This is a genomic window from Streptosporangium lutulentum (assembly GCF_030811455.1).
Classification (GTDB): Bacteria; Actinomycetota; Actinomycetes; order Streptosporangiales; family Streptosporangiaceae; genus Streptosporangium; species Streptosporangium lutulentum.
Map to the genome: position 1 here is coordinate 7557631 of NZ_JAUSQU010000001.1, position 56591 is coordinate 7614221.

General features: G+C 65.8%; 56 protein-coding genes, 2 tRNA genes, 2 pseudogenes and 1 other annotated feature (1 of these 61 running past the window's edge). Of the genes and pseudogenes, 33 read left to right on the forward strand and 27 right to left on the reverse strand.

The window, feature by feature from the left end:
- Positions 1-405: 405 nt before the first annotated feature.
- Together J2853_RS33960 and J2853_RS48015 are read right to left on the reverse strand one after the other, a co-directional pair.
- A protein-coding gene (locus J2853_RS33960) for an IS3 family transposase (protein ID WP_442480521.1) occupies positions 406-1628 on the reverse strand; the annotation gives its coding sequence in 2 pieces (ribosomal slippage) (positions 406-1316 and positions 1316-1628; 1224 coding nt in all).
- Positions 1240-1353 (reverse strand) — a sequence feature (AL1L pseudoknot). Its footprint overlaps the gene before it by 114 nt.
- Positions 1629-1828: 200 nt before the next feature.
- Positions 1829-2311 (reverse strand): annotated as a pseudogene (locus J2853_RS48015) (GNAT family N-acetyltransferase); the annotation flags it as partial.
- On the opposite strand from J2853_RS48015, the gene J2853_RS48020 reads away from it, so the two are divergent.
- The 6 genes and pseudogenes from J2853_RS48020 (at position 2238) to J2853_RS33990 (ending at position 8358) form a co-directional block, all read left to right on the forward strand.
- Entirely contained in the window at positions 2238-2558 is a 321-nt protein-coding gene (locus J2853_RS48020; protein ID WP_370879469.1) for a tyrosine-type recombinase/integrase, read from the forward strand. The pseudogene J2853_RS48015 and the gene J2853_RS48020 sit on opposite strands and share 74 nt — an antisense overlap.
- Before the next feature lie 320 nt (positions 2559-2878).
- Positions 2879-3864 (forward strand): annotated as a pseudogene (locus tag J2853_RS33970) (IS5 family transposase).
- Positions 3865-4757: 893 nt separating this feature from the next.
- Positions 4758-5696: a LysR family transcriptional regulator gene (locus J2853_RS33975; protein WP_307564792.1), complete on the forward strand. Its 939-nt coding sequence runs from the start codon at positions 4758-4760 to the stop codon at positions 5694-5696.
- A gap of 331 nt (positions 5697-6027) precedes the next feature.
- The gene (locus tag J2853_RS33980; RefSeq protein WP_307564793.1) at positions 6028-6435 is read left to right on the forward strand and encodes a hypothetical protein; all 408 of its coding nucleotides are present in this window, start codon (positions 6028-6030) and stop codon (positions 6433-6435) included.
- Positions 6436-6888: 453 nt separating this feature from the next.
- On the forward strand, positions 6889-8127 hold the full coding sequence (locus J2853_RS33985) for a serine hydrolase domain-containing protein (protein WP_307564794.1): 1239 nt from the start codon (positions 6889-6891) through the stop codon (positions 8125-8127).
- 33 nt (positions 8128-8160) lie between these two features.
- Positions 8161-8358 carry a hypothetical protein gene (locus tag J2853_RS33990; protein ID WP_307564796.1) on the forward strand — a complete coding sequence of 66 codons (198 nt, stop codon included), beginning with the start codon at positions 8161-8163 and terminating at the stop codon, positions 8356-8358.
- 471 nt (positions 8359-8829) lie between these two features.
- Here the strand turns inward: J2853_RS33990 and J2853_RS33995 are convergent, their stop codons facing one another.
- Positions 8830-9384, reverse strand: a complete 555-nt coding sequence (locus J2853_RS33995; RefSeq protein ID WP_307564797.1) for a hypothetical protein — start codon at positions 9382-9384, stop codon at positions 8830-8832.
- Between the two features lie 633 nt (positions 9385-10017).
- Between J2853_RS33995 and J2853_RS48025 the strand changes: the two genes are divergently transcribed.
- A complete protein-coding gene (locus tag J2853_RS48025) occupies positions 10018-10512 on the forward strand; it encodes an outer membrane protein assembly factor BamB family protein (RefSeq protein WP_370879470.1) in 495 nt (164 codons plus the stop codon).
- Here J2853_RS48025 and J2853_RS34000 read toward each other — a convergent pair.
- Positions 10469-11679 (reverse strand): IS3 family transposase gene (locus J2853_RS34000; RefSeq protein WP_307568558.1). Its coding sequence is split into 2 segments (ribosomal slippage): positions 10469-11370 and positions 11370-11679, totalling 1212 coding nucleotides; the frame shifts between segments, so codons are not numbered across the junction. The two genes, J2853_RS48025 and J2853_RS34000, sit on opposite strands and share 44 nt — an antisense overlap.
- Positions 11680-11753: 74 nt before the next feature.
- Here J2853_RS34000 and J2853_RS34005 point away from each other — a divergent pair.
- Positions 11754-12326 (forward strand): hypothetical protein, encoded by a 573-nt coding sequence (locus J2853_RS34005; protein ID WP_307564798.1) that lies wholly within the window; start codon positions 11754-11756, stop codon positions 12324-12326.
- Between the two features lie 163 nt (positions 12327-12489).
- Here J2853_RS34005 and J2853_RS34010 read toward each other — a convergent pair whose 3' ends face one another.
- The gene (locus J2853_RS34010; RefSeq protein ID WP_307564799.1) at positions 12490-12969 is read right to left on the reverse strand and encodes a hypothetical protein; all 480 of its coding nucleotides are present in this window, start codon (positions 12967-12969) and stop codon (positions 12490-12492) included.
- Between the two features lie 45 nt (positions 12970-13014).
- Between J2853_RS34010 and J2853_RS34015 the strand changes: the two genes are divergently transcribed.
- Positions 13015-13608 carry a hypothetical protein gene (locus J2853_RS34015; RefSeq protein WP_307564800.1) on the forward strand — a complete coding sequence of 198 codons (594 nt, stop codon included), beginning with the start codon at positions 13015-13017 and terminating at the stop codon, positions 13606-13608.
- Positions 13609-13730: 122 nt separating this feature from the next.
- Here J2853_RS34015 and J2853_RS34020 read toward each other — a convergent pair.
- A protein-coding gene (locus J2853_RS34020; protein WP_307556113.1) for an IS3 family transposase occupies positions 13731-15205 on the reverse strand; the annotation gives its coding sequence in 2 pieces (ribosomal slippage) (positions 13731-14866 and positions 14866-15205; 1476 coding nt in all).
- 313 nt (positions 15206-15518) lie between these two features.
- Complete coding sequence (locus tag J2853_RS34025) at positions 15519-16142, reverse strand: DUF6000 family protein (RefSeq protein WP_307564801.1); 624 nt, start codon at positions 16140-16142, stop codon at positions 15519-15521.
- 224 nt (positions 16143-16366) lie between these two features.
- Between J2853_RS34025 and J2853_RS34030 the strand changes: the two genes are divergently transcribed.
- From J2853_RS34030 to J2853_RS34055, 6 genes are all read left to right on the forward strand, one after another.
- Positions 16367-16726, forward strand: a complete 360-nt coding sequence (locus J2853_RS34030; RefSeq protein WP_307564802.1) for a transposase — start codon at positions 16367-16369, stop codon at positions 16724-16726.
- Positions 16677-17801, forward strand: a complete 1125-nt coding sequence (locus J2853_RS34035; RefSeq protein ID WP_307564803.1) for an IS30 family transposase — start codon at positions 16677-16679, stop codon at positions 17799-17801. The genes J2853_RS34030 and J2853_RS34035 overlap by 50 nt, the downstream gene beginning before the upstream one ends.
- Before the next feature lie 33 nt (positions 17802-17834).
- Positions 17835-18719, forward strand: coding sequence for an IS3 family transposase (locus J2853_RS34040; protein ID WP_307564804.1), 885 nt, complete (start codon positions 17835-17837; stop codon positions 18717-18719).
- 517 nt (positions 18720-19236) lie between these two features.
- Entirely contained in the window at positions 19237-19749 is a 513-nt protein-coding gene (locus J2853_RS34045) for a YcxB family protein (RefSeq protein ID WP_307564805.1), read from the forward strand.
- Positions 19750-20159: 410 nt separating this feature from the next.
- Positions 20160-20693 carry a hypothetical protein gene (locus J2853_RS34050; protein WP_307564806.1) on the forward strand — a complete coding sequence of 178 codons (534 nt, stop codon included), beginning with the start codon at positions 20160-20162 and terminating at the stop codon, positions 20691-20693.
- A 347-nt stretch (positions 20694-21040) separates the two neighbouring features.
- A complete protein-coding gene (locus J2853_RS34055) occupies positions 21041-21394 on the forward strand; it encodes a hypothetical protein (RefSeq protein ID WP_307564807.1) in 354 nt (117 codons plus the stop codon).
- Positions 21395-21440: 46 nt separating this feature from the next.
- Here the strand turns inward: J2853_RS34055 and istB (J2853_RS34060) are convergent, their stop codons facing one another.
- From istB (J2853_RS34060) to J2853_RS34070, 3 genes are all read right to left on the reverse strand, one after another.
- Positions 21441-22256: an IS21-like element helper ATPase IstB gene (istB, locus tag J2853_RS34060; RefSeq protein ID WP_307553883.1), complete on the reverse strand. Its 816-nt coding sequence runs from the start codon at positions 22254-22256 to the stop codon at positions 21441-21443.
- Positions 22256-23497, reverse strand: a complete 1242-nt coding sequence (gene istA / locus J2853_RS34065; protein WP_307553885.1) for an IS21 family transposase — start codon at positions 23495-23497, stop codon at positions 22256-22258. The genes istB (J2853_RS34060) and istA (J2853_RS34065) overlap by 1 nt, the downstream gene beginning before the upstream one ends.
- Positions 23498-23804: 307 nt before the next feature.
- Entirely contained in the window at positions 23805-24698 is an 894-nt protein-coding gene (locus J2853_RS34070) for an IS982 family transposase (RefSeq protein ID WP_307555729.1), read from the reverse strand.
- A gap of 226 nt (positions 24699-24924) precedes the next feature.
- Between J2853_RS34070 and J2853_RS34075 the strand changes: the two genes are divergently transcribed.
- The gene (locus J2853_RS34075; RefSeq protein WP_307564808.1) at positions 24925-25728 is read left to right on the forward strand and encodes a DUF6461 domain-containing protein; all 804 of its coding nucleotides are present in this window, start codon (positions 24925-24927) and stop codon (positions 25726-25728) included.
- 192 nt (positions 25729-25920) lie between these two features.
- Here the strand turns inward: J2853_RS34075 and J2853_RS34080 are convergent.
- The 4 genes from J2853_RS34080 to J2853_RS34095 form a co-directional block, all read right to left on the reverse strand.
- A protein-coding gene (locus J2853_RS34080) for an IS3 family transposase (RefSeq protein WP_307568558.1) occupies positions 25921-27131 on the reverse strand; the annotation gives its coding sequence in 2 pieces (ribosomal slippage) (positions 25921-26822 and positions 26822-27131; 1212 coding nt in all).
- Between the two features lie 483 nt (positions 27132-27614).
- On the reverse strand, positions 27615-28394 hold the full coding sequence (istB, locus tag J2853_RS34085; RefSeq protein WP_307558420.1) for an IS21-like element helper ATPase IstB: 780 nt from the start codon (positions 28392-28394) through the stop codon (positions 27615-27617).
- Positions 28391-29878, reverse strand: coding sequence for an IS21 family transposase (gene istA, locus J2853_RS34090; protein WP_307558417.1), 1488 nt, complete (start codon positions 29876-29878; stop codon positions 28391-28393). Before istA (J2853_RS34090) ends, istB (J2853_RS34085) begins: the two co-directional genes overlap by 4 nt.
- Positions 29879-30658: 780 nt before the next feature.
- Positions 30659-31027 (reverse strand): DUF427 domain-containing protein, encoded by a 369-nt coding sequence (locus tag J2853_RS34095; protein WP_503167743.1) that lies wholly within the window; start codon positions 31025-31027, stop codon positions 30659-30661.
- A 333-nt stretch (positions 31028-31360) separates the two neighbouring features.
- On the opposite strand from J2853_RS34095, the gene J2853_RS34100 reads away from it, so the two are divergent.
- The gene (locus J2853_RS34100) at positions 31361-33130 is read left to right on the forward strand and encodes a hypothetical protein (protein ID WP_307564810.1); all 1770 of its coding nucleotides are present in this window, start codon (positions 31361-31363) and stop codon (positions 33128-33130) included.
- A gap of 695 nt (positions 33131-33825) precedes the next feature.
- Complete coding sequence (locus tag J2853_RS34105; protein ID WP_307564811.1) at positions 33826-34074, forward strand: hypothetical protein; 249 nt, start codon at positions 33826-33828, stop codon at positions 34072-34074.
- A gap of 132 nt (positions 34075-34206) precedes the next feature.
- Here J2853_RS34105 and J2853_RS34110 read toward each other — a convergent pair.
- Positions 34207-34296, reverse strand: a tRNA-Ser gene (locus J2853_RS34110).
- 268 nt (positions 34297-34564) lie between these two features.
- Complete coding sequence (locus J2853_RS34115) at positions 34565-35125, reverse strand: YceI family protein (RefSeq protein ID WP_307564812.1); 561 nt, start codon at positions 35123-35125, stop codon at positions 34565-34567.
- 101 nt (positions 35126-35226) lie between these two features.
- Here J2853_RS34115 and J2853_RS34120 point away from each other — a divergent pair, with 101 nt between their 5' ends.
- Complete coding sequence (locus J2853_RS34120; RefSeq protein ID WP_307564813.1) at positions 35227-35781, forward strand: MarR family winged helix-turn-helix transcriptional regulator; 555 nt, start codon at positions 35227-35229, stop codon at positions 35779-35781.
- Here J2853_RS34120 and J2853_RS34125 read toward each other — a convergent pair.
- Together J2853_RS34125 and J2853_RS34130 are read right to left on the reverse strand one after the other, a co-directional pair.
- Positions 35765-37348 (reverse strand): long-chain fatty acid--CoA ligase, encoded by a 1584-nt coding sequence (locus J2853_RS34125; protein ID WP_307564814.1) that lies wholly within the window; start codon positions 37346-37348, stop codon positions 35765-35767. The genes J2853_RS34120 and J2853_RS34125 overlap by 17 nt on opposite strands.
- Before the next feature lie 94 nt (positions 37349-37442).
- Positions 37443-37997 (reverse strand): SigE family RNA polymerase sigma factor, encoded by a 555-nt coding sequence (locus tag J2853_RS34130; RefSeq protein WP_370879471.1) that lies wholly within the window; start codon positions 37995-37997, stop codon positions 37443-37445.
- Positions 37998-38295: 298 nt separating this feature from the next.
- On the opposite strand from J2853_RS34130, the gene J2853_RS34135 reads away from it, so the two are divergent.
- Together J2853_RS34135 and J2853_RS34140 are read left to right on the forward strand one after the other, a co-directional pair.
- On the forward strand, positions 38296-39246 hold the full coding sequence (locus J2853_RS34135; RefSeq protein WP_307564815.1) for a hypothetical protein: 951 nt from the start codon (positions 38296-38298) through the stop codon (positions 39244-39246).
- A gap of 5 nt (positions 39247-39251) precedes the next feature.
- Positions 39252-40091, forward strand: coding sequence for a MauE/DoxX family redox-associated membrane protein (locus tag J2853_RS34140; protein ID WP_307564816.1), 840 nt, complete (start codon positions 39252-39254; stop codon positions 40089-40091).
- A gap of 120 nt (positions 40092-40211) precedes the next feature.
- Here the strand turns inward: J2853_RS34140 and J2853_RS34145 are convergent, their stop codons facing one another.
- On the reverse strand, positions 40212-41393 hold the full coding sequence (locus tag J2853_RS34145) for an ATP-binding protein (RefSeq protein ID WP_307564817.1): 1182 nt from the start codon (positions 41391-41393) through the stop codon (positions 40212-40214).
- A 351-nt stretch (positions 41394-41744) separates the two neighbouring features.
- Positions 41745-42170, reverse strand: a complete 426-nt coding sequence (rplK, locus tag J2853_RS34150) for a 50S ribosomal protein L11 (protein ID WP_307564819.1) — start codon at positions 42168-42170, stop codon at positions 41745-41747.
- Positions 42171-42224: 54 nt separating this feature from the next.
- On the opposite strand from rplK, the gene J2853_RS34155 reads away from it, so the two are divergent.
- From J2853_RS34155 to J2853_RS34170, 4 genes are all read left to right on the forward strand, one after another.
- The gene (locus J2853_RS34155) at positions 42225-43127 is read left to right on the forward strand and encodes a MerR family transcriptional regulator (protein ID WP_307564820.1); all 903 of its coding nucleotides are present in this window, start codon (positions 42225-42227) and stop codon (positions 43125-43127) included.
- A 56-nt stretch (positions 43128-43183) separates the two neighbouring features.
- Positions 43184-43972, forward strand: coding sequence for a M15 family metallopeptidase (locus J2853_RS34160; protein WP_307564821.1), 789 nt, complete (start codon positions 43184-43186; stop codon positions 43970-43972).
- Between the two features lie 145 nt (positions 43973-44117).
- Positions 44118-44957, forward strand: a complete 840-nt coding sequence (locus J2853_RS34165; RefSeq protein WP_307564822.1) for a helix-turn-helix transcriptional regulator — start codon at positions 44118-44120, stop codon at positions 44955-44957.
- A gap of 76 nt (positions 44958-45033) precedes the next feature.
- Positions 45034-45897 (forward strand): NUDIX hydrolase, encoded by an 864-nt coding sequence (locus J2853_RS34170; protein WP_307564823.1) that lies wholly within the window; start codon positions 45034-45036, stop codon positions 45895-45897.
- A 160-nt stretch (positions 45898-46057) separates the two neighbouring features.
- On the opposite strand, the gene J2853_RS34175 is transcribed toward J2853_RS34170, so the two are convergent.
- A complete protein-coding gene (locus tag J2853_RS34175) occupies positions 46058-46867 on the reverse strand; it encodes a PrsW family glutamic-type intramembrane protease (RefSeq protein ID WP_307564825.1) in 810 nt (269 codons plus the stop codon).
- 70 nt (positions 46868-46937) lie between these two features.
- Positions 46938-47507, reverse strand: a complete 570-nt coding sequence (locus J2853_RS34180; RefSeq protein WP_307564826.1) for a cadmium resistance transporter — start codon at positions 47505-47507, stop codon at positions 46938-46940.
- 201 nt (positions 47508-47708) lie between these two features.
- Here J2853_RS34180 and J2853_RS34185 point away from each other — a divergent pair, with 201 nt between their 5' ends.
- The 6 genes from J2853_RS34185 to J2853_RS34210 all read left to right on the forward strand — a co-directional run bounded on the left by J2853_RS34185 (position 47709) and on the right by J2853_RS34210 (position 51339).
- The gene (locus J2853_RS34185) at positions 47709-48404 is read left to right on the forward strand and encodes a hypothetical protein (protein ID WP_307564827.1); all 696 of its coding nucleotides are present in this window, start codon (positions 47709-47711) and stop codon (positions 48402-48404) included.
- Between the two features lie 171 nt (positions 48405-48575).
- Positions 48576-48998: a hypothetical protein gene (locus tag J2853_RS34190; RefSeq protein ID WP_307564828.1), complete on the forward strand. Its 423-nt coding sequence runs from the start codon at positions 48576-48578 to the stop codon at positions 48996-48998.
- 18 nt (positions 48999-49016) lie between these two features.
- Positions 49017-49388, forward strand: coding sequence for a hypothetical protein (locus J2853_RS34195; RefSeq protein ID WP_307564829.1), 372 nt, complete (start codon positions 49017-49019; stop codon positions 49386-49388).
- Between the two features lie 127 nt (positions 49389-49515).
- Positions 49516-49752, forward strand: a complete 237-nt coding sequence (locus tag J2853_RS34200; RefSeq protein ID WP_307564830.1) for a hypothetical protein — start codon at positions 49516-49518, stop codon at positions 49750-49752.
- Positions 49753-50111: 359 nt separating this feature from the next.
- Positions 50112-50639 (forward strand): P-loop nucleotide/nucleoside kinase family protein, encoded by a 528-nt coding sequence (locus J2853_RS34205; protein WP_307564831.1) that lies wholly within the window; start codon positions 50112-50114, stop codon positions 50637-50639.
- Between the two features lie 73 nt (positions 50640-50712).
- Entirely contained in the window at positions 50713-51339 is a 627-nt protein-coding gene (locus tag J2853_RS34210; RefSeq protein ID WP_307564832.1) for a GNAT family N-acetyltransferase, read from the forward strand.
- Between the two features lie 193 nt (positions 51340-51532).
- On the opposite strand, the gene J2853_RS34215 is transcribed toward J2853_RS34210, so the two are convergent.
- Positions 51533-52051: a hypothetical protein gene (locus tag J2853_RS34215; protein ID WP_307564833.1), complete on the reverse strand. Its 519-nt coding sequence runs from the start codon at positions 52049-52051 to the stop codon at positions 51533-51535.
- 141 nt (positions 52052-52192) lie between these two features.
- On the opposite strand from J2853_RS34215, the gene J2853_RS34220 reads away from it, so the two are divergent.
- Entirely contained in the window at positions 52193-52891 is a 699-nt protein-coding gene (locus tag J2853_RS34220) for a TetR/AcrR family transcriptional regulator (protein ID WP_307564834.1), read from the forward strand.
- Between the two features lie 393 nt (positions 52892-53284).
- Here the strand turns inward: J2853_RS34220 and J2853_RS34225 are convergent, their stop codons facing one another.
- Positions 53285-53965 carry an NADPH-dependent F420 reductase gene (locus J2853_RS34225; RefSeq protein WP_307564835.1) on the reverse strand — a complete coding sequence of 227 codons (681 nt, stop codon included), beginning with the start codon at positions 53963-53965 and terminating at the stop codon, positions 53285-53287.
- Between the two features lie 135 nt (positions 53966-54100).
- Between J2853_RS34225 and J2853_RS34230 the strand changes: the two genes are divergently transcribed.
- Positions 54101-54535, forward strand: coding sequence for a site-specific integrase (locus tag J2853_RS34230; RefSeq protein ID WP_307564836.1), 435 nt, complete (start codon positions 54101-54103; stop codon positions 54533-54535).
- A gap of 67 nt (positions 54536-54602) precedes the next feature.
- Here J2853_RS34230 and J2853_RS34235 read toward each other — a convergent pair whose 3' ends face one another.
- From J2853_RS34235 to J2853_RS34245, 3 genes are all read right to left on the reverse strand, one after another.
- Positions 54603-55187 carry an SMI1/KNR4 family protein gene (locus tag J2853_RS34235; protein WP_307564837.1) on the reverse strand — a complete coding sequence of 195 codons (585 nt, stop codon included), beginning with the start codon at positions 55185-55187 and terminating at the stop codon, positions 54603-54605.
- A gap of 257 nt (positions 55188-55444) precedes the next feature.
- Positions 55445-55533: transfer RNA gene (locus tag J2853_RS34240), tRNA-Ser, on the reverse strand.
- Between the two features lie 136 nt (positions 55534-55669).
- Positions 55670-56591, reverse strand: partial view of a nucleotide-binding protein gene (locus J2853_RS34245; protein ID WP_307564838.1) — the final stretch only. The gene runs 1652 nt beyond the window's last position; only the last 922 of its 2574 coding nucleotides appear in the window; its start codon lies beyond the right edge, outside the window; it ends in the stop codon at positions 55670-55672.

Here is a 56591-nt window from a genome sequence, read left to right on the forward strand (position 1 = left end):
CGCTGACTCATCCCCTCTATCGTCGACCCGTCCTCAGGGGAAGCAGGCCACGAGCCGGAGCGCCAGGTGAAGCGCCCTACTGGACGAACGGCTTTGCACCCTGGCTCGGGTCTGCTCGACTTGTTCCGGATCGATGGCAGACGGGATGATCAGACTCACCTCAGCCAACTACAGCTCTCCGGTTTTGCGATCGTGATCATCCCGGAGTCGAGGCCCCCGCCGGAGGCCCAGGTTGAGTAGCAGGATCCTCGTCCGGTACGTGCCGTTCAACCTGAGGCATCTCTGCTGAGCGCCTAGTTGTTGCCAGAGGTCACACGCCTGACTGATGTCTGCGGAGTCATGACGTGCGGCGTGCTACTCAGGGTCAGTCGATGTCAACTTGGGCCGCCCCGGTGAAGTTGGAGGCTAGATCGCTTGGTTCTCGATCGCCAGGCCGCCGTCGGCGGTTGATCGGTGGAACGTCTCCTCGTACTCGGCCGGAGGAACGTTCCCGCAGTAAGAATGTAGCCTTTCAGAATTATACCAGGCAACCCATTCCATGGTGGAAATCGTCACATCCATGACGCCTTTCCAGCCGCCATGGAACTCGATTAGCTCCTTCTTGTAGAGACTGTTGAGCGACTCCGCAGCGGCATTGTCATACGAATCGCCTTTGCTGCCCACAGAACGAGCCGCACCGACCTGGTCGAGCCGTTCGGCGTAGCGGATAGAAGTATATTGAACGCCTCTATCGGAATGGTGAACAAGGTCATCGATGACGCCTCCACGCGCCCAGATCGCCATTTCCAGGGCGTCGAGTGCCAGATCGGTGCCCAGGTGGTCGGCGACCTGCCAGCCGACGATCCGACGGGAGTACAGGTCCTGGACGAACGCGGTGTACACCCAGCCGGAGGCGGTGGCGACATAGGTGATGTCCGCGACCCATCGCAGGTCCGGCCGGCCCGCGGTGAAGTTGCGTTCCAGCAGGTCACCGGGTCGATCGGCGCCGGGGACGGTGGTCCGGGGCCGTTTGCGCGACCAGGTCGCCCCGCACAGGCCCAGCTCGCGCATCAGCCGCTCGACCGTGCACCGGGCGACCGTGACGCCCTGGCGGTTGAGCTGGCCCCACACCTTCCGCGCCCCATATAGGCCACGTCCCGGGCCGTTCCACACTTTCAGGATCTCCTTTTTCACCTCTTCGTCCCGGACCGCACGAGCCGACGGATTCGACTCCCGTTTCTTCGCCGCCCAGTACGTGGACGGCGCGAACTCCAGCACGGCACAGATCGGCTCCACACCGAACCGTTCGCGATGGGTATCGATGAACTCGACTAGCGCGGCAGTCTGGGATCGAGTTCCCGGGCGAAATACGCCGAGGCGGCCTTCAGGATCTCGTTCGCCCGCCGCAACTCGCGATTCTCACGCTCGAGTTCGGTGATCCGCTGGGCGTCAGAAGTCGATGTCCCCGGGCGCTTCCCGCCATCGACCTCGGCCTGGCGCACCCAGGTCCGTAGCGCCTCGCGGTGCACCCCGAGCTGGTCTGCGACCCGGGCCAGCACGCCCGCCCCCTCACCGGCCGCACGCAGCTCGAAAACCATACGGACAGCGCGTTCCCGCAGCTCAGGGGCATACTTCCTCGGTGGTGCCATAACTCCTCACCCTTCCAGGTATCGGAGCCTCCAACTAACTCGGGGTGGCCCAACTCGTCGTCTACGACCCGGGCATGCAAATGCATGTCATGCCATCCGTCCTCATGGCGAAGCGCGCTACGCAAGGAGCCTTCCAGCGGAAAACCAAGCTTGTCCGCCACTCGACACGAGGCGGGATTAGCGATCGAATGCTTCAGTTCCAGGCGATGAAATCCCGCTTCGAAAGCCCACCGCACTACCTGTGCACCGGCGCGAGTGGCAACGCCCTGGCCGCGGGCGGTCGGCAGGCTCCAGTAGGTGATCTGCGCGGCGCCTTCGAAGAGGTTGACGGTGGACAGCGTGACGCGTCCGACCACTTCGGTGGCACGGGTGACGGCCCAGCAGGCATCCTTTTCGGCGTGCCAGCGGTCAGGCCATTGACCGATCCAGGCCAGTGCTTCCTCCCGCGAGGTCATGGTCTGCCGGTGCCAGCGCTGGATGGCAGGGTCAGTGAACGCCTGGAGCACGGCGGGGACATCATCGGGAAGCCATGGCCTCAAGGTCAGTTCGTCGGCATGGAGAATCGGTTGGGGGTTCTTGCTGAGGTGGCCAGCCAGGATGACCGGTGAGATGGAGAGGGGCACCGTCCCATGGTGTCGCAAGGCCAAAGAAGGCTCCACTGCCGGCAACTCACCACTCGGCACGGCGGCCCGATCGAGCGCACCGAGGACTGGACGGTGCGGAAAACGATCCTCAAGCGATCCGGAGTCCGGGACGTCCGGGTGCACGGCCGCGACGCTCCTCATCGAGCAGCGTGTGAACATCCGCGTGGTCCAAGAGGTGCTCGGTCACACGAGGGTGACCACGACCGAGAGATACACGCACACATCCACACCGCTCATGCGCGATGCCGGGGAACGGCCGGCCTCCGCGCTCTGGGGAAAATCCTGAGCGTCGCAACCAGCACTGCGACCACGACGCCTCTAGAGATCGGAAAAGGCCCTCTCCCGAGTTTCGGGAGAGGGCCTTTGTACTGCGGAGGCTCGGGGATCTGAACCCCGGATGGGCGGTAAACCCAAACCGCATTAGCAGCTCTGACCCTGCCCGTTCAGATCGGTTCCACCTGGACCAACGGGCGCGGCCGGTCTCTCCGGAACGGAGTTGAACGGGGCTGGATTGCAACTACAACTGCAACTAGGGCCTGTGTGATGTTGTGATCAATCTTCGGGTTCCGCTCCCGTCCCGGGGCGGGATCCGGTAGAACACTGGGCGTGACGCGTAGGCAACTCACCGACGAGCAGTGGAAATTCATCAAGCACTATCTGCCGATCGGCCGCTTCGGCCCATACCCCGAGAGGCTGCGCGACCAGTTCGAAGGGGTGATCTGGCGGTTCCGGTCCGGTGCCCAGTGGCGGGAGATGCCTCCCGAATTCGGTCCCTGGCCGACTGTCTACGGCCGCTTCCGAATCTGGCGAGACGCCGACGTCTTCACCGCCCTGCTGGAAGGCCTGATCGCCGAGGCCGCCCGCCAGGAAGAGACGGACTTGTCCCTGGTCAGCGTGGACTCCACGATAGCCCGCGCCCACCACGACGCCGCCGGGATGCACATCGACAAGGAGGTCCTGGACGCCCTGGAGGAAGCCGCGCGAGAGCAAGAGCAGGCCCGGGAAAAGGGGGCGGACAGGAGGAGGGAAACGACCCCGAGCGGGAAGAGCGACGACGCATTCGGCGCCGGCGCAAACTTCGGTTGAAAGCTGCCCTGCTCGGACGATCGAGGGGCGGACAGACCAGCAAGGTCCACCTCGCCGCTGACCGGAAGTGTCGCCCGCTGTCGATCGTCTTGACCGCGGGACAGGCCGCCGACAGCCCGCAGTTCATTGCCGTGCTCAAGAAGGTGCGGGTCCGCCTGCCCGTCGGTCGTCCCCGTACCCGGCCCGATGCGGTCGCCGGCGATAAGGCCTACTCCTCTCGCGCCAATCGCGCCTACCTGCGCAGACGCGGCATCAAGGCGGTCATCCCGGAGAAGAAGGACCAGGCCGCCAACCGAAAGAAGAAGGGCGGCAGGGGCGGGCGGCCCGTCAGCCACGACGCTGATCTTTATAAGGAGCGGAACACTGTCGAGCGCCTGATCAACAAGCTGAAGGCCTGGCGGGGTATTGCCACCCGTTATGACAAGACGCCCGGGAGTTATCTCGCCGGCCTTCACCTCCGCGCTGCGATGATCTGGATCGACGACCTCCTGCCGACGACCGATTGATCACAACATCACACAGGCCCTAGGAACTCGTCGTCACGGGTGGCGGGATCTCGATGATGCGTACCGCTTCCGCGGTCGATCGTGCTTCGTGCGGACGCATACACCTCATCCGGTCTGATCTTCCCGCCTGCCAATCCTGAGTGGAGATCAGCGGCCATCATGCGATCGTGAGAGTGGTGATCCACTGGATCAGATCCAGAAGTCGGCTTCTCGGCATGCGATCATGAACACCATGATGGCGATCAGAAAGGGCTATGCCGCGTAGACGCCCTTCTGCGGTCCGCGCAAGAGGATCGGTGTGCGAAACCCACAGAGCCTCGATCCATCATGTCCCCGGCCTCGGTCGCCGGGCCATGGCCGCGGTGATCACACTGGAACACACCCGCATGCGGCCGGGTGAGGTGGTCGCGGCATTGCCGGCTTGGACGCGGGCAGTCGTCCCCGGCACCGTCGACCGGATCGCACCTACCTGCATGTGCCCCAAGTGCTGCGGAGATGGACCACGCCCGCGGCTGGAACAGGCGATCATCGCTTTGCCGCGCTGGGCCAAGCCGTACCTGTACGCCTTGGCTCTCCCCATCGACAGACGTTTCGTCGCTCGAACGTTGCCAGACCCGCATTCTTCGCCTGAGTGGCCATGGTGGCAGCGACGACGCTGAGCATTTCGAACTTCTGACATCTTGCTTGCAAACACGTAAGCCGATCTTGGTTAGCTTGCGCTTCCGCCGCTCAGATGCCTGATCGTGTTCCCCGTGAGTCCCCGCTGTTCCCCTCGATCACCGCCTCATGGGCACAACCGACAGACTCACCACATGATCGAATTCGACGGCCCTTTATCGCGTCAGCGTGGTTTATAGTCCTTAACGCGTGAGTTAAAGGTCGAAGGCGGGTTCGTGGAGCTTCGGGACATCGAGATCTTCCTGGTTTTGGCCGAGGAACTGCACTTCAGCCGTACCGCCGAGCGCCTGCACGTGTCGGCGGCCCGGGTCAGCCAGGCAATCAAGAAGCAGGAACGCGCGATCGGCGGCGATCTGTTCGTGCGCGACACCCGTAACGTCCGGTTGACCCCGCTCGGCGAGCGCCTGCACCGCGACCTCAGGGCCGGGTATCAGCTGATCGAGGACGGCATCCAGGGCGCCAAGGCGGGGGCCCGTGACGCGGAGGCCGGCCTCACGGTCGGTGTCATAGGTCCGCAGGCCCACGACCTCATTCCGGTGACCACCGCGTTCAGGGCGCGCCATGCCGAATGCGGGCTGACGTTTCGCGAGGTGGGCTTCATCGAACCGCTGGCACCGTTGCGGGCCGGCGAGGTCGACCTGCAGACCTACTGGTTCCATTCAGACGACGAGGGTCTGCGGGAAATGATCGCAAGTGAGCCGGACCTGACCTTCGGCCCGGTCGTGATCACCGAGCCGAAGGTGCTGATGACCGCGGCTGCACATCCGCTCGCGCAGCGCGTCTCCGTGTCGATGGAGGATCTCGGCGACTATGCGCTGGTGGGTTTCGAGGGTCTCGATTCGGTTCCCGACTATTGGGTGCGGATCCACTCTCCGTCCCACACGCCTGGCGGCCGTCCCATCCCGCGCGGTCACACGTTCGGCAACTGGGAGGAGACCATGGCGACGGTCGCCGCCAGCCGAAGCGTGTGCCTGGTCTCCGCTGAAGCTATCCGCTACTACCCGCGCCGCCCCGGCATCAGCTTCGTGCCGCTTCACGATGCGCCACGCGGCCGGTGGGGCCTGATCTGGCGCACTGACCGTGAGACCCCGATGGCCCGCGCCTACGTCCAGGTGGCCCAGGACATCGGCCCCCGCCACTTCGACCTGAACTGACACATCACCCCTTTGTGAACCCCAGCGTTAAGAGACGTTGCGGGATTCGCCGTTTTTCTCCGCGCGCCAATTCGCGATATTTAAAACGCGGTCGTATCAGCACCATGTCGGTGCTGTCAGCGGCCGCGTCAGCACGGCAACGACCCAGGGTCAGAGCGGTCGGCGATGGTGGATGCCAAGAACGGTTCAGCGATTGCGGCCTCAAGGCTGGGCGCGATCCCCCCGGGTGCCCCGACCTGAGCAATCCAGATACCCGGGCACCACCAGGACCGCATTTCACCATCCGCCCGTTCACGTGACCTTCAGAACAGATTCAAAGGAGCACACCACCGTGTCCGTCGCCCTTACCGACCAGGACAAGCTCACCCTGCGGACCGCCGCGTACGGCGCCGTCACGCTGATGGCCGCCGCCGATGCCGCCGGCAAGCCCCACAAGGCCGCCACCGACGGCTCCATCGCCCTGGCCTCCGCCACCGGGCTGGTCGGGCACGTGCTCGCCGAGTATCCCAAGGACATGAAGCTGGACGGCAAGTCCGTGGCCGCGATCGCCGACCGGGTGCTGCCGGACCTGACGGCGGCCATGAGCCTGCTCAAGGGGCAGGATCCGGCCGAGGCCGACAACTTCCGCCGCACCGTCATCGTCGCCGTCGAAGCAGCCGCCCGCACCCACCAGGGCCGGCCCGGCCCCACCGTGGCGGACATGACCCGAAAGATCACCGAGGCCCTCGACGCCGCTTGACGGAAGGTCGGTCTGCGCAGCCACCGCTTGTCAAGGGGTCCTCTCCGGCCCCCGTGACACGGGGGGCATGGCTGGTCAGGAAAGGGCCGAGCCCCGCCGGGGCGGCCAAGTCGGCTCGCTCACCCTGGCCGGGCTGGTCGACCCGGCTCATCACCGCCGATGAGGACGTCGAGCCGCTCATCATGCCCGGGGCCGAGCACCGATTCATCGGCTGTCCGCACTACGCGGCCACGGGGTCATGCCCGGCTGGCTACTACGTCAGGACGGCGACGGCCCAGTATCAGAGCGGTTGGCGATGGTGGATGCCAAGAACAGTTCAGCGATTGCGCCCTCGGGGCTGCGAACCGGGCCACGCCGAGCTCACCGCCGACCCCCGTGCCACTCATCGAAGTCATGAGCGCCAGGCCGGGACGGGTCTCGCAAGATCGAACACTATAAGCAAGGAGATTCATGATGGGAACTGGCAATAGCGGCTTCTCCGAGGCGGGGCTGCGCAGACTGCGCGACGTGCTGGAGCGGCATGTCGAGTCCAAGAAGATCCCCGGACTGGTCGCCCTGGTCGGCCGGGGCGACCAGACGCATGTCGAGGCGCTCGGGACGATGCGCCATGACGGTGGCGCACCGATGAGCCGCGACACCATCTTCCGGATGGCCTCGACGACCAAGCCGGTCGCGGCGGCGGCGACGATGGTCCTGCTGGATGAGTGCCGGCTGCGGCTGGACGACCCGGTGGATCGGTGGCTGCCCGAACTCGCCGACCGCCAGGTGCTCAAGCGGCCCGACAGTCCGCTGGACGACACCGTGCCGGCCCGGCGGCCGATCACCGTGCGAGACCTGCTCACCTCCACGTTCGGGCTCGGGCTGGACACGACGGCGATGGGTTCGCCGATGATGAGCGCGCTCTTCGCGCAGGGGGTCTACGGCCAGGAGGACGGATGGCTGTTGCCGGGGTCGGGGCCGGATGAGTGGATGCGCCGCCTGGGCACGCTCCCGCTGATGTACCAGCCCGGAGAGCGCTGGCTGTACAACCTCGGCGACGACGTGCTCGGCGTGCTGGTGGCCAGGGTCACCGGCCAGTCGTTCGAGGCGTTCCTGCGCGAGCGCGTCTTCGGTCCGCTGGGCATGAAGGACACCGGTTTCCACGTGCCCGCCGACAAGATCGACCGGTTTCCGCCCCTGTACGCCCCCGATCCGCAGACCGGAGAGTTCAACGTGGCGGACGAGGTCGAAGGGGGACACCACAGCACGCCTCCGGCCTTCCAGTCAGGCGGCGGCGGACTGGACTCGACCGTCGACGACTACCACGCCTACTTCCGGATGCTGCTCAATGGCGGAATGCACGGGACCCAGCGGATCCTGTCCCGGGCCGCCGTCGAGCTGATGACCACCAACCGCCTCACGCCCGAGCAGCAGGCCGCCCGGGAGGCCTGGGCCCGCAGTGTCGTCCATCTGTCATACGGCCAGGGCCAGCACGGCGGCTGGGGCTTCGGGATGGCGGTGCGCACCTACCGCGGTGACTACGCGCCCGTCGGCCAGTTCGGCTGGGACGGCGGAAGCGGCACCTCGACCTATGCCGACCCGGTCAACGGGCTCACCGGAATCCTGATCACCCAGGTCGGGATGTCCACCCCGGATTCGGCGCGGGTCATCCACGATTTCTGGACCACGCTCTACCAGGCGATCGACGACTGACACCAAACCCACTTTCGGCCACCGTTGACAGGGGTGACGCGTCTGCGGGTGATCATCTGGACGTGCTGTTGCCGGGCCACGCTGTATGAGCTGTGCCAGACCGGCGGACAGGCTTTCATCCGCCGCACGCTCCAGCTCGACGGCGACCGGCAGGTTCACGAGACCTATCGCCGGCTGATCCGGCAGGCAGAGGAGGTGTGGAGGGCGTTGCTCTCCGGCGAGGCCCGATAGGGGTGACGCCACGGCAGGCCTCTGCCGCCCGTGTCGCGGGTGAGGGCCTCATCGCAACTCGAACTGCAACCATGACGCCCTTGAAGATCAAAAAGGCCCTCTCCCAAGTTTCGGGAGAGGGCCTCTGACCTGCGGAGGCTCGGGGATTTGAACCCCGGATGGGCGGTAAACCCAAACCGCATTAGCAGCTCGGGGCGTGACCGTTCAGGACAGTCCCACGTGGACCAACGCCCCTCGGCGGGCCTCCTGGAACGAGCTGGTACGGCAGTGAACTGCAACCCAAACTGCAACCCTCTACGGTCTCTGACTGCCCTGGATCAAAGTCTGTGAAGTAGTGACGCAATGTGACCCGTGACAAGCGGGACGACGGTTTCCCTTCCCGCGACCCGACAGGCTACAGCCGAAATGACGGAAGGGGGCTTTGCCCGATCAAAGCCGGGCAAGCGATGCGCCTACGCTCTAGACAGGAGCCTATGAAACGTGAAGCCCTTGGACGATCGCGTCGAGCGCACCCTTTGCAGACTCGGACGTGGTGACCCTGAGCACCAACCCGTGATCTGCCACCCACATCATGTCTGTGCGGTCCTCGGAGACCACTGGATCGGTGGCCTTCCTAGGCTCTACGGGTTGCTGCATGACATTCAGCGCAAGAATGTCCAGAGCATCACTGATCTTCTGCTGTGGGCGGTAGACGGACACCTGGACCATCCGACCGCCTTCGCTGTCTCGCCAGCGAAGCGCCTTCCCGTGCAGGTCCGCGGCCGTCGCGGGCACGGCTTTCGGCTGGCCGAGGCCATCAGGCAGGTAACGTACTTCAACCCCATCGACCTTGGGAGCAGGAGTGCCCGCAACAGGGGTGCTAGCGGCGGTTTGAGCAGGCTGTGAGTCAACGGCACAGGCGGAGCCTGCCGCCGCCGCAGCGAGTACGACCGCGATCGCGAAGATCGCCTTGGCCCGGGCCACGCTCCGCTGAGGCGCTATCGAAATGGTTTCCTCGGCCAGTGCCCGGGGCTCAAACTGCGACAAACCGTCCTCCTCGTTACAACGGGGGCCAACAGTAACGCAGACGCGCGGATACATGGATGCGGATTCGAATTCCTTCAGGGACACAAACGGCAGTGGTGTAGCCGGCGACGGCACTGAAGGTAGCGATTTCAAGAGCGCTATGTTCCGAACGGCGACAGAGCCTCTGACCAGGGCAGGAGTCTCTTCCCGCCCCTCATCCTCAGAAGATCATCCCGCGCATATTCCGCAAGCTCGCCTTTTGATCCGTAGATCCCCAAACGATGTCCAGGATCGTTCAGAACAGTTCGCCGTGCAGGTCGTCGACGATTCGGCTGTTCACATCAGTCCAACTCGGTTCATGATCGTCCGCTCGGTTGGCTCCCAAGGTGGCTCCCGGAAGACCTCCAGACCGCCTGCTTGCAAGTCGACCCGATCGTGAGCCGCTATGGCCCCGACCCGTGCGGCGAACACCCGTGACTAACTGTCATTGGCCACGCGATGCACCGCTCCTCAATGGCACGACGACCACGCTTCCGACCGCCCTCTAACCTGGTCAGCGGGGATCGGCTGAGTTCCGGTCCTCGCTTCGGCCGGTGTGACCTCCAACTCTTGATGTGGTTGGTGCAACCGGTACTTGCCTGGTGAACTTGGCAGATGATCGGGAAGACACGGTGGGAGCGGCAGCTCCATCAGAGGATTTCCGCTTCGGCGGTGGCGGTGGCGGAAGATCGCGTCGTCGTCCATGAGCGCCATACTCGGCTTGTCTGCCTGGATCGCTACGACGGCTCGGTCCGTTGGGACGTTCCGATAGGAACCTGGCCGCGTGCCGTCGTTGTCGCCGGCGATCGCTGCCTGGTTCTGGCGCAGGACACCGATCAATTGTCCTGCCTCGATCTCACGACAGGGGCTGCGCTGTGGCGTGCCGGGTTGCCGCAATACTCGGGGCATGTCGTGGCTACCGCGGAGACGGTCATCGTCGGTGGCTGGCGCGGTTACACACCCATGGCAGCTTTCAACCTGAAGAACGGACGGCCTCTGTGGCGGGCACAGCAGCCCACGGCCACGGTGCTCCCGGGCCTTGGCCCCAAAATGTGGACACCAGCTGTCATGCGGCGAGCAGGACCCTATCGGACCGCTGCTCGTAGGTGATCGGGCTGAGGTAGTTCAGGCTGGAGTGCCTCCTTCGGGTGTTGTAGCGAGTGATCCACTTGAAGACCTCCAGGCGAGCCTGGCGGGCCGAGGACCAGCGTTTGGCGCCCTGCAGCGTCTCGCGTTTGAGAGTGGCGTTGAACGCCTCGGCGGCAGCGTTGTCCGCGCTTGTCCCGACGGCGCCCATCGACTGGCGAACACCGAACTCCTTGCACACGGCGGCGAAGTCGGCGGAGGTGTATTGCGCCCCGTGATCGGAGTGAAAGACCGCCCCGGCCAGGTCACCACCCCGCGTGGCGGCGGCTGCCCGCAGCGCGTCGGTCACCAGCTCGGTGCGCATGTGATCGGCGATCGACCAACCAGCCAGGCGACGTGAATGCAGGTCCAGCACCGTCGCGAGATACAAGAACTGTCCCTCACCGACGGGCAGATAGGTGATGTCGCCCACGTACCGCTGGTTCGGCGCGGCCGCGGTGAAGTCCCGCTTGATCAGGTCGGGCATCTTCTGATGGGAGGGCTCGGGCACCGTGGTGCGGACCCTCTTACGCAGATGCAGCCCGACGATGCCGAAGACCCGCATGATCCGCGCCACCCGCTTGTGATTGACCCGCCGGCCCGCATCGCGCAGCTCGGCAGTCACCCGCGGGCTGCCGTAGGTGCCATCGAAGTCGGCGTGGATCTGCCTGATCTCCGCCGCGAGCGCAGCGTCGGCCGCCGTCCGCACCGCCCTCGCCGGTGTGGCGGCCACCCACCGATAGAACCCCGACCGGGAGACCTCCAGCACTCGGCACAGTCGCTTCACCCCGAAGGCGTCACGGTGATCGGCAACGAACTGGAAGCGACTCACCAGTTCGTCTCCCCGGCGAAATACTTGGCCGCCCGCCGCAAAATCTCGCGCTCCAGCTCCAGTTCCCGGATCCGGGCCCGCAACTGCTTGTTCTCCTCTTCCAGCACGTTGCCGGAGGTTACCAATCCCGTCGGCGGCCTCTTCACCGAGCCCGTCTTCGGAGCAGTGCCGGCAGACCGCGCCTGGTGCACCCACAGGCGCAACGTCTCACGGTTGACGCCCAGGTCCTTGGCCACCGACGCGTACGTCCGCGACGGGTCCGACAGATACAACGCGACGGCGTCTGTCTTGAACTCAACTGAGTAGGCCTTCATGGCCACGAGGAACTCCTTGGTCTCCAGATCTCTATGATCTGGCACTCAAGATGTCCACACCTCGGGGTGAAGGCCCCCCTTTGCCCTGGGACGGCGGTGTGCTGTCGGGGAGCGGTTCGGAAGCGTGGCTGATCGATCCACATGATGGCAGGGAACTGGGCCGCTGGCGGTTGCCGGAGCCATTGGCGGACACCGACCATCGGCCGGCGTTCACCCTGGTCAACCCTGACCGCTGCCTGATGCCGTGCGGCCCACGGTCCGTTGTGGCCATTCGACTGTCATCGGGTCTCGTCGATCAGTTCTTCCGTCACGATGCCGACCTCTCGGCTTCGGCTGCCGAGTTCACCGGTGGCGTGGTGTGGTTGCGAGAGCGGCGGGCCGGTTATCTCGCCGTCGACCCCGACGCCGGATCGAAATTGTGGAACGTAGATGTCAGGCAGCCACTCGTCAACGGGGTGGTTCGAGACAGCGAGGGATTCGTGGTGGTCAGCGAGGGCGGCGTGTTCTTTCGCCTGCGGTCTGATGGACATGTTTTGGAACGGTGCTCGTCGGTTGCCAGGGTTGCCGCACTGCGAGACCTTGGAGCAGGGGAGATAATCATGGCGACCAAGGGAACTCTGAGGGTGATCACCGTCAACCCGCGCAAGGAATGACGTATCCCCTTGCGTCCCTTTCATTGGGTACGCCATGACACGGCGACGCACTGCCGACGGTTTTACAGGCCATGCCCGTTCCCGGTGCGGCACGGCTTCTGACCTGCTGTCTTATATCTCCGCGCCACTCTCGACACCATGATCATTGCACGCATATTGCACGTCATGGCAGGTGAGGCCGAAGGTTCAGCCAGCGATCGATCTGAGTTCTTACCGGCCCTGTCGCCAGTCGATCTGTGATCAGCTCCATCGGGCCAAGGAGGTTCTTGCACGTGCGCAGGGCCAAGATCTCGTGTCGAGGACGCATGCGCCAATCGATCACCCATACTCTCGCCTGCTCCAAGCCCAGAGGCAGAGCTTCCAAGACGTCTGAGGCCAGCCGGTCTGGGCTCCACAGCGGATCATCATCCGGAGCGAGATCAGCGATCAGCAATGCCCGAAGGTTGAAGCGGTCTGCGTCCGCATTCCTCGCGGGGTAGCCGGCCTGTTCGGCGCCGTCGAGCGCGGCGAAGGCGACCCGTGCCCAGATTCGCCGGGCCTCACCTCGATTGCGATCCTGCGCATAGAGCTGGTTGAGCTGCCATGCACCCAACCACTCGTTGATGTGATCCGCAGTGACCCCGGCGCCGTCAGTACTCTCCATATCCCCCACCATCGCGTGCGTGGTCCTCAGCGAGGAGGTCGTGCCTTGTGGCGGAGCGCACGCCTCGCCCTGCTGATCATCCTGTCTATCGATCGCGGGATACTGGCCCGGTGGATCCGCTTTCGGCACTCAGAAATCGTCTGGCCGACCTTAGAGGCGAACTCCTTTGGGGCCGGCTTCCTGGGACCGCGTCTGATGCCGGGTGGTTGGCGTGTGAGCTCTCTCGATACGGCCGCGGTCTGGGAGCTTGCGGGCCACACGTTGTCCGTCGGGCCGATGTCCGACGTCGAGTCGCTGGTTCGCCAGGTGCTGACGGAGAGTAGCTACCCGCCTGTCGATCTGCAGCGCACGCCGTGGGCGGTCGCCAAGGACGTGGCGCAGGGCATTGTGGACGGCACGCTGCCCATCGGCACGGGCGGTGACTTCCTGATCCTTGAGCTCGGAGACAGATGGTCGATTCCCCAGGAGGTTCAGGAACTGATCTTTCTTATCGACGACTGGGAAGATCTGCACAGTACTCCGCCGACCGACGACGAGCTTCGAGAGCTGGTAGGAAAGATCGTCGATTTCGCAAGGGCGGTGCTTGAGGCGAAGGCGGATCCGGGGTCGCAGTACGGGAAGCTGTCGTCAGGCTGGTGATCACCCCAGAGCCGAGTGCCCTCGCCGCAGGCATAGCGGTTTTCAAGAGGGCTGTGTTCCAGGTGGCGACATGCCCTCTCACCAACGGAACCTGTCAATTTGATCAAGGCAGTTGAGCTGGGCTAATTCTGTGTCGGCTTCTCTGGTGTGTCCTTCTGCTCGTCCGTCTGGTCCTGTTTGGGTTTGTTGATCCACGTCGGGCCGGGCAGGTTGGGAGGGGTGGGGGCGCCGCCGCTGGCGAAGCGTTCGGGGTGGGCGGCTTGGGCGGTGGCCAGGACGTGGGCGCGGCGGTCTCGGACGGCGGCAGCGCGACCGTAATGCGCGTCAGCCGGGTGGTGGTAGCCGATCCCGGAGTGGTAATGCTCCTGGTTGTACCAGGTGTAAAAGTCCTGGCAGAAGGCGCGGGCGTCCTCGATCGAGCCGAACCGGCCTGGGAAGGCCGGACAGTACTTGAGCGTTTTGAAGCTCGCCTCGATGTGCGGGTTGTCGTTGGATGTCTTGGGGCGACTATGCGACTTGGCCACGCCCAGGTCGATGAGCAACTCGGCGACGGTCTTGGACTTCATCGAGCTGCCGCGGTCGGCATGCAGGGTCAGGGCGTCACGGTTGACCTTCTGCTTGATGATGGTCTGAGCGATCAGCCGCTTGGCCAGCGCGGCCGACTCGCGGGAGGCGACCATCCAGCCGACCACGCAACGGCTGTAGATGTCGATGATCGTGTACAAGTGGTACCAGATGCCCTTGTGCGGGCCGCGTAGCTTGGTGATATCCCAGGCCCACACCCGGTTCGGGGCGTCGGCGAATAGCTCGGGGATGGTCTTGGCCGGGTGGGTGGCCTGACGGCGCCGATCGCGGCCGACCTCGCCGTGTTCGCGCAGGATCCGGTACATGGTGGATTCGGATGCCAGGTAGGTGCCCTCGTCCAGCAGCGTGAAGTACGCCGTGGCCGGGGCCGCGTCAGCGAACCGCTCATTCAGCACGGTGCGGATGCGCTCGCGCTCACCGTGCGAGAGCGCGGCCGGGTGCGGCGTGCGCGGGATGCTCGGCCGGTCCGGGGCGGGGCTGGTGCGGTTCTTGCGATACCAGTTGGCCTGTGGCACTCCGGCCGCCGCGCACGCGTTGCGCCGCCCAAGCAACGGAGTCAGTTCCTCAATCGCCTCGGCTTGGACGGTTTCGATGATCTCGGTCACTGCTCGCCCCGGCCCGTCGGTGCCTCGCTGCCGGTGGCGAACTGATCCAGCAGCGCGAAGAGCTTTCCCTGCACCTCGATCACTTGGCGGGTCTTGTCGAGTTCGGCGCGCAGCCGCTCAACCTCGCCCTCCAGCGTGTCGATCTTCTTATCGCGTGGATCGGCCTTGGGGCGGCCGACCGGCCGGGCCAGAGCCTCGCTCGCGCCATGGTCTCGGGCTGTCTTCCAACTGGAGATCAACGACGAGTACAGGCCTTCCCGGCGCATCAGCGCGCCCTTGCCGGCCTTGTCGAGCTGGTCGTACTCCGCCAGGATCCGGGCCTTGTAGGCCGCGGTGTATCGGCGGACCGCAGCCCGCTCACGCACCTGCGGGTCAGGGATTTGCGGATCCAGCTTGCTTGCTTCCACGAAGGGATGTCTCCTTCCCCGCCCTCGATACAGAGTTTTATGCCTACTTGCTACCTCTGTCCATTTTGGCAGGGAGGGCAAGGCGAAAGTACCTCATGCGTCCTTGACCATCGAAGATCATCCCACGCATATCCCGCAAGTCACAGGTGACCGTCCTTCAATCCCGTCGATCGAGAATGAGCGGTAAGGATCGCTCGTCTCCCCCGTCAGCCTCGGCACTCAAGACAAGGTATGCATGGGAGGCGACGAGACGTCCGACTCCGCCAGAGCAAGCCAACCGATGCCGCCGAAAGCGCTCGATGTTCCAGCGGCCTCAGGCGCCGACTCCCATCGCCCTCTCGGCGAAACGCAGGAGTTCGGTGATCCGGAGGTGACAGTCGGCCGGGTCCTGGTGGGAGAAGGAAGAGCCGCTCCAGAGTCCTCCGGGAACGAGAAAATCCGCAGCGCGGTCCATGCCCAGCACCTCATCGAGGTGGAGCAGCCCGCCGAGGACCCAGTCCTGGTCGTAGTGGCAGTCGCGCTGCGACAGGTACCGCTCCAGGTAGGCGGCGAGGACATCAGCGTCCTCGGACTGTCCGAACCGGGTGAGAGCGAAACTGTAGCCCTGACCGGCGTAGACGAGATCGCTCTCTAGGAGCAGGTCGGTGAGGACTCCCCGGAACCGGATCCGCCGGTCGAGACCGATGAGCCACGCGGCAGTGAGCCGCTCTCGCCAGCCGGCGAACTCTCCCGGCGCAAGCATGCATTCAAGCTCAGCGTCAGTGACCTGCCGGGCATCGCGGCCCAACGCCTGGAGGAAGTCGGCTTGCCTCCAATCGGGCAGATCGAGGAAGTTGCCGTGAAGAAGATCGAGGTAGCGGCCGGTCTCCGACTCTGGTGTGCCGATCATGTAGCGCTCAAAGACCTCGAACTCCGGATCGTCTATCGGATCAGTCATGAACGCATCTTCTGACATCCTGCTTGCAAATCGGGCCGATCGCGGGCCGTACGGACCGTGAGCTAGGCGACGGGCTCCCCGTAAGTGACCGTGACTGACCGCTGTTGACCGCCCTTAATGGCCCGCTAATGCTGTGACCGGAAAGGTTCACTGGGTCTGAGGTGCCCTGCATATTCCGGACAGTCGGCTACATAAGCTGACAGAAGTCTGGAAGAGGTAGGTACGTGACGAGGCGTCGTAGGCAGTTCTCGCCGGAGTTCAAGGAAGAAGCCACCCGCATGGTGCTGGAGGGCGAGCGGACGGTCGCGTCGGTGGCGCGGGAGTTCGACATCAACGCCAGCACTCTGGGCAGCTGGGTGAACCGGCATCGGATCGTGAGCACCCAAGACGAGCAGCGGCCGGTTTCCGGGCCGGAGCGGGCGCGGATCCGGGAGCTGGAGCGGGAGAACGCGGAGTTGCGTGACTTAGATTCAAACGATCAACGCAACGCTGCTAGTGGATGGGTGGATCGTGGCTCGGATGGGTCGGCCGGGAATGTCGGATGCGATGAAAGAAGACTTGTGGCGGCGGTGGCGCGCCGGTGACTCCATCAGCGTGATCTCCCGGGCACTGGGCAAGCCCCCGGGGTCGGTTTTCACGGTGCTGAAGCACCATGGCGGCATCGCGCCGGCCGAGCGGGTGCGCCGGACCGACCGTTTGAGCGCCGAGGACCGGGAATCGATCTCTCGCGGCATCGAGGCTGGAGCCTCACTACGTTCGATCGCCATGTCGATCGGCCGCCCGGCATCCACGGTGAGCCGTGAGGTCGCCCGCAACGGCGGCCGAGTGAAGTACCGTGCGGTCGCCGCCGAGCAACGCGCTCAAGAGCAGGCACGTCGCCCAAAACCGTCCGCCCTGCAGGACAACCCGGTGCTGCGCCAGCTGGTGATCGAACTGCTCGACAACGAGTGGTCCCCGGAGCAGATCGTGGGACATCTGCGGCTGATGCACGCCGGCAACCCGCTCATGCGGATCAGCCACGAAAGCATCTACCGCGCGATCTACACGACTCGCTGGAAAGTGATCCCGCGTGAGCTGTGCACCAAGCTGCGCACGCGCCGTCCCATCCGCAAAAACAAGAAGAACACGGTCAAGGGCCAGTGGCGTTCCCAGATCACCGGGGCACGGCCGATCGAGGAACGGCCTGACGCAGCCAACGCCCGAACCGAGCTCGGCCACCTCGAAGGCGATCTCATCGTCGGAGCCAAGAACAGCCAGGTCGCGACGCTGGTCGACCGCAAGTCCCGCTACCTGACCATGGTCGCGCTACCCAGCCGTCACACCACGACGGTCATCCCTGCCCTGCAGCAGGCGTTCTCACTGATGGATGCTCGCCTGCTCAGCACTCTGACCTGGGACCGCGGTATGGAACTCGCCAGCCACCAGCTACTGACCGAAGCGACCGGCGTCGACGTCTTCTTCGCGGCACCGCGCAGCCCATGGCAGCGGGGCACAAACGAGAACACGAACAAACTGATCCGGCAATATCTACCAAAAGGCATCGATCTGAGCCTGTACAGCCAAGCTGACCTCGACGCCCTGGCCGCCCGACTGAACAACCGCCCCCGCAAGTGCCTCGGCTACCGAACCCCGGCCCAATGTGTTGCCTTGACTCTTTGAATCTAAGGCCGCCTTCTTCGCGGCCGAGAGTCGATGACGCTCGCCAAGTACGAGCTGATCGACGCGGAGAAGGCCTGCCACTCCATCGTCAAGATGTGCGCCTGGCTGGGGGTGTCTCGCTCGGGCTACTACGAATGGCGTGAGCGGCCGGCCTCGGCCACCGCGCAACGCCGGACACTGCTGGCAGCCCTGGTCGCCGAGATCTTCACCGACTCGCACGAGACCTACGGCTACCGGCGCGTCCACGCGGCCCTGCTGCGCCGCGGCGAGCACTGCTCAGCCGAACTGGTACGCGCCTTGATGCGCACACTGGGCCTGATCCCGGCCCAGGTACGGGCGTTTCGGCCCACCACCACCGTGCAAGGCGACTTTCGCGGTATCCCCGACCTGGTCGGCCGCGACTTCACCGCCACCCGGCCGGGAATCAAACTGGTCGGCGACATCACCTATATCCGCACCTGGGAGGGCTTCCTGTACCTGGCCACCGTGATCGACTGCCACAGCAAAGCGGTCCTTGGCTGGGCAATGGCCGACCACTACCGCACCGACCTGATCAAGGGTGCGATCCGGATGGCCGTCGGCACTGGCCTGCTCCAGCTCGGCGCCGTGTTCCATGCCGACCGCGGCTCGAACTACACCAGCGACGAGTTCGGTCGTTTCCTGGCCGGCCTGGGCATCCGCCGCTCGGTCGGCCGCACCGGGGTCTGCTACGACAACGCGATGGCCGAGTCGTTCTTCAGCGCGATCAAGAACGAATGGCTGCACCGGTTCGTCTTCACCACCCGAGCCAAGGCAAGACGGCAGGTCATCCGCTACATCGAAGGGTTCTACAACCACCGGCGCCTGCACTCCGCGCTCGGCTACCGGCCACCTCTAGAAGTACTCAACGAGTCCCTTTCAACCCAAACAGCCACATAGGCTACGCCCATAAGACGGCTGTCCGGAATCACCATGGCCCCTCAGTCAGCGACGCGTGCTGATGCTCGCGTTGGCCAGGGATCTGTGCATTGGTCATCTGTCGGCAGTGGTGGCTATGGTCGTGGTGCGCGGTCGGCATCCGAGGAATCCAACTCCGTAATGAAGCAGCCTCCCTGGTTCTGTGTGGGGGTGGTCCCGAACTCACCCAAGGACCTATCCAACGGCCAGGCATCAGTCGAGGGCCGAGGGTCACCTGTCAGCGCCGACCGCGCAGCACGCACCCGAGATCGGTTATTCCTGGCTGGTGCTGTGGCACGAAATGCTCATTGGCTCCGGCCATGAGGTCTCGCAAGAGCATCCCTCCAACGAGTGCTTTTCTCGCTACAGAGCGCCTCACAACTCGGTGAACCTTTCCGGTCACAGCACTAATGGCCCGGCGATCACCTTGGCCCGTCTCCTCGCGACCCTCGCAAGCTGCCTGCCAGGCGTGACATTGCAAGTGTGTGCGGAGCCTTGAATGATGGTGAACACCTCAGACGAAGGCGGCATGGTGGACTTTGCGGTCAGATACGAACCCACTCCCGATGAAGTAGCGCGAGCACTCAAACAGGGCTTCAGGCGACAACTCAAAGCCACCTATCGGGTACTACCGCCGGTTCTGATCGTCTCGGGCCTCGTCTGCATCCTGGTTGGTAACGTCAGCCTGGGAGTCGGCATGCTCGTCGGCGCGGTCGTGTTCCCGCTCATAGCGACCTGGTCGATCGGCCGGACTGCCAAGCGACAGCTCACATACCTCTGCGTGCCTACCACACTCCGAATGACCAGCGACGGGTACGAGTGTCGAACCGACCAATCCACCACCACGATGCAGTGGTCCCTGTTCGGACGAGTCGAGACCACCCCCGAGTTCTGGTTGTTCTTTGTGAACAAGCAGTGCGCGGGTTTTCTCCCCAGGCGCGCCTTCGACAGCGAGCAACAGGCCGAACTCGACGGCTTCTTCGCCGCGCGGCAGAACGCAGGAGTTACCTGAAATACTGACCTGTATTCCCCTTTTCTTCTAACGATTACGGCACCCCAAACCAGACCTCTTCCTTATCAGGGCCATCCCACCCATGATCAGAGGCCCCTGACCCGCCTTCGGATGGTGCTGGACGGGTGCGATCGTGAGCTGTTGTGAGGGGCTGTTGCAGTACTCGTTTCAGTAGACAGCCTCTCGAACATCGCGTATCTCGAATCGTGATCCTGCGGATTAAAAGATCGCCCTCGGGCTGTTCCGGACAGTTCAATGCAGGTCGTGAGCCGCACACGATCCACCCTGAACGGCTCTGAACGCCCCTGTATTGCAACCCCAGTGCCCGAATGGAATTGGCATGGTGATCAGGAGACAGGTGCGCGACAGCACAGTGATCTTGTCAGTGGAGCCCCCTATGCTCCTCGACCATGGAAAGAGACGAAACTCCTGCGGTGGAAACCGCACAGATGGATATCGAAGTGCACTACAGCCATGCTTACCTCGTCGATGAGGATGACGACTGCTATCCAGACGGCATGTTGGACGACTCTCCAACTCACCCCGTTGGGATCATCCGAGTGGAGAAGGGCATCGCCTTCCTGGTCACCGGCCTTCACACAGGCACGGTGAGCTTCACCGTAGCTGTAGCCGATCAGGATCCGGGTGCCGACCTTGAGGGCTATGAAGACATAGTAGAGATCAGCTTCGAGTCGCCGTCAGGTTACATCTCGCTGTATGAATCGGGGGGTGCAGGCGTTCACGGCATCCCTTCGTTATCCGCCGGCCCCGGGACGTATCGCTTCCGGTATCACGCACGTGGAATGGACGCCGCCCGGGAAGAGAATTTTTCCGATGCGGTGATCGATCACTACCTCCTCCAAATTTGGCCGGCGTCACACCATGATTCCGTCGTACTCAAGTCCACCAGCTCATATTTCCGATACTGGCTGAGCGCCGGGTGATGCGGTAAGACCAGTACGGAAGAGATCGGGCGGCGTCGTCAGCTTAGGAAGTCTCTGACGCACTTGGCCCCTGAGCTGGCGAAGCGCTGACCTGCGGGGGAGCGGGCCGAGTACCCGTGGTTCCCCGTGAGTCCCCCTTGTTCACCCTCCTGACGGGCACGCAACGGGCACGACGTGACCTTCTAATCCGTAGATCCCCAAACGATGTCCAGGGACGTTCAGACTAGTTCGCCGCGTTGGGTGCCAGTGGTCCGGCCGTTCGTATCAGTCCAGCTCGGTCCGAGGTCGTACGGCCCGTTGGCTCCCACATCGCTGGGAGTCCAGCGCTTCATGGCAGGCTGACCCCGGTGACCCGCGGCTCCGACAAGACCTTCCCAGTAGACAAGCTGAGCGCTCTTCGGCTTGGAAGGTCCCTCGTCGCTGAAGTCGAGGCGAGCCGGCCAGCGTACCGGGCCTGGGTCGAGATCCGCCCTCTACGAACCCACGCCGACAATGGCGCTCGGCGAGAAGGCTGGACCCGCACCGATGCAAAACGTGCCTTCCAGCTGACACATTGCGAATATGTCACCGAGCACCTCGACGGCTGGGACTACGACATCGGAAGCAACGAGATCAAACGCACACTCGCCGCTGACGAGGCGCAACTTCTCGTCGTCCTCCAAGACTGGGGCGTACCACTGTCAACGACGTCTGAATCCTGACCCCCTATCGTCGTCTGAAAATTGACCCCTCTCGCGTATTTGATCGTTACTGGTCGTTGCTGGGATTGGCCGCGGGCACGCGGCCAAGGTCACGGTTTTTGAGGCGGTAGCTGTCTCCCTTCAAACTGATGACTTCGGCGTGGTGGACCAGCCGGTCGATCATGGCGGCGGCCACAACATCGTCGCCGAACACCTCGCCCCAGCGTCCGAAAGGTTTGTTGCTGGTGACGATCAAACTGGCCCGCTCATAGCGACTGGAGACCAACTGGAAGAACAGATTGGCCGCCTCCGGTTCGAAGGGGATGTAGCCGACCTCGTCCACGATCAGCACCGGGATCCGAGACAACTTGATGAGCTCGCCCTGCAGCATGCCGGCGGCATGGGCATCGGCCAGCCGGGCCACCCACTGGGCGGCGGTGGCGAAAGCGACCCGGTGACCGGCCTGACACGCCCGGATCCCCAACCCGATGGACAGATGGGTCTTGCCGGTGCCGGGCGGGCCGAGGAAGACCACGTTGTCCTTGGCGGTGACGAAGTCCAGCGCGCCCAGATGCGCGATGACCTCACGCTTGAGAGAGCGCTGGTGGTCGTAGTCGAAGTCCTCCAACGCCTTGCGGGCCGGAAAGCGGGCGAAGCGGATCCGGGCCTCGCCGCCGTGTGATTCCCGGGCGGCGACCTCGCGTTGCAGGCAGGCGGCCAAGAACTCCTCATGCGTCCAGGACTCGGCCCTGGCCCGCTCGGCCAGCCGATCGATGGAGGCCGCCAGGGATGGGGCCTTGAGCACCCGGGTCAGATAGGCCAGCTCGGCCGCGACGTTGCGGCCGCTGGTCGTGGTGGTGGTGTTCGTGCCGGTCGCGGTCATCACGCCACTCCCTCGATGCCGAGCAACGCGTCGTAGTCACTCAACCGACGCTGCTCGACCTCAACCTCAGCGGGGGCCCCGGCTGTGGCCGGGGCAGGGGTCGTGCGCAGGCCGGTGCGGCGCATCGCGGCGGCCACCTGCGCATGCAGCGCATCGGTGATGGTCTGGTGCGGCGCCCAGCACCGCCGGTGGCGGGCCACCAACTGCCCGCCGCAGGTCACCGTGACCTCCTCCAAGGAGGCGACCACCTCCACCAGACGGCCGATCACCGAGGGATGGACCGAGTAGTCACACGAGGCGATCCGCACATAGTGATCACGCGCCAGCCGAGTTGAGGTGCGCCAGCCCACGGCCGGCGCGATCGGCGGCAACGCCACCATCGCCGCCAGATCGGCGTGCAGCCGATCCAGCGGACGGCACTGGATACGCCGGTGATGGCGGCTGTTGGCCCGGGGCAGCCAGGCGGCCAGCTGGGCGTTGAAGTCCTGCGGCGAAGCAAAATCGCGGCCGGGCAGAAACGAGGTCTCCAGATAGCCGTTGGCCCGCTCGACCAGCCCCTTGGCCTCGGGATCTCCCGGACGGCACTGCGCGATGCGCACCCCCAGCGCTCCGCGAAAAGCATGGGCGTCCGCGGTGAGCTGCGGTTTGCCGCCCCGCCACTGGCCGATCGCGGACTCGTTGTCCCACACCAGCGTCTTGGGCACCGCGCCCAGCTCCGACAACAAAGCCCAGTGCCCGGAAAACAGATCCCCCGCGGTGCGCGAAGGCAGCATCCGGGCCATCATCCACCGCGAGTATCCGCTGACGATGACCAGCACCGGCGGGCTGGCCAGATGCCCAGCCCCCACCGGCACCTTCACCGGCGGAAACCACAGATCACATTGGGCCAGCTCGCCCGCGTGATAGGTGGTCCGCGACGCCGGATCGACCGGCTGGAACTGCGGCCGCAGCACACGGATCCGGTCTTTGAGGACCGTGAGCGAGCGCTCCCAGCCGATCCGCTCGGCGATCACCGTCGCGGGCATGGTCGGAAACTCCGCCAGCAGCGCCCGGATCCGCGGTTCGGCCGCGTCCACGATCGATCCCTTGCCCACCCGCTCATATGCTGGCGGTGCATCGGCCGCCAGCGCCCGTTTCACGGTGTTCTTCGAGATGCCCATATGCCGAGCGATCGCCTTGATCGGCATCGTCTCGGCTCGATGCAACCGGCGGATCTCCGCCCAGTCCTCCACCTTGATCACCCTCCAGAGTGACTACAAGGGGGGTCAATTTTCGGCCGTCGCCACGGGGTCAGTTTTCACCCGTCGTCGACAACCACCCGAGTATTTCTCCTACCCGTGGGACACCGAATTCCCGGCTTAGCGCACTATCAGCTTGGGAAGCGGCTGCTGATCCTGACGTCCTGAGCTGGGGAAACGGGGGTGCAGGTCAAGGCGGGTCGAGTGACCGTGAGTCCCCGTGAGTGACCGCGGTTCCCCGCCTGTTCTGGCACGCATCTGGCACGCGATCAAGATTGCGACCATACCTAGACGAGTAAGTCCGATGTGATCAGTGGTCGTAGGCGATCAGCGAGCGGGTGACCGGGGCTCCGGTCTTGTTGTTGTGCCAGATTGCCGCGGCCATCGCCAGGATGCGCTGGGCGACGCGGACGGCGACGCCCTCGAAGGTCCGTCCGCCGTGTTGTTCCAGGTCGAGTTGGCCTTTGAGAGTGTCGTTGACCGACTCGATGAGCTGGCGGACCTTCTTGAGCATTGGCTCGCCGTGCCGCTGTTTCTCCCGCTTGCGGGAGGGACGCAGCAGGTCGATGCCGTGGGCGGCGAGTTCCTTCTCAAAAGGCTTGGAGGCGAAACCCTTGTCGCAGATGAGCAGAATGCCCTCGCGTTCGGCGATCAGGCCGGCATCGACCTCGAGCATCGCGGCCAGCACCTCCCGCTCGCCGATCTTCGGGTTGGCCAGCGCCCATAAGATCGGCATGCCGGTCGGGGTGCACACCAGATACAGCCGCAGGCCCCAGAAGAACCGGGAGTGTGAGGCGCAGTAGCCGTAGCCGGCCCAGCCGGCCAGGTTCGAGCGCTGCACGGTTGGGCGCGACATCCCGCACGGCACCGGTGTGGAGTCAACGATCCAGTGGTTGTCGAACCAAAAGTCGCTGTCGGTGGCCAGCTCCCGGATCATCTGCTTGACCAGGGGCAATGCCGCGCGCAGGCGTTTGTTGTAGCCCGACTGCTGCGGCAGGTACGGGAACATGCCGGACAGGTGCGTGCGGGCGAAGCGCAGCCAGCGGGCCTCGGAGTGGTGACCGAGCAGCGCCTGGGCCACCGCTAGGCAGACGAGCTCGGAGTCGCTGAGCAGTGGCGGCCTGCCCATCGATCGGCTTCCTCCGATCTTGTCGTCGATCTTCACATATAGTGCGGTCAAGAGGGTGTTCAGGTCTTGCGTCACAACATGATCTTGAACGCCCTCTCTTCATGCCCGGTCACCGGCCCCAGACATCGGACTTACTCGTCTAGGCATCAGAGTCCTCCGCCAGCGTGACATATCGCAGTGTCCGCTACTTGGCTGAGGACTGGGATATGGATGCGTTCGGTGCCCCGCTGTTCTCTCGACACGTTCGGGATCATGTGTAGATTGTCAGAGCATGTCGGACCCCCAATTTCGCTCGATGCGAATGACTCGCCTTATCCGCCCCGACGGCACTCCCGGTATCCGGGAGTGGGCCAGGGCCAACGGTTACGGAGTCAGTGCGAACGGCATGATCTCGGGCGACGGCCACGAGGCCTACTTTGCCGCGAATCCCGAGGTGTACGAGGCGGTCCGCGCATCCGCGCAAGACGCCGGGGTCAGCCCAGACGTTTACGACTGGTCTGATGACGGGCAGCTCGGTCCCGTCTACGCGATCGTCTTCGTTCGCGGGCTGGATGAGCGCGAGGTCCTCCACCGTCTTGGTGCCGAAGAGCAGGACATCCGGCTCGTCTCCGATGAAGAGGTCGCCGAGCACCAGGCAGTGGGGAGCCTTGGGGAGATCATCAGGGTCGCTCGCATTGGGGACTGGACGGTTGCCGAGTGCAAAGGCCGGCAGGGAAGCCGACGGGAGTTCATCGAATCCCTCTCGCGCGACGGGGGCGAGGTCATCACCGTGCAACGCGACGGCGTCGCAGATGGCAGCTTCATCCACGCCGTGGATGGGCAGGTGGTAACCAGCTTCGTGCCATCTCGTCCCTTTGAACGCCAGGGAAGCGATCCCGATGGGTTGAACGGTCACTTACGCGTATTGGGCATCGATCCCACTGCGGACGACATAGTTGACAATGCCGTCCCTGCAGCCCTCGCTCTCGCTAGTAGAATCAGCGGCGTAGTGATCATCGATACAGTTGACAATTACATCCCTCCGCCCCTCGCTGGCAGATTCAGTGGTGCGGTGATCCTCGATCCGGCATCTCCCAGATTGGGCGCAGCGATCTCCATTCGGTGATAGGCCGCTATAGAGTGATTCCGCTTTGGTTACTTCCAAGCTCCGTGACTCAGCCCTTTGGAATGGAGCGGGCGACGGGAATCAACCCGCGTTGTCAGCTTGGGAAGTCTCTAACAGGCCTGGTCGCTGACCTGGGGAAGGGCTGGCCTGCGAGGGAGGGGGGCCTTGGCCCCAAAATGTGGACACCAGCTGTCATGCGGCGAGCAGGACCCTATCGGACCGCTGCTCGTAGGTGATCGGGCTGAGGTAGTTCAGGCTGGAGTGCCTCCTTCGGGTGTTGTAGCGAGTGATCCACTTGAAGACCTCCAGGCGAGCCTGGCGGGCCGAGGACCAGCGTTTGGCGCCCTGCAGCGTCTCGCGTTTGAGAGTGGCGTTGAACGCCTCGGCGGCAGCGTTGTCCGCGCTTGTCCCGACGGCGCCCATCGACTGGCGAACACCGAACTCCTTGCACACGGCGGCGAAGTCGGCGGAGGTGTATTGCGCCCCGTGATCGGAGTGAAAGACCGCCCCGGCCAGGTCACCACCCCGCGTGGCGGCGGCTGCCCGCAGCGCGTCGGTCACCAGCTCGGTGCGCATGTGATCGGCGATCGACCAACCAGCCAGGCGACGTGAATGCAGGTCCAGCACCGTCGCGAGATACAAGAACTGTCCCTCACCGACGGGCAGATAGGTGATGTCGCCCACGTACCGCTGGTTCGGCGCGGCCGCGGTGAAGTCCCGCTTGATCAGGTCGGGCATCTTCTGATGGGAGGGCTCGGGCACCGTGGTGCGGACCCTCTTACGCAGATGCAGCCCGACGATGCCGAAGACCCGCATGATCCGCGCCACCCGCTTGTGATTGACCCGCCGGCCCGCATCGCGCAGCTCGGCAGTCACCCGCGGGCTGCCGTAGGTGCCATCGAAGTCGGCGTGGATCTGCCTGATCTCCGCCGCGAGCGCAGCGTCGGCCGCCGTCCGCACCGCCCTCGCCGGTGTGGCGGCCACCCACCGATAGAACCCCGACCGGGAGACCTCCAGCACTCGGCACAGTCGCTTCACCCCGAAGGCGTCACGGTGATCGGCAACGAACTGGAAGCGACTCACCAGTTCGTCTCCCCGGCGAAATACTTGGCCGCCCGCCGCAAAATCTCGCGCTCCAGCTCCAGTTCCCGGATCCGGGCCCGCAACTGCTTGTTCTCCTCTTCCAGCACGTTGCCGGAGGTTACCAATCCCGTCGGCGGCCTCTTCACCGAGCCCGTCTTCGGAGCAGTGCCGGCAGACCGCGCCTGGTGCACCCACAGGCGCAACGTCTCACGGTTGACGCCCAGGTCCTTGGCCACCGACGCGTACGTCCGCGACGGGTCCGACAGATACAACGCGACGGCGTCTGTCTTGAACTCAACTGAGTAGGCCTTCATGGCCACGAGGAACTCCTTGGTCTCCAGATCTCTATGATCTGGCACTCAAGATGTCCACACCTCGGGGTGAAGGCCCGGGCTCCGATTACCCGTAATTACCGCTTGTGACCCTCCTGACGGGCACGCAGCGGGCACGGCCTGAGAACCCCGTGCGGACGCACGCACCCCTCTCGCCGGATCTTCCCGTCTGCCTCGTCCCACCCCGGAGGCTGCTGTTTAAGCTCGCAAAGCTGAGCGAGGGCGAGTTGTGTGAGGTGGATATGTCTGCTCGTGATCGGCGATTGGCTCGGGGGGCTTCTTGGCCGTTGACTCGGTCGGATCTGAGTGAGGTGCTCGGGGAGCACTTCCAGCATGTTCGTGAGCTGAATTTCTGGGGCGATGTACCGCAGCGCTTAGTGCTGGAGGTTAGATGGCATCCGGGCCGTGTCAATGGCCAGGTGCGTGTCGCCGCTGGTGGCCAAGAAAAAGTCCCCAGCTCTTCGTAGTTGACTACTTCATGGTGGGTCGTCCTGGGCCTCGGATGCGGGCCTGTCGCATGCGGAAGGACTCGCCCTCGGTGACCACGACGATGCTGTGGTGTAGGAGCCGATCCAGCAGGCTGACCGCGGTGGTGTGCTCGGGCAGGAAACGCCCCCACTGATCGAAAGGCCAGTGCGAGCCGATCCCGAGCGCGCGGCGCTCATAGGCGGCGGCGACGAACCGAAACAGTAACTGGGTGCCGGTATCGTCCAGCGGAGCGAATCCCACCTCGTCGATGACGACCAGATCGGCGCGCAGTAGATTCTCGATCACGCGGCCGACGGAGTTGTCGGCCAGACCCCGATAGAGCGTCTCGACCAGCTCGGCGGCGGTGAAATAACGGACCTTGTAACCGGCCTGGATAGCGGCGACGCCGAACGCGATGAGGCTGTGGGACTTGCCGGTGCCGGCCGGCCCGACCGCGCAGTAGTTCTCCGCCGCTCGAACCCACTCCAGCGAGGCCAGGTAGTCGAACGTTGCCCGGGGGATCGAGGAGGCGGCGACGTCGAACTCCTCGATCGTCTTGATGACCGGGAACGCGGCGGCCTTCATCCTCATTCGGGCGTTGGAGGCATCCCGAGCAGCCAGCTCGGCATCGATGAGCGTGCGCAGGAACTCCTCGGGGTTCCACCGTTGCGTGCGGGCAGTGAGGAGCAGCTCCGGTGCCAGAGCCCGGATCGTTGACAGCTTCAGACGGCGCAGCCCGCCATCGAGGTCGGCGGCCAGTGGCGGAAGAGCGGGCGCGGTCATGACACCTGCCCGATCTGGTTGAGCTTGTCGAGGGTATAGGCCGACAGCGGCCGGGTCGGCACCTGCGGCAGCTCCAAAACGAGGGCCTCTCCGGCCGGGCAGGGCTGCGCGGTTCCGGCTCCAGCGGCCAAGATCGAGCGCACGTCCTCGGCCCGCCAGCGGCGAAAAGCGACTGCGCGCTCCAGCGCCGACAGCAGGGCCGCTTCGCCGTGCGCGGCACGCAGTGCGGCCAGCTCCTCCAAGTCAGCGGCCAGGCGGGTGTTGCCGGAGGCGGCCGAGGCTGCCAAGAACGCCTCCGCGACCGGGCCGAGTCCCAGGAAGGTCTTCTCCGCCTCGGTCCTGGGCCGGGCGGGGCGGCGTGGTGCGGGCCGGGGACCGCCGTAGTGTGCGTCGGTGACCGCTGCCTCGCCGGGAGCGACCGGGACGTGCTCGGCGACGATCTCACCGGTGGCCAGGTCCGAGACCAGCAGCCGCCCGTCGGCCTCCACGACGGCGACGGCGGCGCCGATCAGCCGGGTCGGCACCGAGTAGCGGGCCGAGCCGAAGCGCACGCATGAGAGTTTGTCGACCTTGCGGGTGGCCGGCGCCTTGCCGATCGCGGGCCGCAGCGACGGCAGCGCGCTCAGCAACTCGCGCTCAGCGGCCAGTCGCTCGACCGGGATCGCGCAGATCTCCGAGTGCGGCACCGCGTTGACCTCGGCGCACCACTGCCGCGCCGCGACGTTGGCCGCCGTCAGATCATCGAACGGGGCGTGCGGTGCAATCAGGTCACGCTTGGCATAGCCGACCAGGTTCTCCACGATCCCCTTCGATTCGGGATCAGCGGCCTCGCACCAGTCCGGCCGAAAGGCGTAGTGCGTCGCCAAGCGGACGTAATCGGCGGTCGGGATGACCTTGTTGGCGACCACGCCGCCCTTCAGGCAGCCCATCCGATCGGCCAGCACCGCTTTGGGCACCCCGCCGAGTTCTTCGAAGCATTCAGCCAGCATGGCCAGGGTGGTGGCGGCCCGCTGGTTGTCGGCGAAGCGCACGAACCGGATCCTGGACCAGGCCAGCACCGCGCAGAACACGTGCAACCCACCGCCGGCGTCCCCCCAGTCGATGACCAGCATCTCGCCCGGCGTCCAGATCGCCGGACGCCGCCCGCGATGGTGATCGCGCCGCCAGGTCTTCTTCGCTGATGCGACCAGACGCCGCAGGTTACGCGCCGATCCGGTATACCCGGCGGCCTGGGCCAGCGGCAGCAGCCGCTTGGCCGAGATCTTCCCCGCGGTGGCCTGCACCTTGCCGGCTACCAGTTCGGTGACCGCGTCGAAGTTGTGTTCACGGCGTTTGCGGCAGGTCGGCTTGTTGCCGGTCAGGGAGCGCTCGATGATGCGTCTGACGGTCTTGTGCGTGGTGCCGCATATCTGCGCGGCCCCGCGATAGGTGCCTACCTCGCGGTAGGCGGCGATGATGTCCATGACTTCCCCCGAAGATTTCATGGCCGAACAGACCCCCTGAGCGGTGATCTCGTGACTGGCTGACACCGTCACGATCACCGCTCAGGGCACACACCTCCCGACGACACGCGAACGAGAAGCGGGGACCTAAATCGGCCATCAGTGGTGACCTCGAACTGGCCACCTGTGGGGACTTTTACATGGCCACGGACAGGCCGTGCGGGCGGTATCCATCCGGACGTCTATGGGATTGCGCTGTCGGTTTATCCTGTCCGGTCTGCGGATCGCGCTGAGATCAGGGAAGCGCTACGCAGGGCTGCTCTGCCAGAGTTGCGAGACTGGATAACTCGCGCGGTGGCGGCTACTGAGACGTGGAAGGCGACGTCTCACCGGCGTTCGTGGCATTGGACTGAGCACGGGGTGTTGGAGCCGCAAGAGACGTCATGAGGTGCTCAACGACGGTGCGTCGCCGGAATCGGCGAGTGCGTTGGGTACGGCGGGTGCGTAGTGCGGCTACGGCCCAGGGCGCCGCCGGCCGGGACCGGCGCCCACGCCGCACGCCCGGACGGCGGGCGGCAGAGGGCCGGGTACGGCGGCGCGGCGCGCCGCCGCTTGATACCTATGAGAACAATTCGGCAGTGCCTGGGGGCTCGCTCATGTGTCGTGCCCTGGGACATGCTTGACACTTCAGTCCCACCAGATGCGTGACAGTCCTGACTGTTCCGAACCAGGCGACGCTCACGATCCGCGGCAGAAGCGGATGTTCAGCGCCGTCAGGGCGGACAATCTGTTGCGCGTGGCGGCGATCGCAACCCGCGACGCTTACGCGGCCTGCCCGTTCACCTCCAGCGTGACGCCTGGCTTCTCGGCCCAGAAGGCGAGCAATCCGGCGATCTCCTCCACCTTTGGGAACGGCTCCGGGTAGGACCAGACCACGTCCTCGGCCACATCGTCACCGATCTGAACCGACCAGTAGGCGGCGTCGCCCTTGAACGGGCAGTGCGACGTCGTTGTCGATGATCTGAGCATGTCCATCTTCACGTCCGTCGACGGCAGGTAGTACCGCGGTGGACAGCCCGTCTCGGTGAGCACGATCGGCTGGGAGGAGGTGGCGACGACCACGTTCTTGACTCGCACCACGACCTGATCCGATACAGGCGTGAGCTCGATTTCGTGTCCTCGTGTGTTCATAGACCGATTCCATCAAACGTCCCCCGCGGCCGCCAGCGTAACGCTTCGCGGCATGAGAGTAAGCTAACCAGCCGACGTGCGGATCGCGGCATGTGCGGACGGTTCTTTCGCGGAATGACGCACCTCGAGATCCGCGCGGAATGCGGTATGACCATGGCCTGGTCGGTAGAGCTAGCCAGCATCAAACGCCCCGTCGTGGCGCGGTTGAATCCCGACGTTCGCGGAGCGACGGGACGTGGGTTTCCACTGAACCGCAGGGCGTCGAGCCGTAGACTTCGGCAGTGAACGCCGACGACGTCTGGCCGTTGCGCGCCCCCGCGGGGAGGAGATCGCATGCAGGACCCGTCGGACTCGATGGAGATCGCCGAGCCTGAGGAGAACGGCCAGAGCAATACCGCCGACTCACCTGTTGTGGACGATCCGACACCCAACTCGGACATCGACTCAACGACGGCATCGATGGTCCTAGCGGAGGTGCTCCCAGGGGTTGCTGTCGTCTTCGGTGAGGTCCCGGCGGAACTCAAGCTCGATCTGATCGACTTTGGGCTCGTGTCGGCCGCCGACCGCACGCAGATCTCCACAGTCCTCGCCTCGATCGGAAACACGGCGACCGTGGCCGGCAACCTCGGAAACGCATTCGCCAGCGTGCAAGGGCTTTACAGGTTCAGCGACGCGACACTGGCCATGCTGAGGGCCGGCGGAACGCTCGCCGTCAAGGATGGCGCGAACCTCGGAGCAGTGATGTCCTCCGGTCGCATCGTCGGTCAGGCCCGCTTGATCCCCTTGACTGCGGTGAGCGCGGCGCAGACCGCGGCTGCGATCGGGCCAGCGCTGGCCATGGTCGCCCTTCAGATGCAGCTGAGTGAGATCACGGGCCTTGTCAGAACCAACATCGCGCTGACAAGCCAGGTACTCACGACTATCCGCCACGGGCAGTGGGCCGAGCTGACGGCGCTCGTCGCCACCGTCGATCACGTAGTTGACCAGGCGCGAGAGGTCGGATCGGTCCCGACGTCCCTGTGGGACACCGTCGCGGGTAAGAAGGCGGACCTGCGTACGCAGCTCAACCTGTACCGACTGAACGTCGGCACGCACATCCGGCAGATCCATCGGCTCGACACACATGGCCGCCGTGAGTATCTCGAGACGAACGCCGAGGCAATCCTCTTCGACGCCAACGCCCTCCTGTCTTCCGTCAAGGCATGGACCGGATATCAGGCGCTCCACGCCGCGCGGGCGAGAACCGCTGGGCCCGAAGACGCCGGCGAGGCCCGGCTCGTCGAGGACATTGCGCGCCGTACCGGCAAGGAGCTCGAGTCCGCTCTCGCCGAGACGACGAGCCTCGTCGACTCGCTGACGCGGGAGCTACGAATCATCGCCGAGCTCCCCGGACGCGGCGCACTGCCACTGCCGGGGAAGCGGAGGGACGCGAATGCGGCCCGCCAAACCTCCGCCCTTCTTCTCGCGGCGATCGAGCCTCTTGCCGATGCTCTCCATCCGCCGGCCCCTCCGCTCGAGGCTCCGGGCGTCGTCTGCGCACCCGAATCGCTGGCTCTCGAGCCGTACCTTCGCATCCTGCAATGGTTCCTCGAGGACGGTGAGACCCTACGTGTCCTCGGCTTCCCCGATCAGCTCGATGCTCTCGGTCCCATTTCTGCGATCTTCAGTGGAGCGAAGGAGAAGTTGGCGGCAGCGAGGGACAAGGTGGCGGCAAAGACACTGGTCGCCGTCACGGATCGCCGAATCATCACGGCCAAGACGAACGCATTCCTTGAGCAAGGCGAGATCCGTCAGGACATCCCGATTGACCGGGTGCGATACGTCCGAACAGCGACCACACAGGACAGAAGCGGGCGCTTGGCGATCGACCTCATCACGCGCGACGAGAACATCCGGTGGCTCTTCCACGCTGACATCGACAACACTCAAGTGGACGCGCTTGCCGCCGTGCTTGCCGAGTCGATGACGATCCCGGACGTTGAACGCGATGAGCTTCAACGGCGGCGCTACACCCCCATCGAGGCGGGCAGGAAGGGCGAGAGCACTGGCACGAGGTCTACGGAACCGACTGGATCCGAGGCCACGACCTGCGATGCCGAGTAGGCCTCGAGCCAATTGACGCAGGGCCGCCCCGACCGCACGTACCGAGCTTGGTCACGTGCGGCGGTAGGTATGGGTGCCTGATGCGGGCACGATGGATGGAGCGAGTGAGCAGCTTTCCCGTGTGATCGATGCTCAATCGCTCCACTTGGTGGGCAGTGGTGTGCGGCCGACCGGCGCAGATATCGGCGCCACCTCTTGGATCACGTCCGCACCCGGCTCCGGGGAGTCCCGAAACGCCCGCTCATCGGCAGGAGCGGACGTAGCGGCTCCCGCTTGGGCCTGCGGTCACGGACGATGAGGAATCGATGCACGATCCCTAGACCAGCCGTCAAGCATCTCGTGGGACTAGTCCCTGATCCCCCTGCGGGGAGGCCCGTTCCGGATTGAAAATCGGGTGTGGCCGCTTTGGGGATCGCCTCTGATGTTCATGATGGGTACGGCCTGGCTTTGGTGTCCGTCTGGTTCGAGTTGGTCGTGTGGACCGATGGCCGGGTGTTTCGCTGGTGGACGGGCCAGGAGTCCGGACGTGCTCGACGGCGGCGGTATGTCTTCTGCTCTGTAGGTGATCCGGTGACGGCTGCGCGTCGGGTCGCCGATCGCTGCGCCGAGCTTCAGAAGGAGCATCCCCGGCCGGTTCCGATGGCGGGAGATCCGCGGTGATCGGGGTGAGCGACTGCCTGAGTCCGCATGTGGCGATGACGCAGCGCGATCACATGCGGCTGGTCTGGCGGGAGCCGTACCAAGGGGTGACGCGCCTGCGGGTGATCGCCTGGACCTGCTGTTGCCGGGCCACGCTGTATGAGCTGTGCCAGACCGGAGGACAGGCTTTCATCCGCCGCACGCTCCAGCTCGACGGCGACCGGCAGGTTCACGAGACCTATCGCCGGCCGATCCGGCAGGCAGAGGATGTGTGGAGGGCATTGCTCTCCGACGAGGCCCGATAGGGGTGACGCCACGGCAGGCCTCTGCCGCCCGTGTCGCGGGTGAGGGCCTCATCGCAACTCGAACTGCAACCATGACGCCCTTGAAGATCAAAAAGGCCCTCTCCCAAGTTTCGGGAGAGGGCCTCTGTACTGCGGAGGCTCGGGGATTTGAACCCCGGATGGGCGGTAAACCCAAACCGCATTAGCAGTGCGGCGCCATAGACCTGACTAGGCGAAGCCTCCTGGTTGCCGATCGGCTCAGCACAGAGTACCGGCCTTACGGCGAGGCGGCAAAGTGGTTCTCGTGCGCGTCGCGAATGCCGATCACAGCCAAGTTATCCACAGATGGTGGATAACTTGCTCCACATCTGTGGACAGAGTAAGGAATTCCCAGCTAGAGGTGATGGTAACCCTGGGGATTCCTACTATGCGAGACGTCAAATCTCAACAAGCGATCACAACGAGGGCTCCTCCTCGTGAGCGAGGAAGGAGCCCGTGGAGATCGTGAGGATCAGGCGCGGTTGGCTTCGCCCTCGACCTCGATCTTGATCTTCTTGCTGACCAGGACGCCGCCGGTCTCCAGCGCCTGGTTCCAGGTCAGGCCGAACGCCTCGCGGTCGATCTCGGTCGTGAGGGAGAAGCCCCAGAGCTCCTGGCCCCACGGGTTGGTGCCGGCGCCGCCGTACTCGACGGTGAGCTCGACCTGCTTGGTGACGTCGCGGATGGTGAGGTCGCCCACGAGGACGAACTCGTCACCGGAGTGGCCCGCGACGCGGGTGCTGCGGAAGGTGATCTCGGGGAACTTGTCGACGGAGAGGAAGTCGTCGCCGCGCAGGTGGCCGTCACGGTCGGGAGAACCGGTGCTGATGCTCGCGGCCTTGATCGTGAGCTCGGCGGAGGACTCGAGGGGGTTCTCGGCGACCGTGACGGTGCCGGAGAACTCGTCGAAGTGGCCGCGGACCTTGCTCACCATCATGTGCTTGGCGATGAAGCCGATCCTGGTGTGAGCGACGTCGAAGGTGAAGGTGCCCGCGGTGGGGAGCTGAAGGTTTTCCCAAGTCCGAGTGCTCATGTCTACTCCCGAAGAGATGCTTGCTGCGTTGATGTTTGCGACAACAGATTTCTACACGAGGAATATTCCTCACGTCAACTACTGTGGGATACAGTGGAAAGGTGATCCCTTTTGACGACCCACGCCTGACGGCCATGGGCCTCCTCGCGGAGGTCTACACCGGCATCGTGGCGAAGACGCACCACTCCTTCACCGCAGACGGACTGTCGGAGATCGACTTCGAGACTCTGATCCGGCTGGCGCGCTCACCCGAACATCGGCTGCGCATGAGCGACCTGGCCGCGCAGACGAGCCTGTCCACCAGCGGGGCGACCAGGGTCGTCGACCGGCTGGAGCGTGAAGGGCTGGTCACGAGACAGGCGTGTGACAGCGACCGCCGGGCCTCCTACGCGGTCATCACCGAGGCCGGCATCGACCGGCTCCAGGCCGTGATCCCGCAGCACCTGGCCGACATCGAGACCTGGTTCACAGGTCTGCTCTCCCCCGAACAGCTCAACGCCTTCCTGGAAACCCTCAGGATCATCCGCGACGCCGTACGGCCCTGCGCCACGGCGGGAGTCGAACCCACGTCGTCCTCGCACACGCCGTGCGATCCCACGCCGGCGAAACTCACACCCGCCCAGCGCGCGCCGGTCGAGCTCACACCGTCCGAATGACGGAGAGCCCTCCCTCCGCGGCCATCGCCCGCAGCGTTCTCTTCGCGAACTTGCCCACGGAGGTCTTCGGGACCTCCTCCACGAACGCCCACTGATCCGGCAACTGCCACCGGGCCACCTTGCCCTCGAGGAACTCCCTCAGCTCGGAGGCGGAGACCTCGCCGTCAGGGACCACGCACGCGAGCGGTCTTTCCCCCCACCGCTCGTCGGGCACGCCGATCACCGCCGCCTCGACGACCGCGGGATGGGACATCAGAAGGTTCTCCAGCTCCACGGAGGAGATCCACTCGCCGCCCGACTTGATGACGTCCTTGGCCCGATCGGTCAGCGTCACGTATCCGGCGTCCAGCCGGCCCACGTCGCCGGTGCGCAGCCAGCCGTCGTGGAACCGGTCCCGCTCGGGGTCGAGGTAGTACGACGAGGTGACCCACGGGCCGCGGACCTCCAGCTCTCCCACCGACTCGCCGTCGGCGGGCAGCACCACGTCACCGCCGCCCACGATGCGTCCCTCGACCCCGGCCAGCAGCCGCCCCTGGGTGACCCGCAGGTCCCAGGGGTCTTCCAGCGGGGCGACGGTGGCCAGTGGAGAGGTCTCCGTCATCCCCCAGGCGTGCGCGATCCGCACGCCGAACTCCTCCTGCAGCGCCCGTATCAGCGACTCGGGGACCGCGGAGCCGCCGCAGGCCACCAGCCGCAACGAGGACAGGTCGGTGGGATGCGTACGGGCGTGCCGCAGGATGTCGTTCCAGAGCGTCGGGACCGCCCCCGACACGGTCGGGCGTTCCTCGGCGATGATCCGTGCCAGATGCTCGGCCTGGAGGAACCTGTCGGGCATGACCAGCGACGCCCCGGCCATCAGGGAGGCGTACGGCAGGCCCCAGGCGTTGGCGTGGAACATCGGCACGATCGGCAGGACCCGGTCCTCGGCGGCCAGTCCCATGGCGTTGGCCGTACAGACCGACATCGAGTGCAGGTAGGCGGAACGGTGGCTGTAGACGACGCCCTTGGGGTTGCCGGTGGTGCCGCTGGTGTAACACATGGCCGCGGCCGAGCTCTCGTCCAGCTCCGGCCAGTCGAAGGAGACGTCCGCGGCGTCGAGCAGCGTCCGGTAGTCGTGGACCCGGGGCCCGTCGATCGAGCCCTCCCCGACGACTATCACGTGCCGGACCGTTTTGAACTGGGGCAGGATCGGCGCGAGGAGCGGGATCAGCGTGGCGTCCACGAGCAGGACGTCGTCCTCCGCGTGGTTGGCGATGTATGTCAGCTGCTCGGGAAAGAGCCTGATGTTGAGCGTGTGCAGCACCGCGCCCATGCTCGGCACGGCGAGGTAGGCGGCCAGGTGAGCGGCGTTGTTCCACATGAACGTCGCGACCCGCTGGTCACCGGTGACTCCCAGCCCGCGCAGGGCGTTCGCCAGGCGGGCGGCGTCCAGGGCCAGCTCTCCGTACGACTGCCGTGTGAACCCGTCGCCGGTGTAGGTGACGACCTCGTGGCCGGGGAAGAGGTCCGTACCGTGTCGCATGATCGAGGTGATGGTGAGTGGGAAGTCGCCCATCGTGCTCCGCATCAATCGATGATGACTCGATTACCGGACAAGCGCTAGGTCCGTCGCGCGGCGCCGTCCTGCGGATCCGAAGCCTTCGGCTCCTGAAGACCCGGGTTCAGGTCTGCGGCTCCAGTTGCCGCTGTTCCGGGACGGTGAGGTCGCCGCGGAGCTTGGCCATCGCCCGCGAGACCGTGCTCTTCACCGTCCCCACGCTGATGCCCAGGGCCTTGGCGATCTCCGGCTCGGTCATGTCCTCGTAGTAGCGCAGCACGACCGCGGCCCGCATCCGGGTGGGCAGCCGGTCCAGGGCCTGCTCCACCTGCTCCGGCAGGTGGCCGGTTCCGCCGCAGATCATCTGCTCGGGCAGGTACCCGGGTCCTCCGCTGAGCACCGGCTCGGGGATGTTCTCCGACGGATACTCCTCCAGCTTGCGCCGGCGCCACCAGGAGATGTTGATGTTGACCATCGCCCGGCGCACGTAGCCGTCCAGTGCCCCGCGGTCCTCGATGCGGTCCCAGGCGAGGTAGGTCTTGACCAGCGCCGCCTGGAGCAGGTCCTCGGCATCACTGGGATGCCCGGTGAGCTGGTAGGCGGCATGGAGAAGCGCCGACCCGCGAGCAATGACATACTCGCGGAACTCCTCATCGGTCCCGCCGGTCACCACGATCACCAGCCTGCGCTCAGGGTGTGCCTCGTGTGGTCAGAATCGCAGCCGGAGCCCATAGTGCGGCTGAACCGAAATCTATATTTTATCCCGCCAACGGCAAAGATCGGCATTGTTGAGCGGTGAGGACCCCAAGGAACCCTAGGCGTGACTTTGACGATAAATGGGTGCAATGCGTTCTACGAAGGGGGGGAACTCTAGTACATGGTCGGACACCTGCCGTATTTATTGGTGGAGCGAACAGCGGGACTGCGCGAAGCATGTGACGCTGGCTGAAACACCTCGCCGAACATGGAGAGCGACAATGCCCTATCGCAGCGCTGACCGCCGCCGCGTCCTGGCGGCTGCCGCGCTTGGCCGGACCGTCCAGGAGCCGGGACCGGCTCCCGGTGAAGGTGAGCTCCTCCAGTCGGTCACCGGCGAGATCCTGGACATCAGCCCCCATCTGATCATCATTGACACGCCCGAGGGTCGCGAGGAGCGGCTCGTCATCGCGCCATGGGCGACCGCCTGGCGCGGCGAGACCGTCAATCCGGCCGACCTGCCGAGGGGCTCCAATGTGATCATCAGAGCGCTGCGGGCCGGCCGGGTCGTGGAGCGGATCTGGGCGGACGTCACCAGGATGACCGGGGCGATCCAGTCCATCGGCACCGACGGCAAGGACCGCGTCGTGGAGCTGTACTGCGGGCCGCATCGGGGACGGCGCACGATCGTCATCCCCTACCGCGCCTCGGGGCGGCTACGGGTCCGGCATCCGCAGTTCGAACCCGGCTATCTGTTCGACGCCATCGGGATCCGCGAGGACGACGTGACCCAGGCACGCCTGCCGGCGACCTCGCAGCCGCCCTACCGGTGGACGGCCGTGCCGCCGCCCCCTCTCGGCTACAGCGGCGTGCAGTCACGGATCTCGGGCACGGCCACCTGGTCGGACTCCTTCGACTTCGACGAACGGGGAGCCGCGTATCCCATGTTGGAGCGGTCCGACACGGCCTGTGACGAGACGGGGGTGTCCTGCGCGGGTCTGCCCTATCTCGCGTTGGGCTCGATGCTCAACGTGCGCAACGTGTGCGCGGGACGCACCTCGGTCCTGCCGATCGTGGCGTGCGGTTGTATGGCCGGTCGGTTCTGCGACCGGTGCCTGGAGTGCGGAACCTCCCCACGTGGCCGGATCGTGGAGTTGTCGCCGACCTCTTTCGTGGAACTCGGCGGTGACCTGACCAACGGGTGCTTCAACGTCCGGCTCGGATTGGGGTGACGCAGATGCTGACGACGATTGCCGCCGCACAACTTCCTGTTCTGATCCTGCTGCTGGCGGCGGGCACGGTCGCCAAGATCTGGACGGCGGCGCGCGGGGCCGAACCGGGCGCGCTGAGCAAGCTCGGGCCGGCGGTGCTGGTGGCCGAACGCTGGCACAAGCCCGCGATGATGTGCTGCGCGTTCGGGGAGCTGTTTCTTCTGGTCGGTCTGCTGGCGACCGACCTTCCGTTCTTCCGGTGGGGCACGACCGCGTTCTTCGCGGTGTCCACCTATGTTCTCTGGGAGCTGCGCCGCCGCCGCCCGGATGTGGGCTGCGGCTGTTTCGGCGAGGTCAGCGCCACCCCCGTGGGACTGCGCTCGCTGGGCCGCACCGTTGTCCTGACCGCCATGGCCGCGGGACTGCTCCAGCTCCCCGAGGCCACCGGCTGGTCGATCCTGACCGGCATCACGTGGGCCCATGCGCCGGCCGCGCTCGGTGGATTGCTGGTGCTCCTCGCCCTCTCACCGGAGATCGAGGAGGGAGCCGCCCGGCTCAGGTATCGCGCCCCCTGCGAGCAGCGGTCTCTGGACACCGCCACCGCGCTCAACCGCCTGCGCGCGAGCAAGACCTGGCATTCACACGAACACCTCCTGTCGAGCACGGACCCGGCCGACAGCTGGCGGGAACTCTGCTGGCGGTTCTTTGCCTATCCGGGGCGCAGCCACACCGGCGAATCGGTGGACGTGGTCTTCGCGATCTATCTGAGCGGGCGGCATCCGGCCGTGCGGGTGGCCCTGGTCGACATCGACGGCCGGCCGGTCAAGGCGAAGCCTCTGCCGGATTCTCTCCCCATATCGGCGTGACGCTAGAAACCCTTAGATTTCTTTAGCTCAGCATCATTCAGCTCTATATGGCTCTCTAGCTTCCCCACTAGAGAGCCATATAGAGGACTAGGAGTCTCTCACACTATATCGAACATGTGTTCAGACTGGCTGGGAACGAAGAAACTTTCCGAAATGTGGAACGGTGAAAGCGATCAGCCCACGCTCGGCGCTGTAGATCAGCCCCTTCTTGATGAGGCTGTCTCGGGCCGGGGAGAGGCTCGACGGTTTGCGGCCGAGGCCGTCGGCCACCTCGGAGGTGGCCACGGGCTCGTCACCGATGGAGGCCATGGCGTGCATGTAGTCGCGCTCGGCCGGGGTGGCCCGCTCGTAGCGACTGCCGAAGAAGCCGACCGCGAGCTCCTCCTCCGCCTCCGGCGCGGAGACCCGGATGTCGTCGGCGGTGATCGGACTGCGCAGTGCCAGGTCCCAGGCGACCTTGCCGTAGGCCTGGACGAAGTAGGGGTAGCCGTCGGCCGCCTCGTAGAGCGCGTCGAGGGCCTCCTGGGTGAATTCCACCCCCTCGCTCTCCGCCGGGGCGATGAGCGCCAGGTCCGCCGCCTCACGGTCGAGCCGGTCGATCCTGGCATAGCGGAACAGTCGCTCGGAGTAGCTCTTGCTGGCCGACAGCACGCTGGGCAGGTGCGGCAGGCCGGCACCGACCACGATCAACGGGCCGCCGCTCTGGGAGAGCTCATGGCAGGCCGCGCAGAGCGCCGAGACGTCGGGGGCCTGCACGTCCTGCATCTCGTCGATGAACAGCGCGATGCCGACGCCCAGGTCGGTGGCCACCGCGGCGGCGTCGACGAACAACTCGGTGAGGTCGATCTCCAGATCTCCGGAGTCGGCACGGCCCCGCCCCGCGGGCACGTCGATCGCGGGAGACCAGTGTGAGGTGCCCTTGGCCGCGGACGGATCACGCATCGCGAACGCCTTGAGCACGCCGAGGAACTCCTCGATGCGCTCGGGCGCCCGATGGCGAGGGGCCAGCTCGCGGATCGCCATGTGAAGGGCCGCGGCCACCGGACGCCGGATCGACTGCTCGGGCCGGGCCTCGATCTTCCCGGTGCCCCACAGCCGCTGCATGGCCATCGATTTGAAGGTGTTGAGGAGCACGGTCTTGCCCACGCCTCGCAGGCCGGTGACGACCATGCTCCGCTCCGGGCGCCCTCGGGCCACCCTCTCCAGGACGATCTCGAACTGTTGTAACTCACGGTCGCGCCCAGCGAGCTCTGGGGGACGCTGCCCCGCACCGGGGGCGTAGGGATTGCGCACGGGGTCCACGCTCTCGGACTTTATGACGGGATATAGCGGCCAACGTAGATTTCCGTAGAAAGCGCTACGGCGTGTCGCGTCATCTTCGGCGGAAACCCGGGGACGGGGGGCGTGGGCCACCGGCGGAACCGCGAGCATCGCCATGACACACCCCTCTACCTGGGCGGACACCGTCCGAACCCGCGTTCGATCCAACGCCTCCGACTGTAGCGCGGGTTCGAACACAGGAACGATGCTTTTCGAAGAAAGCCTCGATTAAAGAATGGGCACGGGCCGATCAACGCGCCTGAAATCCGGCCGCAAACCTCCCGAACGGGCGGCGAAGACAGCAACAGGAACGCCTACTAGGGGAGAAACGCCTCAGTCACGGACAGCCAGTCCCATCGAACGCGCCGTACCCGCGATGATCTTCTCGGCCTGGTCCAGGTCGGCGGTGTTGAGGTCGGGCATCTTGGTCCTGGCGACCTCCCGGAGCTGCGCGCGGGTTATCGTGCCGGCCACTTGGTGACCGGGGCGGGGGCTGCCTCCGTCCAGCCCGATGACCCGGCGGATCAGGGAGGCCGTGGTGGGCGTCTTGACCGCCAGTTCGAACGAACGATCCTCGAACACCGTGATGGCGACGGGCACGACGAACCCGCGCAGGTCCTGCGTGGCGGCGTTGTACTGCCGGCAGAACTCCATGAGGTTCAGGCCCAGCGGGCCGAGGTCCTTGCCGACGGTGGCCGGGCTCGCCTCACCGGCCCTGACCTGAAGCTTCGCGACACGGATGATCTTCTTTTTCGACATGCCCGCCACGCTAAAGTGTCCAGTTACTGGAGACTCAACAGGAATAATCAGGTCATGAACTACACGATCGGGCGGCTCGCCAAGCTCTCCGGGCTGCCGGTGAAGACGATCCGGTTCTACTCCGACATCGGGGTGCTCCCCGAGCGTGGCCGCACCGCGGCCGGATACCGCGTCTACGGCGACGAGGACCGGGTGCGACTGGAGCTCGTCCGGGCGCTGCGCGAGATCGGCGTCGACCTGGCGACCATCCGGTCGCTGGGCGACCGCGACCTGCACCAGGTGCTCTCCCTGCACCTGCGTACGGTGGAGACGCAGATCAAGTCGCTGCAGCGGACCCGCGCGGTGCTGCGCGCCACGCTGGAGCGCGACGATCCCACCGACGACGACCTGCGCCGGCTCAACGCCCTCGGGCGCCTCGGCACGGCGGAGCTGACCTCGCTGGTGAACGACTTCGTCGACGACGTCTCCGACGGAAGGCCCACGCTGGAGAAATGGCTCGGCGACCTGAGCGCGGCCATGGTGCCCGAGTTGCCCGACGAACCGAGGATCGAGCAGCTCGACGCCTGGCTGGAGCTGACCGAGCTGCTCGCCGACGACGACTTCCGTACCTCCCTGCGCGATATGGGCCGCGAGTTCTGGGAGAACGCCGACGAGACCGATCTCGCCGATTGGAACGCGGTCAACGAGCTGGTCATGCGGGAGGCCCTGGCCGCGGTGGACGACGGCGTGCACCCGGAGTCGGAGGCCGCCGTCCCCATCGTGAGCCGGATCCTCACGCTCCTGGCCGAGTCGCAGGGCCGTACTCCCGAGGCGGTCGCGCGCGGCTACGCCGAGCACGATCCTCGCGCCACCCGCTACTGGGAGCTGATCGCCGTGATCAACGACATGCCCTGGCCCGTGGCGCCCACGATCGCGCACGGCTGGATCACCTCGGCGGCGAATTGTCACTTCGGGTAATTGATCAAATACAATAGCGATTTGTCATGTTTGTCAGGTATGGGGGATGGCAACAGATGAAAAAGTCTCAGCGCGTCATGCACCTGGGGACGACGCTCGTGGTGGCGGCCGGCTGCCTGTCAGGGACCGCGTGCGCCGCGTCCACCACGACGCTCGCGCCGCCGTCCGCCTCGGCACTCACCTCGCCGTCCGTCTCGGCACCGGTCTCGCCGTCCGCACCTCCGGCCCCGGCCCCGTCGGCCGAGCCGACCACCGCGAGCCCCACCCCCACCGGACCGCCGAAGTTCTCCGCCGAGGTCTCCCGGGTCACCCGTAAGCAGCTCCCGTACTCCTGGCGGCCCGGATGCCCGGTCCCCGTCGGGGACCTGCGGCTGATCACGATGAGCTACTGGGGCTTCGACGACAAGCCGCACACCGGCGAGATGGTCGTGAACAAGGACGCGACCGACGCCGTCATCACGGTCTTCGGGCGCCTGTACGGCTGGCGGTGGCCGATCTACAAGATGCAGCTCGTCGACGCCTACAAGGCCAGCGACTTCGACTCGATCGACGCCGACAACACCTCGGCCTTCAACTGCCGCCCGGCGGAGGGGTCGAGCAGCTGGTCCGAGCACGCCTACGGCAGGGCCGTCGACCTCAACCCCCGGGAGAACCCCTACCGCTTCGCGAACGGCACGTTGTCGCACAAGAACGCCCGAAAGTTCGGCACCCGCCCGCTGGACGCGCCCGGTGTGATCAATCCGGGCGACCGGGTGGTCAAGGCCTTCGCGAAGGTCGGCTGGGGATGGGGAGGCGTCTGGGCGGGGGCCAAGGACTTCCAGCACTTCTCCGAAAGCGGCCGCTGAGACCCGCGCGAGCGCTCCTCTCCGCGTCCCTTCGGCCGTCCGCGAACGGCCGGCCGAAGGATCGGCCCGTCCCGGGCCGCCGTACGGCCTGACCTGGGAGTGACACGTCCACCCGGCCCACCGGCGACTGCCGTACCGTGGCGAGATGGGCAGTGACAAGCTCCTCGGCGAGTTCCTGCGCGCACGACGCGAGGTCACCACCCCCGAACAGGCGGGGCTGCCGGACGTCGGTCCCCGCCGGACGCCGGGACTGCGCCGGGAGGAGGTGGCCACGCTGGCCGACGTCAGCACCGACTACTACGTCCGTCTGGAGCAGGGACGCGAACACCACCCCTCCGAGCGGGTGCTCGACGCCCTGGTGCGCGTACTGTGCCTCGGGCCCGACGCCGCGGCCCACCTGTACGAACTCGCCCACCCGGGATCGCGGCAGCGCGGAACGGCGGGCGAACCGGACCGGGTCAGCCCGGCGCTGCTGCGGCTGATGCGGGGCTGGTCGCACACCGCGGCGTTCGTGATGGGCCGCTGGCAGGACGTGCTGGCCACCAACCCCCTGGCCGACGCCCTCCACGACGGGCTGGAGTACGCGGACAACCTGCTCCGGCTGACCTTTCTGAACCCCGAGGCGCGGGTGTTCTACCGTGACTGGGAGCGGGTCGCCCGCTCCAGGGTGGCCCACCTGCGCGCCGCCGCCGGAGCGGACCTCGACGACCCCCGGCTGATCGAGCTGGTCGGGGAGCTCTCCCTCATCAGCGAGGACTTCCGGCAGCTGTGGGCGCGCCATGACGTCTTCGGCATCACCCGTGAGTCCAGGCGCATCCATCACCGCCAGGTCGGCGATCTGACCCTCACCACCGAGGTGTTCAACGTCGCCGGCACCCCTGACCAGCAACTGGTCGTCGTGCACACCGAGCCCGCGAGTCCTTCCGAGCGCGCCCTGGCCCTGCTGGCCGGCCTCGCCGTCATGACGCACGACGGCGGTCCCTGAGGCCGGGTCCGCGTCACCGCTCCCGGAGGAGCCGGCGATGTGCTTTCGCCGTACGGGCCGGTGCATCATGGAGCTCATGGCGGCCAAGGACGGCGACGGGTGGGCCCAGTGTGACCGCGGGCATCGGCACTGGGGGGTGCACGGCGCGGCCGGGCTGCTCGCCGTCCACCATGACGCCACGGGGCAGCCTCACATCCTGATGCAGAAGCGCTCCATGTGGAGCCACCACGGCGGCACCTGGGGCCTGCCGGGCGGTGCCCGCGACAGCCACGAGGACTCCGTCACCTGTGCTCTCCGCGAGGCCCGCGAGGAGGCCGCCCTGAGCGGCGACGGGCTCCGGATCCAGGGTGTCTACCTCGACGACCACGGCGGCTGGTCCTTCGGGACCGTGATCGCCGAGGCCTCCGGTCTGCTGCACGCCGTCCCGGCCAACAGCGAGAGCGTCGAGCTGCGCTGGCTCTCTCCCGCGCGGATCGCCGCCAGAACGCTCCACCCCGGTTTCGCCGAGACCTGGCCGGAGATCAGCCTGGCCCTCGCCCCCTCGCTGGTCGTCCTCGACGTCGCCAACATCGTCGGCGCCCGCGCCGAACACGGATGGTGGAAGGACCGCGCCGGAGCCGCCGCCAAGCTGATCGCCGAGGTCGACGCCCTCAACCTCGGCGGGCTGCGCGCCGCACCCGATCGGTTTCCCCCCTTGGAGCGGTGGTTCCCCCGGCTCGCCGCGGTCGTGGAGGGCGCCGCCCGTGACGTCTCCCCGGTGCCCGGCGTCTCCGTCGTCGCCGCCCCCGCGAGCGGGGACGACGCCGTCGTTCAGGTCGTACGGGACACCCGCGCCTGGGAAGACGTCCTGGTCGTCACCGCCGACCGGGGCCTGCGCGAGCGGGTCACGGAGCTCGGCGCCGCCGTCGTCGGTCCCCGGTGGCTGCTGTCGCAGCTGTGAGTGTTCCGCCGATGTTCCACGTGGAACATTCACCCCAGCCGCCACGATCGGGGGCGGGTCCGAGCTTCGAGTCGATCCGCGTCGCGCCCGGTCCGACGAGGAAGAAGGGCCGGTGGTGCGTCACCCGCACGCGGATCGCCTGCCGCGCCGCCCCGGGAGGTCAGACCCTGGACGGCTCCGAATCTAAGATCTCCTCCGGTTTCAGGCCGCGGGTGGCCCGGTAGAAAAGCCAGTAGCTCACGGCCGCGACGGCGATGAAGAGCAGCCGGGCGAGGCTGGGGATGTCGAGCACGAGCAGGCCGTCGTTGAGCGAGTGGAGCACGGCCGCCGTCACGAAGACGCCGACGATGGGAAGCGTGATCACGACGCGGCCCCTCGCCTCCCAGACCCCGAAGGCGACCGCGCAGATCAGGCCGGTCCAGACAAGGTGGCTGAAAGGGGTGGTGAGACCGCGCAGGAACAGCACCGTACCGGCGCCGATGACGCCGTCGGCGTGGATGCTCTTCCAGGCGTAGGACATCGACTCCATGATCGCGAATCCGGTCGCACACGACAGGCCCAGCGCGACGCCGGCGGCCTTGGTCAGGTAGCGGCCGTTGAGCGCGACCACGAGAGGCGGGACGATCTTGGCCGCTTCCTCGATCCACCCGACCCGCAGGATCGTGGGACCGTGCTTGTCCGGGATGAGAAGCGAGTCGAAGTATCCGCCGAGGATGAGGGCGACGCCCCCGCCGAACAGGAACATCCCTATCAGCGTGGTGCCCGGCACGCTGTTGCCGATCCCGGTCCGGTCGTGGATGGCGACCAGGAGCGCGGCAGGCCCGGCCGCGGCGCCGTAGAAGAAGGCCGCCGGTAGCACCGCCTGGTTTCCGACCACCTGTATGACCGCGATGAGCGCGGCGGACAGCGCGATCATGGCGATCCACACCTTGAACCACCGATGTCGGTAGAACCTCAAATGCTCACGCATGGGGAGTTGTTCCCCGATTAAGGTGAGCCAAATTCGGACTAATCGCCTATATTTACATAAAATATGACATTTAGTCGAAAATCGACTCGGCCACAATGACCACACCGATCACCATGAACACCGTCGGCACCAGCCACCTCCCGGACCGCTCGACCAGGGAAATGATCTTCTTGTGCGATCCGAGCCATGAGGCCGCGGCGCACCAGAACCCGACCAGCACGGCGAACACCGCCACGGTGACGAGGGTGGGCGCCAGGCCGATCGTGCGGAACATCGGGGTGTAGACGGAGATGTTGTCGGCGCCGTTGGCGATGGTCACCCCCGCGATCGAGACCACCCCGGAGGCGACCGGTGCCGCCTCGTCGCCGTTTCCTTTCTTGATCAGCCCCCACACCCCCATGCCGAACGGCACCAGCCCGAGCAGCCCCACCCATCGGTCAGGGACCACGGTCAGCCCGAGGGCCGCCACGGCGGAGACGACCACCAGGACGGCGATCCCCGCGTACTGGCCGAGGACGATCTGCCAGGGGCGAGGGACCCCGCCCGCCCTGGACGTCAGGAACAGCACCGTCAGAATGATGATGTCGTCCACATTGGTCCCGGCGAAGACGGCGGCGGCCGTACCGATCGTTTGACCCACGGACGCATTATGGAGGCCGGCGTCGCGTGCCCTCCAGTCGCGTCGCGACTCCCGGAGCCGCACGCCCTCCACGGCCGCATGGTCAGCAGTGCGCGGCGAGCGTTACGATCATGTTGTCCGTTCCTGTCGGCCCCTCGGAGACCGCACGTGGGCTATTCGCCGCAGTACGGCCCGCCGTCCCGGGGTGAGACAGGTCGTGGGTTGGCCGCGATACTGGTCATGGTCGTCGGCCTGCTCATCGGAGCCGCCATCATCGTGTTCACGGTGCTCAACCCGCCCTCCGCGCCGGCGAGCTCTCCCGCGGCCGACGATGCCGGCCATTCCGAGACCTCGGTCCGTCAGGCCGCCCAGCTGGTGATCGACACCTATTCCAGCGGCTCCTACGGCGAGTTCTGGGACATGTGGACCACGGAGGCCCAGGGACTGATCGCCCGCGAGGAATACGTCAGGCTGTTCCAGCTCTGCCCCCCACCCGGACCGAGCACCCCGTTCACCATCACCGAGGTCACGGTCACCGGCGACGACGCGGAGGTCCAGACGACCCGGCCGAACGAGACGCTCGCCTTCCACTTCGTCTTCGAGACCGGTTCGTGGCGATCCGTGCCCTCGCCCACGCTGCGACAGGACTACCAGACCAAGACGGTCGAGCAGATGGTCCAGGAGCGGCAGGCCGCGGGATCCTGTGGCACGGCCACGGTCACCCCGCCCGCCACCCCGCCGGCCGACGTCGCGACCACCCCGCCTGTCACCCCGCCGACCACCCCGCCTGTCATTCCGCCCGCCACTCCACCGACCGGTTCGACGCCCGGTTCGACGCCCGGTTCGGCGACCGTCCCATCCGCCACTCCACCGACCGGTTCGGCGACCATCCCGCCCGTCATCTCGTTCACCGGGTGATCCCCGGCGCCGGGGCCTTCCAGGACATCCAGGCCCGGTCACGATGCGCGAAGAATCGGCACGCCGTGAAAGATCGTGAACACCGGTGCCATCTTCGATCGGCGTATTGGTCAATCACAAAGTCATACAAAGGTGCTGCCATCGCCGGAATTCACAGCTACTGTCAAGCGTATGGCCCACCCCCTGCCGGCCTGGCGAGACGGCACAGGATCGGACACGTCACAGCCGAATGACAAGGATTCCGCCAAGCAGGAATCGACACCGGTTCCCCTGTGGCTGGCGCACCTCCAGCCCCGAGAAGGACGGGCGGAAATCACCATTCCGAACCCTGACACCTCCATCACGATAGAGCTGGACAGAGCGGACTACGAAGCGCTTTCCCGTAAGGCACGACTGAGCGGCAACAAGGTCTCCGACGTGATTCATGCCGCCGTCCAGCGAGAGATCGGCAGCAAACCCCATGTCATCACCCTGATGCACCGCTGGAACCTGCACCGGGACGACCTCGACACGGCGGCCGAATCACTCGGAGTCGACCAGTTGTCCGAGGCCGAATGGGGCCAGATCGGCATCCGTCATTTCCGGAGGGGCTGAAATATGCTTCCGGGTCGTGTGCTCGACGTAAGTGCGCTGGTGGACATCGCCGTGGCGAAGACCGAATACTCACGCAGCATTGCCGCCATGTGCCTTTTCCGGGGTGGCGGGATATGCGTTCCGGCGACCAGCCTGGCGGCCGTGCTGTCCATCTCCCCCATGTCCACCCAGGAGGAGTTGTTCGAGCTTGTCACGGCGCCCGGTGTGAAGATCGATGACTTCACCCACGGCAAAGTGGGAGACATCGCGGAGATTCTCGACGGTTCACGCGACATCACCGCCGGACACGTCATCTGGTGCGCCCGGAGCACGAAGTGGCCCATCCTCACGGATCGCGGCAGAGAGCTGATCCAATACGACCAGCACCTCGTGATCGATCCCTTGCCCTAGCGAATGCCGATCGGCCGCGATTGGGCGGGCGCCTGTTCGCCTCCGTTCAGAACCCTTCCCAGGGAATGGGGTCGAATATTGTGCGCATACTGTCGATTTGTAGGGCTGCGCCCCCCACACTGAGAGGGTGACAGACCAGGTGAGGCGCATCAAACTCGACATTCCCGACAGCCCCGAATACGACCAGGTACGCGATATGCACGGCCATGCCGTGTCGGTGTTCGCGTCCACGGAGAACAACGGTGAACGCTCGCTGAAAATCGGCAGCCGGACGCTGGCGCTGCGGAAGGTGGGCGTCGACGAGGACGGCGACGAGGCGATGGACGTCTACCGAGCCGAGGCGATCTCGGATCCCTCGTACTGAGGCCGGGCACGGACAAGCCCTGATCCGGGGCCGGACCGGACCCGGTCCGGCGGCGACGGGTCGGTATCCGGGCGATCACGGCCTCCTGAGAGCACGGACCCGACGACTCGGCACACGCGCCGGTGGACGCTGTCGCCTTCCGCGGTCTCGGTGCCCCTGCACGCACCGAGGCGCCAGGAACACGATCGAACCCTCAGGGGTTCCTCACGTCGGCCGACCTCCAGGGCGCTTACGGTGATCCTCACGGAGGGGTCCGGCAGGACCGGGAGGAACCGGCGTCGGCCGGAGCCGTCGCGGAGAGATGCCCGGAAGGTCCCATCACCTGCCGCCGGTGTCTTCGCGTGGATACCCTCGGCGCCATGATTATCTGGTTGAACGGGACCTTCGGTGCGGGCAAGACGACCACCGCCGGCGAGCTGGTCGAACTCATTCCAGAGGCGAGGATCTTCGACTCCGAGTACGTGGGCTACATGCTGCGCCATGTTCGGGATCTGCCGCAGGTCAGGAACTTCCAGCAGTGGCCCCCGTGGCGCGGGCTGGTCGTGGAGACCGCCTCCCAACTGCTCGGTTATCTCGGCGGAGTGCTCGTCATCCCGCAGACGGTTCTCGTCGAGGAGTACTGGACGGAGATCCGCACCGGCCTCGAAAAGGCAGGCATTCCCCTCCACCATTTCCTGGTGCACACCGACCAGGACACCCTCATCCACCGGATCGAGACGGACGGCGTGGAGAGAGAAGCGCGCCAGTGGCGCCTTGACCACCTGCCGGACTACCGCGACGCCCTGCCCTGGCTGAGCCGGGAAGCGACGACCGTCGACACCACCGGGGTCCCACCGGAGCGGGTCGCTCAGATCATCGCAGTCGACGTTCTCCCACACCGGGCGTAATTCTGATGCGATTCTTCCATCCGGGCTGAAAGAATCGGAAAGCATGCGGCACTGGCCACTTTTCGCTCTCAAGGTGACGACTCCTCGGCTGGAACTTCGTCTCCCGTCGCTCGACGACCTTGATCAGCTCGCCGACCGGGCCGCCGAGGGCGTCCACGACCCTGATTTCATGCCGTTCGGCTTCCCCTGGACGGACGTGCAACCGCTGGAGCGCGCCCGCGGAACGATCCAGCACCACTTCAAGCAGTGGAGCTCCTGGTCACCTCAGAACTGGCAGTGCTCGTTCGTCACGATCTTCGAGGGCCAGGTGGTCGGCACTCAGGAAATGGACGGCCTCGACTTCGCGGTCACGCGCCAGGTCTCCACCGGCTCCTGGATCGGGCAGCGCTTCCAGGGCAAGGGCATCGGCACCGAGATGCGCGCCGCCGTCCTCCACCTCGCCTTCGCCGGGCTCGGCGCCGAGTACGCGACGTCGGCCGCCTTCTCCGACAACCACCGCTCCCTGGCGGTCTCTCGCAAACTCGGCTACCGCGACGACGGCATCTCCATGCACAGCCGCAGGGGCAGAATCGCACGGCAGCAGCGTCTCCGCCTCGCCCAGGACGACTGGGTCACCCCCCAGGGGTTCGAGATTCACCATCTCGAACCCTGTCTCCCCTTCTTCGGCCTCCAGCCGGACCCCGGCGAGGCGTCTCCCTGACCTGCCCGTGCTCCCGCCGCCGTGTCCCGACCGGCGACGACAAGCGGTTCGCCCGCCGGTTCGGCGGTCATTATCGCGGGCCGGGTGTTGTCGGGCGCCTCCGCCGGGAGAGCGGCGGCCTGCTGTCGCACACCCGGCCGCGCGGTGCTGTTCGACGAGATCGCGGTGACGCTCGATCCGTTGGGGTGAGGTGTCACGCGATGACCAGTGCCGCCATGGCGAGGATCGAGGCGCCGAACACCACGAAGTGGCGGACGTTTTGCAGGGTCCAGGTCCAGGAGGGGAAGCCGTCCTCGGCCGCCTTCAGGAGGGTCGGCACGTCGATGCTCGCGAGCATCGGGTCGCCCTTGCGGGCGAAGGCGGCCTGCACGGACGTGGTGGCGGTCAGCTGGCTGTAGAGGATCACACAGTTGATGAGTAGCACGATCGACTGGAAGATCCAGGTCAGGGGCGTGGCCCAGTCGCCGCCGGACAGGTTCACCACGGCCGTCGCCGCCATCACCCCGGCGATCGAGACCGGAGCCCAGGTCTCGTGGCCGCCGGCGTCGAACCTCATCCCGTTCTCGGTCAGGACGGTGGTCCGTACGCCCTGGCGTGCCAGTTCGGCCTCGGCACTGGCCATCGCGGTGGCTCCGTAGCGGTGGCGCACCAGCGGGATGCTCACGAAGGCGGTGGCGACGAGCAGCTGCATGGAGGCGACGAAAGTGCTCACGGTGGGTCTCCTTGATCGGGCGCTCTGTGGCGCCGGCTTCGACTTGCACTAAGTTCAAGGGAAACCTACCACTTCCTGAACTAAGTTCAAGTCCTCACTTGAACTTTGTGCAAGAAGGGGTCCGGCACCTATCGTGGAGGCATGGCGCGCGACATGTTGACCAAGGACCAGATCGTCCAGACCGCGATCGAACTACTCGACGACGAGGGCCTGGAAGGCCTGAACATGCGAAGCCTGGGCAAACGGCTCGGCACCGCCGCAACGGCGGTCTACTGGCATGTCAAGAACAAGGACGACCTCATCCTGCTCGCCGGCGACCACGTGTGGCACGAGATCGAACTGCCCGACCTCGACACCCTCGACTGGCGGACGGCGGCCACCGCGATGGCCACCAGCCTGCACACCATGCTCAGCAGGCACCCCTGGCTGGTACAGGCGTTGGGCTCGCACCTCTTCTACGGACTCGGCAAGGCGCGCCACGACGACCACAGCCTCGCGGTCTACGAGGCGGCCGGCTTTGTCGGCGCCGAGGCCGACCGCGCCGCGGCCACCGTCTTCACGTTCGTCCTCGGCAGTGTCCTCGGCGCATCCGCCATGGTCTCCCTGACCCGGCGGCTGAGCCGCGACGGCGTGAACGCGCAAGAGCTGATCCAAGACACCATGGTCAAGGCGAGCGACGTCGCCATGCAATTCCCGCGACTACGCAGCCGCCTCACCACACCGGCCGCCGACTACAACGCCTCACCCGAGCAGACCTTCGAATCCGGCCTCAACGCCCTCCTCAACGGCCTTGAGGCCGAACTCCCCGACCGCGTACCGACCGGCCCGGACGTGCGCTGAGCAGCCGAATGGCGTGGGCAGTCCTCTGTGAACACAGGCCCGCCGAGATCAGGATCTATCGGGGGCAGGGGTAGCTGGGAGTCGAACGTCCGGAGCCCGTGGAGCCGGAGCATGACGGCCTGATCTTCGTGGGAGAGAAGGGCGCGCGACTCCGGCGCGGCAACTTCACGAAGGTCCGGGCGAGAGCGCTCAAGGCTGCCGAGCTTCCGCGCTGGGATCTGGCACGCGAGTGGAACACAGTCGTGAAAACAACAAGGCCCAAGTCGGGATTGACACCCTGACCTGGGCCTTAGTGATTGGCTGCGGTGCTGCGTGGCCTGAAGAGGGCAACGGAGATCGGACCCGCACTGCCAAAGGGCCGACCGGCTTGCTGATACCTCGCCGGTCCGGATGTCAACGCCGGGCGGCGGCCAGCTTCGCGCCGAGCGCCGCAGCGTCGGCGGGTACTCCCGGTGACTCCCAGAAGTTCTCGATGCCCCCCGCATAAATAAAGCCGTACGCAGGGGTTCCCGGCTGGAAGCACCACCCGTCCGCGAGCGCTCCCGCGTCGACGGTGTCGTAGCCGATCCGGTCGAGGAACGCGGTCGTCTCTCCCTTCGCGCCAACGTCATCGCCCGCGATCGCCAGGGCACTGCGGTCCGCCGCACCGGTGGGCCGGGCCAGCGCCCGCAGATGCTCGAAGTAGATGTTGTTGAAGACCTTGACGACCTTGGACGTCGTCAGGTGCCGCTGCAGCAGTTCGCTGGACGTGGTGGATCCGGCGTCGAGCTCCGGGAAGGTCCCGTCCCGCTGGGGGTAGTAGTTGTTGGTGTCGAGGACGGTCTTGCCGGCGAGCGGCTCCACTGGAACATCGCGATAGGCCTGCAGCGGAATGCTGACGACCACCAGATCGCCGGCTGCGGCGGCCTCGGCGGAGGTCGCCGCGCTAGCCCTCGGCCCGAGCTCGTCGACCAGTTCCTTCAATGTCTGCGGGCCGCGCGAGTTGCTCAGCACCACGTCGTAGCCGGCCGCGATGGCGAGCCGGGCGACCGTGCCGCCGATATTTCCGCTGCCGATGAATCCAACAGTTGTCATAACAACTATCAACTTCCGCGCCACACCCGGCATTCCCTACCGGCTCCATGGACTGCGGGCAACGCGTATGACAGCACCCTCCTGATCGCCCCGGATCAGGGGTCAGGTTCTGGCTCGGCAAGGACCAAAGCGCTTATGACCGCGAACCTCCCGGGCTTCCATTTCACGATCTTCGTCATACGGGAAACCTCAGAAGAGCCAGAACGTTTCGCTCCAGACATCATCCATATCGTCCGCGAGCACATCGAGGAGTTCGGCATCCACGAGGACGGCCGGCTGTTCCATGGCTCGCGCGGCGGCGTGATCTCCATCGGGACCTACTGCGAGGTGTGGAAGGCGGTGCGGATCTTCGCTCTGACCCCCGATCAGCAGGTCTCGCCCCTGGCGGCCCGGCCGTACGACCTGCGGCACGCGGCGGTGTCCCTGTGGCTCGATGCCGGGGTGGCGGCCCCTGACGTGGCCGAGCGGGCGGGGCACGGGGTGGACGTGCTGCTCAAGGTCTACGCCAACTGCATCGACGGGGGCGCGGAGATCGCCAACCGCGGGATTGAGGACGCGCTGGCCGCGTGAGTCGCCGTTCAGCGAAGGGGCCTCGGAAACACCGGGATCTCTTCTGCTTTATCAAGGTGCGCCGAAGTCACGATAGGTACCTGCCGAACTCGCGCTCCATGAGGTCCCAGAACGACCTGTAGCGGACCTCGCCCGGATGCCAGGTCGCGAAGTCCCATGCCTCCCACTCGCCGTCCGGTCCGACGACGTGCGGGTTGAGCAGGTACACCTGCCCCTCGATGCACTCGGATATGTAGAGGCTGCCGGACATGGACTCCTGATGGAGATACCACTGATCCTGTGGGTCGTGATCGTCCTCCAACTGATCCCAGATCCGGGCGAGTTCTGGGTCGACATCACGGGTCCAGCCGACTTCGGCCAGGGGCATCAGGCGGAGAGATGCATGGCTGTACTCGTCCCAGCCATTGGTGACCTGGAGGAACTCCCGATAGCTTGGCGGAAGACGCATGCCGAGGCGTTCCTCGTGTCGCGCGATCTCGGCCTCCCCGGCACCCGGCGCGCCGAGCCAGGTGGCACGGCCGAATCCGTCGTCCGGATCCGCTCGCTGTTCCGGCGGAATAGCCCTGTACTCGGCGAAGTACTTCTGGGCCGCGTCGTTCACGGTGCGGAGAAGGTCGCCCCAGGGATAACGGGGGGTATTGGAGATCACCATGGCGGGGACCCTAACGGTCACATCCGACAGTTCGGCCGATGTAAGGCGCAACCGTCCCACCTGCCCGGTTTTGATTCTGCCCTTGGTTTCCCTGTATCAGCCGCCCGCTTCGCTCCAGCCCTCGTCAAGCCTGGCCAGCAGCAGCTTCGATCCCGCGAACACCGGCCGAGAGCCGCTCACGGCTGCACACCCCGGAAACGATCAACGGCGCCTCACCAAGGCCAAGTGCCTGGTCAGACGCCGTTTGCGATGCTCAGCGGAGAGCGTGGGATTCGAACCCACGAGACCGGTCACCCGGCCTAGCGGTTTTCAAGACCGCCGCCATCGTCCACTAGGCGAGCTCTCCTGGTGACACGTCCGAAGAACGTATCAGATTGCACCTTAGTCTCTCACTGTCCCAGACGTGCACGAGACTGCGGGCACATCGTCCATCCTTCGAGACGAGGTGCCCGCAGTGCCCGATTTCGCGTGCCGTACCGGATTCAGGATTGCAATCCGGCGAAGCCGTCGCCTACCGAGGCGGCCAGGCGAAGGTAGGACTCGCGGGTGGCGGGTTGCAGCCTTTCCAGGTCGATCTCCGCGCCCTCTTCGAGGTGTGGGTCGTAGGGGACGCGGATCACGGCGCGGCAGCGGGCTGCGAAGTGGGCTTCCAGGCGGTCGAGGTCCACCGTGGACTTTGACCGGGGACGGACGCTGCACAGGACCACCGTGGCGGAGCGGACCAGGTCTTCGTAATGGTGGGCTTCCAGCCAGTCCAGCGTCGCCGAGGCGGCGCGGGCGCCGTCGACGGACGGTGAGCTGACCAGAACGAGCTGGTCGGCCAGTCCGAGCACTCCGGACATGGCCGAGTGAAGCAGGCCGGTGCCGCAGTCGGTGATGCAGATCGAGTAGAAGTTCTCCAGGACCTGGGAGACCGACTGGTAGTCCGACGCGCTGAACGCCTCGGACACCGACGGGTCGCGGTCGGAGGCGAGGATCTCCAGGCGGGACGGGGCCTGAGAGGTGAAAGCCCTTATGTCGACATAGCGCTTGATCTGCTGGCGCTCGTTGAGCAGGTCACGGACGGTGGCGGAGGTTTCGAGCTCGACCTTGTCCGACAGGGTGCCCCGATCGGGATTGGCGTCGACCGCGATGACCCTGTCGCCGCGGACCTGGGCGAGGGTCGCGCCGAGACCGACCGTGGTGGTGGTCTTGCCGACACCGCCCTTCAGGCTGAGTACGGCGACGCGGTGATGACCGGTGGCGACGGGGGTGCGAGCACGGCTGACCAGCTCGCGGCGACGGCGGACCTCGGGGGACTCCCCGGGCTTGATCAGGCCTGCCGACGCCTTGTAGATCAGCTTTCGCCACCCTCCGGCGGGCGAGTTGCGACGGCCCTTGAGCAGCGATTCGGGGTCCAGGCTG

Bases quoted from the DNA above. Each gene is read 5' to 3' on its own strand.
- J2853_RS33985 (WP_307564794.1), top strand. From the start codon at position 6,889: ATGGGAACTGGCAATAGCGGCTTCTCCGAGGCGGGGCTGCGCAGACTG.
- J2853_RS34075 (WP_307564808.1), top strand. From the start codon at position 24,925: ATGACTCGCCTTATCCGCCCCGACGGCACTCCCGGTATCCGGGAGTGG.
- istB (WP_307553883.1), bottom strand. From the start codon at position 22,256: ATGACCGCGACCGGCACGAACACCACCACCACGACCAGCGGCCGCAAC.
- J2853_RS34035 (WP_307564803.1), top strand. From the start codon at position 16,677: ATGTCGGATGCGATGAAAGAAGACTTGTGGCGGCGGTGGCGCGCCGGT.
- istB (WP_307558420.1), bottom strand. From the start codon at position 28,394: ATGACCGCGCCCGCTCTTCCGCCACTGGCCGCCGACCTCGATGGCGGG.
- J2853_RS34045 (WP_307564805.1), top strand. From the start codon at position 19,237: ATGATGGTGAACACCTCAGACGAAGGCGGCATGGTGGACTTTGCGGTC.
- J2853_RS34220 (WP_307564834.1), top strand. From the start codon at position 52,193: ATGGCGCGCGACATGTTGACCAAGGACCAGATCGTCCAGACCGCGATC.
- J2853_RS34225 (WP_307564835.1), bottom strand. From the start codon at position 53,965: ATGACAACTGTTGGATTCATCGGCAGCGGAAATATCGGCGGCACGGTC.
- J2853_RS34050 (WP_307564806.1), top strand. From the start codon at position 20,160: ATGGAAAGAGACGAAACTCCTGCGGTGGAAACCGCACAGATGGATATC.
- J2853_RS34175 (WP_307564825.1), bottom strand. From the start codon at position 46,867: ATGCGTGAGCATTTGAGGTTCTACCGACATCGGTGGTTCAAGGTGTGG.
- J2853_RS34155 (WP_307564820.1), top strand. From the start codon at position 42,225: ATGAACTACACGATCGGGCGGCTCGCCAAGCTCTCCGGGCTGCCGGTG.
- J2853_RS34190 (WP_307564828.1), top strand. From the start codon at position 48,576: ATGGCCCACCCCCTGCCGGCCTGGCGAGACGGCACAGGATCGGACACG.
- rplK (WP_307564819.1), bottom strand. From the start codon at position 42,170: ATGTCGAAAAAGAAGATCATCCGTGTCGCGAAGCTTCAGGTCAGGGCC.
- J2853_RS34040 (WP_307564804.1), top strand. From the start codon at position 17,835: ATGACGCTCGCCAAGTACGAGCTGATCGACGCGGAGAAGGCCTGCCAC.
- J2853_RS34115 (WP_307564812.1), bottom strand. From the start codon at position 35,125: ATGAGCACTCGGACTTGGGAAAACCTTCAGCTCCCCACCGCGGGCACC.
- J2853_RS34135 (WP_307564815.1), top strand. From the start codon at position 38,296: ATGCCCTATCGCAGCGCTGACCGCCGCCGCGTCCTGGCGGCTGCCGCG.
- J2853_RS34235 (WP_307564837.1), bottom strand. From the start codon at position 55,187: ATGGTGATCTCCAATACCCCCCGTTATCCCTGGGGCGACCTTCTCCGC.
- J2853_RS34170 (WP_307564823.1), top strand. From the start codon at position 45,034: ATGGCGGCCAAGGACGGCGACGGGTGGGCCCAGTGTGACCGCGGGCAT.
- J2853_RS48020 (WP_370879469.1), top strand. From the start codon at position 2,238: ATGGAGAGGGGCACCGTCCCATGGTGTCGCAAGGCCAAAGAAGGCTCC.
- J2853_RS34125 (WP_307564814.1), bottom strand. From the start codon at position 37,348: ATGCGGAGCACGATGGGCGACTTCCCACTCACCATCACCTCGATCATG.
- J2853_RS48025 (WP_370879470.1), top strand. From the start codon at position 10,018: ATGATCGGGAAGACACGGTGGGAGCGGCAGCTCCATCAGAGGATTTCC.
- J2853_RS34165 (WP_307564822.1), top strand. From the start codon at position 44,118: ATGGGCAGTGACAAGCTCCTCGGCGAGTTCCTGCGCGCACGACGCGAG.
- J2853_RS34095 (WP_503167743.1), bottom strand. From the start codon at position 31,027: ATGAACACACGAGGACACGAAATCGAGCTCACGCCTGTATCGGATCAG.
- J2853_RS34100 (WP_307564810.1), top strand. From the start codon at position 31,361: ATGCAGGACCCGTCGGACTCGATGGAGATCGCCGAGCCTGAGGAGAAC.
- J2853_RS34205 (WP_307564831.1), top strand. From the start codon at position 50,112: ATGATTATCTGGTTGAACGGGACCTTCGGTGCGGGCAAGACGACCACC.
- J2853_RS34140 (WP_307564816.1), top strand. From the start codon at position 39,252: ATGCTGACGACGATTGCCGCCGCACAACTTCCTGTTCTGATCCTGCTG.
- J2853_RS34025 (WP_307564801.1), bottom strand. From the start codon at position 16,142: ATGACTGATCCGATAGACGATCCGGAGTTCGAGGTCTTTGAGCGCTAC.
- istA (WP_307558417.1), bottom strand. From the start codon at position 29,878: ATGAAATCTTCGGGGGAAGTCATGGACATCATCGCCGCCTACCGCGAG.
- J2853_RS34105 (WP_307564811.1), top strand. From the start codon at position 33,826: ATGACGCAGCGCGATCACATGCGGCTGGTCTGGCGGGAGCCGTACCAA.
- J2853_RS34230 (WP_307564836.1), top strand. From the start codon at position 54,101: ATGACCGCGAACCTCCCGGGCTTCCATTTCACGATCTTCGTCATACGG.
- J2853_RS34010 (WP_307564799.1), bottom strand. From the start codon at position 12,969: ATGGAGAGTACTGACGGCGCCGGGGTCACTGCGGATCACATCAACGAG.
- J2853_RS34160 (WP_307564821.1), top strand. From the start codon at position 43,184: ATGAAAAAGTCTCAGCGCGTCATGCACCTGGGGACGACGCTCGTGGTG.